This window comes from Pseudoalteromonas luteoviolacea, from assembly GCF_001696455.1.
Taxonomy (GTDB): domain Bacteria; phylum Pseudomonadota; class Gammaproteobacteria; order Enterobacterales; family Alteromonadaceae; genus Pseudoalteromonas; species Pseudoalteromonas luteoviolacea_C.
The window spans coordinates 233,008-274,822 of record NZ_MAUJ01000008.1 but is presented as its reverse complement, the minus strand read 5'-3'; the positions used below and the strand labels follow the sequence as shown (position 1 = coordinate 274,822).

The 41,815-nt window shown below is 44.5% G+C and carries 31 protein-coding genes, 1 rRNA gene and 1 pseudogene (1 of these 33 cut by a window edge); 16 read left to right on the top strand and 17 right to left on the bottom strand.

What is annotated here, in order from left to right; translation table 11 throughout:
- The first annotated feature begins 163 nt into the window (after positions 1-163).
- The 11 genes from rrf to A7985_RS26585 all read left to right on the top strand — a co-directional run bounded on the left by rrf (position 164) and on the right by A7985_RS26585 (position 13,501).
- A 5S ribosomal RNA gene (gene rrf / locus A7985_RS20485) occupies positions 164-278 on the top strand.
- A 466-nt stretch (positions 279-744) separates the two neighbouring features.
- Positions 745-1,434 (top strand): DNA-3-methyladenine glycosylase I, encoded by a 690-nt coding sequence (locus A7985_RS20480; protein WP_065792318.1) that lies wholly within the window; start codon positions 745-747, stop codon positions 1,432-1,434.
- Between the two features lie 3 nt (positions 1,435-1,437).
- A complete protein-coding gene (locus tag A7985_RS20475) occupies positions 1,438-2,868 on the top strand; it encodes a protein adenylyltransferase SelO (protein WP_065792317.1) in 1,431 nt (476 codons plus the stop codon).
- Positions 2,869-2,883: 15 nt separating this feature from the next.
- Positions 2,884-4,662, top strand: a complete 1,779-nt coding sequence (locus A7985_RS20470; protein ID WP_065792316.1) for an ABC transporter ATP-binding protein — start codon at positions 2,884-2,886, stop codon at positions 4,660-4,662.
- Positions 4,663-4,767: 105 nt separating this feature from the next.
- Positions 4,768-5,826, top strand: coding sequence for an OmpA family protein (locus A7985_RS20465; protein ID WP_065792315.1), 1,059 nt, complete (start codon positions 4,768-4,770; stop codon positions 5,824-5,826).
- Positions 5,827-6,079: 253 nt separating this feature from the next.
- Positions 6,080-8,677, top strand: coding sequence for a bifunctional aconitate hydratase 2/2-methylisocitrate dehydratase (gene acnB, locus A7985_RS20460; RefSeq protein ID WP_065792333.1), 2,598 nt, complete (start codon positions 6,080-6,082; stop codon positions 8,675-8,677).
- 330 nt (positions 8,678-9,007) lie between these two features.
- Positions 9,008-9,955 (top strand): autotransporter outer membrane beta-barrel domain-containing protein, encoded by a 948-nt coding sequence (locus A7985_RS20455; protein WP_065792314.1) that lies wholly within the window; start codon positions 9,008-9,010, stop codon positions 9,953-9,955.
- Positions 9,955-10,935 carry a hypothetical protein gene (locus A7985_RS20450; RefSeq protein ID WP_065792313.1) on the top strand — a complete coding sequence of 327 codons (981 nt, stop codon included), beginning with the start codon at positions 9,955-9,957 and terminating at the stop codon, positions 10,933-10,935. The genes A7985_RS20455 and A7985_RS20450 overlap by 1 nt, the downstream gene beginning before the upstream one ends.
- Before the next feature lie 303 nt (positions 10,936-11,238).
- A complete protein-coding gene (locus tag A7985_RS20445; RefSeq protein ID WP_065792312.1) occupies positions 11,239-11,871 on the top strand; it encodes a 2OG-Fe dioxygenase family protein in 633 nt (210 codons plus the stop codon).
- A gap of 10 nt (positions 11,872-11,881) precedes the next feature.
- The gene (locus A7985_RS20440; RefSeq protein ID WP_065792311.1) at positions 11,882-13,117 is read left to right on the top strand and encodes a cysteine desulfurase-like protein; all 1,236 of its coding nucleotides are present in this window, start codon (positions 11,882-11,884) and stop codon (positions 13,115-13,117) included.
- A 213-nt stretch (positions 13,118-13,330) separates the two neighbouring features.
- The gene (locus A7985_RS26585; protein ID WP_176716779.1) at positions 13,331-13,501 is read left to right on the top strand and encodes a hypothetical protein; all 171 of its coding nucleotides are present in this window, start codon (positions 13,331-13,333) and stop codon (positions 13,499-13,501) included.
- A 38-nt stretch (positions 13,502-13,539) separates the two neighbouring features.
- On the opposite strand, the gene A7985_RS20435 is transcribed toward A7985_RS26585, so the two are convergent.
- The 10 genes from A7985_RS20435 to A7985_RS20390 form a co-directional block, all read right to left on the bottom strand.
- Positions 13,540-13,998, bottom strand: a complete 459-nt coding sequence (locus tag A7985_RS20435; RefSeq protein WP_065792310.1) for a cyclic nucleotide-binding domain-containing protein — start codon at positions 13,996-13,998, stop codon at positions 13,540-13,542.
- Between the two features lie 14 nt (positions 13,999-14,012).
- Complete coding sequence (gene ntrC / locus A7985_RS20430) at positions 14,013-15,419, bottom strand: nitrogen regulation protein NR(I) (protein WP_065792309.1); 1,407 nt, start codon at positions 15,417-15,419, stop codon at positions 14,013-14,015.
- Positions 15,419-16,495, bottom strand: coding sequence for a nitrogen regulation protein NR(II) (gene glnL, locus A7985_RS20425; RefSeq protein ID WP_065792308.1), 1,077 nt, complete (start codon positions 16,493-16,495; stop codon positions 15,419-15,421). The genes ntrC and glnL overlap by 1 nt, the downstream gene beginning before the upstream one ends.
- 121 nt (positions 16,496-16,616) lie before the next feature.
- Positions 16,617-17,126 (bottom strand): DUF4124 domain-containing protein, encoded by a 510-nt coding sequence (locus A7985_RS20420; protein ID WP_065792307.1) that lies wholly within the window; start codon positions 17,124-17,126, stop codon positions 16,617-16,619.
- Between the two features lie 248 nt (positions 17,127-17,374).
- Positions 17,375-18,781 carry a glutamate--ammonia ligase gene (gene glnA, locus A7985_RS20415; RefSeq protein WP_063356920.1) on the bottom strand — a complete coding sequence of 469 codons (1,407 nt, stop codon included), beginning with the start codon at positions 18,779-18,781 and terminating at the stop codon, positions 17,375-17,377.
- A gap of 430 nt (positions 18,782-19,211) precedes the next feature.
- Positions 19,212-21,650, bottom strand: a complete 2,439-nt coding sequence (locus A7985_RS20410; RefSeq protein ID WP_081310652.1) for an ABC transporter permease — start codon at positions 21,648-21,650, stop codon at positions 19,212-19,214.
- A gap of 12 nt (positions 21,651-21,662) precedes the next feature.
- The gene (locus A7985_RS20405; protein WP_065792306.1) at positions 21,663-22,394 is read right to left on the bottom strand and encodes an ABC transporter ATP-binding protein; all 732 of its coding nucleotides are present in this window, start codon (positions 22,392-22,394) and stop codon (positions 21,663-21,665) included.
- 35 nt (positions 22,395-22,429) lie between these two features.
- Complete coding sequence (locus A7985_RS20400; RefSeq protein ID WP_065792305.1) at positions 22,430-23,677, bottom strand: HlyD family secretion protein; 1,248 nt, start codon at positions 23,675-23,677, stop codon at positions 22,430-22,432.
- A 153-nt stretch (positions 23,678-23,830) separates the two neighbouring features.
- Entirely contained in the window at positions 23,831-25,129 is a 1,299-nt protein-coding gene (locus A7985_RS20395; RefSeq protein WP_065792304.1) for a sensor histidine kinase, read from the bottom strand.
- On the bottom strand, positions 25,113-26,471 hold the full coding sequence (locus tag A7985_RS20390) for a sigma-54-dependent transcriptional regulator (RefSeq protein ID WP_065792303.1): 1,359 nt from the start codon (positions 26,469-26,471) through the stop codon (positions 25,113-25,115). Before A7985_RS20390 ends, A7985_RS20395 begins: the two co-directional genes overlap by 17 nt.
- A gap of 269 nt (positions 26,472-26,740) precedes the next feature.
- On the opposite strand from A7985_RS20390, the gene typA reads away from it, so the two are divergent.
- Entirely contained in the window at positions 26,741-28,564 is a 1,824-nt protein-coding gene (gene typA, locus A7985_RS20385) for a translational GTPase TypA (RefSeq protein ID WP_063373483.1), read from the top strand.
- A gap of 50 nt (positions 28,565-28,614) precedes the next feature.
- Here the strand turns inward: typA and A7985_RS20380 are convergent, their stop codons facing one another.
- From A7985_RS20380 to A7985_RS20360, 5 genes are all read right to left on the bottom strand, one after another.
- Positions 28,615-29,463: a chemotaxis protein CheW gene (locus A7985_RS20380; protein WP_065792302.1), complete on the bottom strand. Its 849-nt coding sequence runs from the start codon at positions 29,461-29,463 to the stop codon at positions 28,615-28,617.
- A gap of 38 nt (positions 29,464-29,501) precedes the next feature.
- A complete protein-coding gene (locus A7985_RS20375; RefSeq protein ID WP_065792301.1) occupies positions 29,502-30,605 on the bottom strand; it encodes an ABC transporter substrate-binding protein in 1,104 nt (367 codons plus the stop codon).
- Positions 30,571-32,652 carry a GNAT family N-acetyltransferase gene (locus A7985_RS20370; protein ID WP_065792300.1) on the bottom strand — a complete coding sequence of 694 codons (2,082 nt, stop codon included), beginning with the start codon at positions 32,650-32,652 and terminating at the stop codon, positions 30,571-30,573. The genes A7985_RS20375 and A7985_RS20370 overlap by 35 nt, the downstream gene beginning before the upstream one ends.
- Positions 32,630-34,795 (bottom strand): DNA helicase II, encoded by a 2,166-nt coding sequence (gene uvrD, locus A7985_RS20365; protein WP_065792299.1) that lies wholly within the window; start codon positions 34,793-34,795, stop codon positions 32,630-32,632. Before uvrD ends, A7985_RS20370 begins: the two co-directional genes overlap by 23 nt.
- A gap of 139 nt (positions 34,796-34,934) precedes the next feature.
- Positions 34,935-35,888: a chemotaxis protein CheV gene (locus A7985_RS20360; protein ID WP_065792298.1), complete on the bottom strand. Its 954-nt coding sequence runs from the start codon at positions 35,886-35,888 to the stop codon at positions 34,935-34,937.
- A gap of 201 nt (positions 35,889-36,089) precedes the next feature.
- On the opposite strand from A7985_RS20360, the gene A7985_RS20355 reads away from it, so the two are divergent.
- Positions 36,090-37,151, top strand: a complete 1,062-nt coding sequence (locus A7985_RS20355; RefSeq protein WP_065792297.1) for a potassium channel family protein — start codon at positions 36,090-36,092, stop codon at positions 37,149-37,151.
- A complete protein-coding gene (locus A7985_RS20350) occupies positions 37,148-37,357 on the top strand; it encodes a hypothetical protein (RefSeq protein WP_065792296.1) in 210 nt (69 codons plus the stop codon). Before A7985_RS20355 ends, A7985_RS20350 begins: the two co-directional genes overlap by 4 nt.
- On the opposite strand, the gene A7985_RS20345 is transcribed toward A7985_RS20350, so the two are convergent.
- Positions 37,358-37,819: an EVE domain-containing protein gene (locus A7985_RS20345; RefSeq protein ID WP_065792295.1), complete on the bottom strand. Its 462-nt coding sequence runs from the start codon at positions 37,817-37,819 to the stop codon at positions 37,358-37,360.
- A 74-nt stretch (positions 37,820-37,893) separates the two neighbouring features.
- Here A7985_RS20345 and tesB point away from each other — a divergent pair, with 74 nt between their 5' ends.
- Positions 37,894-38,751: an acyl-CoA thioesterase II gene (gene tesB, locus A7985_RS20340; protein WP_065792294.1), complete on the top strand. Its 858-nt coding sequence runs from the start codon at positions 37,894-37,896 to the stop codon at positions 38,749-38,751.
- Between the two features lie 18 nt (positions 38,752-38,769).
- Here tesB and plsB read toward each other — a convergent pair.
- Positions 38,770-41,195: pseudogene (gene plsB, locus A7985_RS20335) on the bottom strand (glycerol-3-phosphate 1-O-acyltransferase PlsB).
- 499 nt (positions 41,196-41,694) lie between these two features.
- Between plsB and rpsJ the strand changes: the two are divergent.
- A protein-coding gene (gene rpsJ, locus A7985_RS20330; protein ID WP_005495349.1) for a 30S ribosomal protein S10 crosses the window boundary here: on the top strand, positions 41,695-41,815 show its start. 191 nt of this gene lie beyond the right edge of the window; only the first 121 of its 312 coding nucleotides appear in the window; its start codon is at positions 41,695-41,697; the stop codon falls past the right edge of the window.

Genomic DNA, 41,815 nt, shown 5'->3' with positions numbered 1-41,815 from the left:
GTGAGGCATTGAGCTAACTCGTACTAATTACCCGTGAGGCTTAACCATACAACGCCAAAGTGGTTTTATTTGTTAGAAGTTAAGAATAAAAGTAGACGATAAGAATTTAATTACGCTTCCAGATTTTAGTAAGATGTTGATAAACATCTTGCATACAGAATTTCCTGGTGAACATAGCATTTTGGAACCACCTGATCCCATGCCGAACTCAGTAGTGAAACGAAATAGCGCCGATGATAGTGTGGGGTTTCCCATGTGAAAGTAGGACATTGCCAGGGCCCAATTAGAGAAACCCGTTGCAGAAATGCGACGGGTTTTTTACGTTTATGGTGCTAAATCGTGCTTTAGCGCGACTTTAGCGCAAGGTGAAGAGAGCAACTTTCAGTGACGTTGAGATGGACTCTCTTGGCATCATTTTAAGTCGTTCATAATGGATGGATCACCAATCCCTCATCAGTTGTTAAAATCGCTTATTTCACCTTGCGCAAAGCAAACGTATTCGCTGCGCTCATTATCGTTAATCCTTTGCACTACACTTGCGCAAAAGAAGCGTGCTCACTGCGTTCCTTATCGCCAATTTTTGCTCCTTAATACATTAGGCTAGCGTAGAGCGACTCTCAAACTTTACTTGAAATTTGAAATCACCTGGAACAATACCCCTACTACCACAGTGTGTTCCGTGGGCAATATATATGAGACTATTATAAGCGAGAGGCGTATTAGGAAATAACCTGAGGGGGGTAAGTGAATCCGTTTAACGACATATACGAAAGAGCATGCGAGCGTAAAGGTGGTGAATCTAATCTACGCAACTTGTTAAATAAACCGCAGAAAGAGGCGGTATTGGCAACTTATAGCGATGACGTTTGGTTAGAAGAGTTTACGCGGAAAATATTTCAGTCCGGCTTCTACTGGTCTGTTGTTAATTCGAAGTGGGATGGATTTAGGGAAGTATTCTGGGATTTTTCAGTAGATAAGTTACTGTATATGTCCCCTGATATGTATGAGCAAAGATCACAAGATGAGCGTATCATTCGCAATTTTAAAAAAGTACAAAGTATCGCGATAAATTGCCATATGATTTATGAAGTTCAGCAAGAACATGGCTCATTCAGTGAATTGGTTGCCCACTGGCCAAGTAGTAATATTATCGATTTATGGCTTATGCTTAAAAAGAAGGGCAATCGATTAGGTGGTAATACTGGGCCTTTTGCTCTTAGAGCTTTAGGTAAGGATACTTTTTTGCTGACTAAAGATGTAGAGACTTATTTACGTGCCAATAAGCTGATCGAGGGTGGATTACAAAGTCTCAAGTCGTTGAAAGCGGCGCAAGCACATTTCAACGAGCTACAAGAGTCAAGCGGTTTGTCCATGACAGCCATTAGTCAGATAATCGCATTTAGTGTTGGCGATAATGCAATTCAGAGTGTCTAAAGTATGTTTTATTCTCGTTATAATAAACTAGGTAATGAGTTTGCTGTGCCGAGCAGCCCTAATGTATTTGAAAAATCAGAAGTGCTGTTAATCAATGAACAGCTGAATGAAGACAGCGGTCTCAAGTGGCAATCAAGCGAGGTTTTAAACTACCTATCTGGCCAAACTGCTTTGCCTGAAAGTGAAAGTGTGAGCTTAGCTTACTCAGGACATCAATTTGGGCATTTTAACCCTCTGCTTGGTGATGGACGTGCGCACTTGATAGGTTCATTTACAGGAAAAGCAGGGGCAGAGTACGATATCCAGTTAAAAGGGTCTGGCGCGACTTCCTTTTCTCGTGGGGGCGATGGTCTCTGTGCATTAGGTCCAGCTGTTCGTGAGTTTATTATGAGCCAAGCGATGCATAGCTTAGGTGTCCCTACGACTCATTGTTTAGCTGTATTATCTACAGGTCAAACAGTATATCGTCAAGGTCATGTTCCTGGCGCAGTTGTGGCTCGAGTTGCGCGTAGTCATGTGCGCGTTGGTTCTTTTCAACTATTGGCGCTTAGACAAGATCCTGAGAGCATGTCAGAGCTTCTTGAACTATGTATCAATGACAGCTTTGAGGATATCACCTCGCAGGGGGAAGAGCGCGTATTTGCTTTCTTTAGTCGTGTTTGCCAAGCGCAGTGTGCGCTCATGTTGAAGTGGTTACAAGTCGGCTTTATACATGGAGTAATGAATACAGATAATACTCTTGTCAACGGAGAGACAATTGATTACGGGCCTTGCGCTATGATGGAAGGCTTTTCATTTTCTCGTGTCTTCAGTTCCATTGACTCGCAAGGGCGGTACGCATTTGGACAACAGCCAAATATGGCCAGTTGGAATTGTGCAAGATTGGCTGAGTCATTGCTGTTACTGTGTGATGATCAAGAAAATGCGATTGAACGATTTTCAAAAAGTTTGGCAGAGTTCTCAGAAACATTTAACCAAGGGTATCGCCGATTATGGCAAGATAAACTTGGTATACTGGACTGGAATGACGAAGATCAAAGTTTAATTAACGAGTTGTTAGAGTTGATGACAACGCACCAACTAGATTATACAAATACGTTTGCCGGGCTTACAGCTCACACTATGAATATGCTACAGGAACAATACCCGTTGTCCGAAGAGCTAGATGCTTGGTTAAGTCAATGGACAGCGCGCACGGAGCAATATTCTGAAGATGCCATGATTGAGAGAATGAACAAGGTGAATCCAGCTTTGATCCCGCGTAATGAATTAGTAGAAGAAATCATCGGTGATTTTTACCGTAACGGCGCTAGCGAGCAGTTAGGTGATTGGCTATTAGCATTAAAATCACCCTATGAATACAGAAGCTACCCAAAGAAGTGGGTCACGCCTCAATCCGGCACAACACAATATCAAACATTCTGCGGTACTTAATTTTTGAGAGAATATATGACGGGACCATTAACTTGGAAGGAAATACAGAGACAGGTGCTAGCACATAGAAAGCCTTTGGTTCTCGCGCACCTTATTGCATTATTGGCCGCATTAGTAAGCGTGCCTATTCCTTTAATGATGCCTTTACTGGTCGATGAAGTATTGCTGGAAAAACCAGGTATTGCTGTAGAGTTCATGGATCAGTTATTACCATCTGATTGGCATGGCCCAACAGGATATATTCTCGCTATCTTGGTCGCTGTGATGCTCATGCGCATTGGTGCGCTGTTGTTGGGGGTTGCTCAATCTCGGCAATTTACGATTATTGGTAAGGATGTATCACTTCAGATCAGAGCTCGCCTTCTGAGTCACCTATCACGTGTGCAATTAAGAGAGTTTGAGACGCAAGGTGGTGCTGCCATTAGCTCAAGATGCGTGACCGACATTGAGACGTTAGATGGCTTTATTAGCCAAACTATGTCGCGATTCTTGATTGGTCTATTGACCATCATTGGTACTGCTATTGTGTTGCTTTGGATAGATTTAACATTAGGTCTGATTATTCTCACGCTTAACCCTGCTGTGATCTATTTTTCACGGCAATTTGGCAAGCAGGTAAAGCATTTAACCAAAAAGAAAAACAGCGCATTTGAGGCATTTCAAACTGCCCTCGTTGAGACATTAGATGCGATTGCACAGTTAAAGGCGATGCGTAGAGAGCATGGCTATTTCGAAAATGTAATGAGCGCAGCCAAAGATCTTCGATATTATTCTGTGCAATCGCAGTGGAAAACAGATGCTGTAAATAGATTGAGCTTTACCGTATTCCTACTAGGGTTTGAAATCTTTCGGGCCATAGCAATGTTAATGGTGGTATTTTCTGGATTGACCGTAGGGCAAATCTTTGCTGTTTTTGGCTACCTCTGGTTTATGATGGGGCCGGTACAGGAAATTTTAAGTATTCAATATTCTTACTATAGTGCATCCGGTGCACTACAACGTCTCAATCAAGTATTAGATTATGAAACTGAGCCACGTAGCCAGCAATCAAAAACTCAAGCCTTTGAAGCTCCCCAAGTTGGTATTGAGTTTGAAAGTGTGAGCTTTGCCTACAACGATGGTCAGCAGATTCTGAGTAATGTCAGCATGTCTATTCCAGCGGGAAAAAAGGTTGCATTAGTCGCTGTATCAGGTGGGGGGAAATCGACATTGGTGCAATTACTATTGGGCTTATATCAAAAGTCGCAGGGCAAAATTATGGTGAATGGTATTTCTGTAGAAGATATCGGCTATGACCATATACGGGAGCACGTAGTTACAGTATTGCAGCAACCTATCCTTTTCAATGCGACGATACGAGAAAACTTAAGCCTTGGTCGAGACTGTACTGATGAGCAGCTATGGCATGCACTAGAAATTGCAGAGTTAGCGAGTAATGTGAAAGACATGGAAGGGCAACTAGAAGCTGTAGTTGGTCGCAATGGTGTTCGATTATCAGGAGGACAAAAGCAGCGCTTAGCAATTGCGAGAATGGTTGCCGCTAACCCCAAAGTCGTTATTTTAGATGAAGCTACCTCAGCATTAGATGTTGAAACTGAAGCGCGTATACATAAGAACCTCAGTCAGTTTCTACAAGGTAGAACTACGTTAATAATTGCGCATCGCCTCAGCGCAATTCGACAGGCAGACATAATCTATGTATTGGATGATGGCAGGGTGACGCAATCGGGAGATCATCGGACTTTAGTAGAGGAAGATGGTTTGTATCAAGTATTATTCGGCCATCAAGGGTAGAAATATAATTAAAAATACTTATGTAGTGTTAAGTAATTATTAAGTCATCGACTACTATTATGTGGGCATCAAATTAAAAAAGTCTGAATTTTAGAGGGAATAAACATGAAACTTAAGATGCTAAGCATAGTTGTGGCGATGGCTACTGTGTCTTCATTACAAGCGAGTGAAATTGAAGAAGGTGTTTACTTAGGTGTATTCGGTGATTATTACGATGCAAGCTGGGAAAATATCAGAGGTGTTGGCAACGGAGGAGTGGGCATTGATAACTCCACAGGCTGGGGTGCTGAGTTAGGTTATCGCTTCAATAAATATTGGAGTGCACGTATTGAGTATGCAGATCTGGACTTTGATCTAGAAGGTGCTGGAAGTGGTTCTGTAGATGGCGATCGCTTAGGTATTGATGGTCTATATCATTTTGACGGTGGACCATTTTATGCGCTAGCTGGTTTGAAATCTATTGATGTGTTTGACAGTAATTTGTTTGCCAATGCGGGTGTTGGTTATCGACATCACTTTACAGATAATTTTGCGGCTAACTTTGAAACAGCGATCTATCAAGGATTAGAGAGAGGCTATACGGATGTGGGTGCCAAGCTTGGTATTAACTACATGTTTGGTGGTACGAAAAGTAGCCCTAAAAAAGTAGAACCAGCACCACAACCTGCACCGCAGCCGACTGTGGTTGCAGCACCTAAAGACAGCGATAAAGATGGTGTGCTAGATAAAAATGATCGCTGTGCAAATACACCGATGAGCGACGCTGTTGACGCAATGGGTTGTAGCTTATATGAAGATAAAGAGGTGACTGTAAGTTTATTAGTGAGGTTCCCGAACAACAATTCACAAGTATCTCAGCAATATCTGAATGATATTAGTGCGGTTGTCGAGTTCTTAAATGCACACCCAGAGACTTCAGTCGTTTTAGAGGGCCATACCTCTAGTTTAGGTAAAGCTGATTACAACTTGTGGCTTTCTAAAAAACGTGCTGATTCGGTAGCGAAGCAATTGATTGAACAGGGTATAAATGCATCTCGTATATCTACTGTCGGGTATGGTGAAGAGCGCTTATTGGATAGCCGTAATAATCAAGAAGCGCATACTGCGAATCGTCGCGTTGAAGCTAAAGTGATTTCGGTAGAGCGTGTTAAAGTGAAGCGTTAATTTTTGATAGTGTGTCGGGCTCGCTTTGCGGGCTCGGCGACAAATGTAAAAACCACAATAATATTCATCGAACTTTAGACCTCGCATAAATTGTATTCACAAAATTTATAATCAGTATTCTTTCCAATCCAACTTGCAAGATTTTCATCTAAATATAAAGTCCTTATAATCAAATTGTCAGATTAAAAGATAAGCAGTTATAAATCTAAATACTAAAATGCTTATTAAAACACGTCACCAAGAGGATTATATTGTGCTTCAAGAGTATCGTAATCATGTAGAAGCGCGTGCAGCGCAAGGGATAGTTCCTAAGCCGCTGGACGCACAACAAACCGCTGAATTAATTGAACTTGTAAAAGTACCACCCGCAGGAGAAGAGGAGTTTATATTAGAGCTGTTGGTTAATAGAGTGCCTCCCGGCGTTGACGATGCTGCCTATGTCAAAGCGAGCTTTCTTGCTGCGGTCGCGAAAGGGGAGGCGACTTCGCCACTTATCTCAAAATCGTATGCTGCTGAGTTACTTGGTACCATGTTGGGCGGTTACAATATCGCGCCAATGGTTGATTTACTGGATGACGAACAGCTGGCCCCCATCGCAGCAAAAAGGTTGTCCCATACGCTGTTAATGTTTGATGCGTTTTATGATGTGGAAGAAAAAGCGCAACAAGGTAATCAATTTGCTAAGCAAATTATCACTTCGTGGGCCAACGCAGAGTGGTTTACCGAAAAGCCTGCAGTACCTGAGAAAATTTCAGTCACCGTATTTAAAGTAACGGGTGAAACGAATACTGACGATCTCTCTCCTGCCCCTGATGCGTGGTCACGCCCTGATATTCCGCTGCATGCTTTGGCGATGTTAAAGAATGAAAGGGAGGGCATTGTTCCTGAAAAGCATGGTGAGATTGGTCCTATATCTCAACTAGAAGCCTTAAAAAAGAAAGGGCTTCCTCTGGCTTATGTGGGAGATGTCGTTGGTACTGGTTCGTCTCGTAAATCAGCGACCAATTCGGTACTTTGGTTTATGGGAGAGGATATTCCTTATGTGCCAAACAAGCGAGTAGGTGGTGTGTGTTTAGGGGGCAAAATTGCACCCATATTCTTTAATACGATGGAAGACTCGGGTGCATTACCCATTGAGTTACCAGTCGAAAATTTGGCGATGGGTGACCAAATCGATATTTACCCCTATGAAGGTGTGGTCAAACGCCATGGTACAGAAGAGGTGCTCTCTACATTTTCCTTTAAGTCGGAAGTGATACTGGATGAGGTGCAAGCCGGAGGGCGTATCCCACTGATCATAGGCCGAGGATTGACTGAGAAAGCACGGACATCTTTAGGTCTTGAGCAAGAAACCATCTTTCGAAAACCTATCCAGGCAAACGAGACGGGGAAAGGCTTTACGCTGGCCCAGAAAATGGTTGGTAAAGCGTGTGGTGTAGACGGTGTGCGCCCAGGTCAATACTGTGAGCCTAAAATGACGACCGTGGGTTCGCAAGATACCACTGGCCCTATGACTAGAGATGAACTTAAAGATCTGGCTTGCTTAGGCTTTTCTGCGGATTTGACTATGCAGTCTTTCTGCCATACATCAGCTTATCCAAAACCAATCGATGTCAACACCCATCACACACTACCGGATTTTATGATGAATCGCGGTGGCGTATCTTTACGCCCGGGGGATGGTGTTATCCACTCTTGGCTAAATCGTATGTTGTTACCTGACACGGTTGGTACAGGGGGAGATTCTCATACGCGTTTCCCCTTGGGTATTTCATTTCCAGCCGGGTCCGGCGCGGTGGCGTTTGCTGCGGCAACGGGGGTGATGCCACTTGATATGCCAGAGTCCATTTTGGTTCGCTTCAAAGGCGATATGCAGTCAGGCATCACATTGCGTGATTTGGTTCATGCAATTCCTTACTATGCTATTAAACAAGGCCTCCTGACGGTAGAAAAGAAAGGTAAAGTGAATGAGTTTTCTGGTCGCATCTTAGAGATCGAGGGTGTAGAGCATTTAACAGTAGAGCAAGCTTTTGAACTCTCAGATGCTTCGGCTGAACGCTCGGCAGCAGGGTGTACAGTTAAGTTGTCTCAGTCTTCAATTGAGGAGTACTTGAATTCAAATATTGTGATGCTCAAGTGGATGATCTCCGAAGGATATGGTGATGTGCGTACTATAGAGCGACGAATTTCCAAAATGGAAGCTTGGCTCGCAAGTCCAGAATTGATGGTGGCGGACAAGGACGCGGAGTATGCACATGTTATTGATATTGACCTGAGTGAGATTAAAGAGCCGATTTTATGTGCGCCAAACGATCCTGATGATGCTCGGCTACTTTCAACGGTACAGGGCGAAGTGATCAATGAGGTGTTTATTGGCTCTTGTATGACCAATATCGGGCATTTTAGAGCCGCGGGCAAGTTGTTAGATGGCTTTAAGGGGCAATTACCCACACGAATGTGGATAGCACCACCAACTAAAATGGACCGAGACCAGTTAACCGATGAAGGGTATTACGGTATTTATGGGCGTGTTGGTGCGCGTATTGAAACACCGGGGTGTTCGCTTTGCATGGGGAACCAAGCCCGTGTTGCGGATCAGGCCACGGTTGTTTCAACTTCGACACGAAACTTCCCTAATCGTTTAGGCACGGGCGCAAACGTGTTTTTAGCATCCGCTGAACTGGCCGCAGTTGCTGCGATTACTGGGCGATTACCGTCGCCTGATGAATACCAAGAATATGCGACCAAGATCAATGCGACAGCAGCTGATACTTATCGCTATCTGAACTTCCATCACATGCCTCAATACACTAAAAAAGCTGAAAGTGTCATTATTCAGCAAGCCGTATAGCGTTTCGTAATGAAAAGCCAGTCTTGTACTGGCTTTTTTAAATTCATCCTATCTCTAAAGACCGTGAGACTATTTTACTCCCCTTGCCCCTATTCTATGTCCTTGACTATAAAGAGGTCTGTACTAGTGTTTATAAAACAACCAAATGAGTTGCGTGGACTGCTTGATAAGGCTTGCATGGCGCTAATTGCTGCTCTTTGAGCATGGGGTTGTGGTATTCACTCCAGAGCGTTTACAAAGGTCTTGTCAAAGTAGCCAAATAGGCTTCTAAGCAAGGGGGAGTGAGTAGTGCCTTGCGATACACAATCACCATGTTATCGGGGAAAGGCAATGAAATACACGCTCGCTTTGTTAGGGATTATGGGTAGTTTTAGTACGTCGGCTGCACCACTACCATCTTTTAGTGAAATACGTCTTGGTTTTGAGACCATAGATTACAATGAAACTTTACAAGATGTTGCAGGCTTCGGCCAATTGTCACAGTCAATATCCGTTACCAACCCTGCAGTAAGGCAGCTTTCTTATACCGGCGTGGATGAGGATTGGGGTTTCTACATCGGCAGTGCCGCCACTATTTCAACAGAAATAGACACAGAGACGTGGTCACTGAGAAACTTTGGTGCCATTCAGCAGAACGACTTTAAGGTTAAAGCCAATGAGTTGGCCTTTACCGCCGCTTACAATTACCAAAGAGCCATACAGTTGACCTTTGGCATGAAGATCTTCACCTCGAGCTTTACGCGCTCTAACTTTCGCTTTGTGAACCCGGGTGCCACGGAATTTGATAATGCGTTAAAAGCATTACCCAGAGATGAAGGGGACCCGATCCCACGCTTTGATTTACCCGGCCAAGCAAAGGATGGTGATGATGTACTGCAAAATAACCCCGCATCTTTGGTGCCAGTGATCTCTGTGACTGAAGACCAAATGGGACTCTTAGCCACAGTGGGGGCGCGCTACGACAGTAAACTGATGCAACCGAATGAAAAAGTAAGTTGGTATGTTGAGGGGGAGCTCAGTACACCTGTGTATAGCCGTATTCAAAACACTCAGTTTGAGACGACAACGTTAACAGAAAACTTCAATGGGTGGGGAGTAATGGCCAGAGCGGGCGTTCGATATCAACTGGTAGAGCATATTGCTTTGATGCTTGGTGTCGATGCATATTACAAAGAACGAGATACGGTAACAGAAGAAGTGAATGGTCGGCGTTTGCGCGTACCTGAAATAGAGTATACTAATGTATCTCTAACCGCAGGATTACAATGGAGCTATTGATGCAGATGAAGTTTGGCATTGTTTTTAGTGCAGTGCTTATTGTGACTACAGGATGTAAAACGCTAGATTCGGTACATAACACGTTGGGCGGCTCGTCGCCCTCAGCTGAGCAAATCCAAGCTGCTTATAACAGAGCAGAAGCAGCTTACTATGAAGCTCAGCAAGCCATACATTTGGCAAATGTGGAATCGCTAGCTGATTACGATCGCAATAGAGTCGACAAGGCTCGACAAGAATGGCAAGAGTTAGAAGAGCAGTTTACGGAACTAAAAGCGAAGCCTCACGAAGCCTTAGACAGTGCGTCATTTTTCTCATCGCAAACCGTCAGTGGTGAAATTATGAGTATGAGCCAAGAAATTTTGGCTTTGGTTGGCGGTGCGCAAGCGGCAAAAAAACTGATTTTATCAGTGTTAGAGCCAGTCCGATCGCACTTTGCTGTGTTAGATAAATTTGATACGCAACAACAGTTTCCAACTCGCTACCGCAAGCTAAATAAGCATCATAACAAACTTAAAGCCATGTTGGTGGACGGTAAGCAACCTGATGTAGAAGCGCAATTGCCTGGGTTTAAAACGCAATTAACACGTTTAGAAAAGGATGCGGTGAGTTTACATTACCTAGGTCAAATCAATATAGAGCTAACGGCGATAAGTACGTCAGCAAAGGCACAAGTACTACCAAGTGTCTATATGGATGCGAGAAATACCGCCGATTATGCACAGCAATTTATAAACTCAAATGTGCGCGATTACTCGAGCATTGAAGACAAAGTCCACTCGGCAAAACTGCAGATATTAAGACTCGAGCATTTGTTTTCGGAACATTTAGCGCGTAAGCAAGCGCTAGATGACAAGCAAGTAGAAGCGCAGCTGCTGACCTTAGAAAATCAACTACTGGAATTGACAGAAAAAGCAGGGCTGGGTGATTTGCGTCATCTCAGTTTTGCCAATCAATTGAAAGCAGTCAAAGACAAATTGTGATAAAGCATTTGGATGAATCTCTATTTTTGAACAGTGCAATAGTAAGATGTTTATCTCAGTAATTGCACTTATGGCGTGCACAGAGTAGCGCTGATATCACCTATGAGCCTTTATGGTGATTGTTTCTGGCGCTATCACGCTAAGTTACCAAAATTAAAACAAAAGGTATTTTTAATCTAACTTATGTTTTTAATGGGTATATTTATTCTGGTTTTTTGCTAAAAACAAGTTATTCAAAATCAAAATTTCCTGCGAAATAGATTAAGATCTCTGCCAATTTCTCATCAAAAGGCGAGAGCAAAAATGACAGCAGTAAACAACCAGAATTTGCTTCAACTTCGTTTTATTCAACAATCTCATATTGATTCGGTAAAGCCATTTTTTTCACGTTTGCCAGACAACCCGTATGCCGATGGTGCTTTTCGTAAGCGTCGTTATTCAGTCTTAAAGTTTCAAGAAAATACAGTGTCTATTCAGCCAACAAAAGCGTTCGTGCAAGATGACTCCATCAACAACTTTCAGGGCAACATAGAGCGTGTGTACGAAAATTTAGAAACTGAGTTGCTGCATAGTGATGGTTTCAAACACTTGCTGTCTGAATTCAAAGCAATGACAGGTATCGCGGACGACAGTGATATTGAAGTGCATCAGTTTCGTATGTTAGCTATTGAGAGTGATACGCCACCAGCGCCTGAAGGTGTGCACCAAGATGGCTTTGATCATGTTTGTGTCTGTGGGGTTTCACATGAGAATATCGCAGGTGGCGAGTTACTTGTGTATGAACATAAAGAAGCTGAGCCTTGCTTCAAAATGGAAATTAAAGACGGCTTATTTGCACTTGTAAATGACCGTGAAGTTTGGCACAACGCAACACCGATGAATAAACTAGACGCTGACAAAGTGGGCTACTTAGACTGCTTCGTATTTACGGCTTAATGAGGTCACTATGAACTTATCTCAAATTCGCCGCCAATTTCCTGCATTGATGCAGGAAATCTCCGGACAGGCACCGATGTTTTTAGATGGTCCTGGCGGTTCACAAGTCCCTCAGTCAGTGTTAAGTGCAATGTCAGCGTACCTAGGTTACTTCAACTCCAACTTGGGTGGCGCATTTTTCTCTAGCGATAAAACAGTAGAGTTGATGGGCCAAGCTAGAGCGTCAGTGGCACAGCTACTCAATGCACCAAGCAGCGATCAAATCGTGTTTGGTGCCAATATGACGAGCTTAACTTTCAGCTTTAGCCGAGCAATCTCTAGAGATTGGCAGTCTACAGATGAAGTGATTGTGACCAATGCCGATCATTTCTCAAACGTTTCATCATGGCGTCAAGCTGCGCAAGACAAAGGCGCGAGCGTGCATGCTGTGCGTATTAATGAAGCTGACTGCACTTTAGACTTAGATCATTATGCTGAGTTACTTAACAGCAATACAAAGTTAGTTGCTGTAACGTACGCATCTAATACCACTGGATCTATCAATAACATAAAGAAAATCGTTGAGATGGCACATCAAGTGGGGGCACTTGTCTATGTAGATGCAGTGCACTTTGCGCCGCATGAATTGATTGATGTACAAGCGCTAGATTGCGACTTTTTAGCTTGCTCAGCCTATAAGTTCTTTGGTCCGCATGTAGGTATTGTTTATGGTAAGCGTGAACACCTTGAAGGCTTTACGCCATACAAAGTAGAGCCCGCGAAAGATGTGATCCCGGGACGTTGGGAGACTGGTACTCAAAGTTTCGAAGGCCTTGCCGGTGTCATCGCTGCGATTGAATATATTGCCTCTTTAAGCGAGCTACCCCAGTCGGAGCCATTGAGAGCGCGTCTTGAACAAGCGTTTGCAAACTCAAAGGCTCATGAAATGGCGCTTAGTGAGCACTTTTTGACTAAGTTGGCTCAGTATCCGCAAATTAAACTGTATGGTATCGCTGATGTCGCAAGAGTCGCTGAGCGCACACCAACGTTTGCGTTGACTTTTGATGGCCTTGAGCCACGTAAAGTGTCTGAGTTTTTAGGCCAGCAACATGTGTGTGTTTGGGATGGCAACTTTTATGCGCAAGGCCTGTGTGAACAGCTGGGCGTTATGGATAAAGGCGGTGTCGTTCGTATTGGCTGTATGCACTATAATACCTTCGAGGAACTGGATAGGTTGTTCGATTTATTTAGCGACTTGCTAAGCTAGCAAAGAGGGTGCGTTCGCACCCTTTTTTAACGCCCCGCCTAGTTTAATTTTTATACAGCAAAACATTTCACTATCTCATAGAACTTTGCGTGTTTGTAATGAAATAATGTACAGACACAAAGCGTTGATTTTCATGCGTATTGATGGTTATTTATTAAACAGGTTGCAATAGCTAACCTGTGTCAATTAGATCAATATAAAAAGGAAATAACGATGAAAGTTGCACTTAAGAAACGCGCTGTAAAGCAATTAACCACGAATAATAAAACGCTAAATCAAGACCAAACACCGCAAGTTGCTGGTGGTATGTATGCAAGCTCGCCGCACGTACCGGGTTGTATTTCTTACCAAGGCATCACATGCATGTCCATGTATAACTGCTAAGTAGTCTAGGCTACAGCGCTCTTTGGCGCTTTGTAGCCTTAAAACTGCTCTTCGATATAGTGGTTGAGCTTGTGAATACGCTCACTCATGCCAGCAATGATTTTATCTTTGATTTTTTCTCTTATAACCGCAGGTAGTTTAGTCAAGGCTTCTGAGGTGATTGCCAATACGATGGTATCTGAAACTGCTTGTGCACTCGTGCTGCGTTCTCGGTGACATATAAATGCGCCTTCACCGACAAATTCACCGGGTCCAACATGGCCGATATCAACATGACTTTTTTCAGAAAAGATACGCAATTCACCACTTAGAATGATATATAGGCGATTATCTTGCTCAAATCTTTTAAAAGCATGCTTACCTTGGCTAATCAAATAAAGGTGACTAAAAGATTCTAATAAAACCTGCCGTTCGGCCAATGAAAACTCTTTAAAAAAATCGAGCCGATTAATGATTTCCAATTGTTTAATGGTGGTTATGTTTTCTAACAGCTTCATGGTCGGCCAAATAGTTAGTCATTTTCTAGCATATTGCGCTCTTTCAGTTTGCGGGTCAATGTATTACGCCCCCAACCTATTTTTAGCGCAGCATCTTGCTTATGTCCATGACAAGCAGCCAGCGCAGATTTTATTAACCGCGTTTCAAGTTGTGCTTGTACTTGCGGCCAAATGTGTTCTTCACCTTGGCGCAGTTGCTGGTCAAGCCACTGTTGAAATGCATCAAGCCAATCGTGGTTAGTTGCTGTATCGCCTATTTCGGATGGCTGAGTAAGCTCTGGTGGCAGATCCTGTGGACCTACCATGTCACCCGGTGCCATGACCGTCAACCAACGACAGGTATTTTCTAGCTGTCTCACATTGCCTGGCCAGCCAAAAGCACACAGTTGCGTGAGTGCGGCTTCGGTGAGCACTTTACTCGGTACTTTTAGCTCTTTAGCGCTTTTAGCTAAAAAATATTGTGCGAGTTTGGCAATATCTACACTGCGCTCTCTGAGTGGAGGTATACGTAATCGGACAACATTAAGGCGATGGAACAAGTCTTCACGAAACTTTCCTTCGCTGACCAATTGCTCTAAATCTTGGTGGGTGGCGGCTAAGATCCGCACATCTACTTTGATACTCTGATGGCCACCGACACGATAAAACTCGCCATCCGCCAATACTCGTAACAAACGCGTTTGCACATCAAGGGGCATATCTCCAATTTCATCGAGGAACAATGTACCACCATTGGCCTGTTCAAAGCGGCCACGTCTAACACTATCAGCGCCAGTAAATGCCCCTTTCTCGTGGCCAAACAATTCAGATTCAACCAAATCTTTAGGGATAGCAGCCATATTTAAGGCGATAAAAGTATTGTCTTTACGAGGGCTGTGATTATGTAAGGCGCCGGCAACCAGTTCTTTACCAGTGCCTGACTCACCGTTGATTAATACACTCATACTTGAAGCTGACAGCTTACCAATGGCTCTAAACACTTCTTGCATTGCTGGCGCTTCGCCAATGATATCAGGACTGTTAGAGACAGCATCGACCTGCTTAGTTTTGACATTTTGCTGTGCGGCACGATAGGCTCTGTCGGCAAGCGAAGTGGCTTCATCCAAGTCAAAAGGTTTGGCAAGGTACTCAAATGCCCCTTTTTGAAAAGCATTAACGGCAGAGTCTAAATCAGAATGCGCCGTCATGATAATCACAGGCAGAGCGGGGTAGAGTTCATTCACTTCTTCTAACAGCGCCATCCCATCAATGCCAGGCATACGCACATCAGACATTAATACAGAGGGTTGGTCGTATTGGAGTGCCGTCAATACATCTTGGCCATTTGCAAAGCTTTCCGTTGCAAACCCAGCTCTGGATAAGGCTTTTTCTAATACAAAGCGAATTGACGCATCATCATCAACTAACCAAACACTCTTCATTATTTGCTCCCTAGCTCGTCTTCAAAGGGTAAATAAATACAAAATTCTGTATGTCCAGGCCAACTGTCACATTCAATAAAGCCGCGATGTTGCTCTACCAAAGTTTGCGCGATAGATAGTCCAAGGCCTGAACCTCCCTCTTTATTTGTGACCATCGGATAAAAAAGAGTCGCTTTGAGTGACTCGTCTATCCCTGGTCCGTTGTCTGCAATTTTTATGAGTAAGGCCTTTCTCAACATCAGTTTGCCACGTCTGACACGATGACATATTCGCGTTGTTACTCGGATTTCACCTTGTCCATTTAGCGCTTGCTGCGCGTTGCGCACTATATTGAGTACGACTTGTTGTATCTTTGCTTCATCGAGGCAAATATCAGGGATGCTCGGATCATAGTCCTTTCTCAGCGACACGGATTGTTCAGACTCCAAGGCGCTGAGCTTTAAGATCGACTCCAGTACTTTGTGAATATTACAGAATGTTTTTTTAGGTAATTCATTGGGACCTAAAAGCCTATCCACAAGCTCCCTAAGGCGATCGGCTTGGGCAATAATGAGCTGTGCACACTCATCGCGCTCTTGCTGATCAACCTCATACTGCAATAATTGCGCCGCTCCTCTGATCCCGCCCAAAGGGTTTTTAATTTCATGGGCTAATCCACGAATAAGGTTCCGAGCAGCTTGGTATTGGTGGGCTTGGTTGAAGGCTTTATCAAAGCGCAGTTCTTCATCAATGCGCCGACATTCAAGCTGAATATAATTTTGATTGTCAAAGCAGAGCTTACGCGCAAATAAGCTAATTGTGCTGGCCCTATTATCAATAAAAACCACGTCTACCTTGTGCTGCTGGCAGTCAATGCCATCGTCTAACACATATTGCTTAAGGCGTTTAAGGTCAATTAAATGATGGTGAAAAATACTTTCAAATGGCTGAGCGATCAATCGTTTCTGGCCAAGGCCCAGCAGTTCACTGGCGCTATTATTGGCATAGTGGATCCTTAAATCTTCATCTAGCAAAATGACGGAGGTTGATAAATTTTGCCAAAGTTCTTGCAGTATAGAGGGAGATGCTTGTTCCATAGTGGGTCGCCTTGCACCAAGTTGGTGCATGTTAATGTAACACAATCCTGTGTCGAATGGTTATTTTGTTTATAAAGTCGTTCTTTTGTGTGTATTGCTGACAATAAACCGTTTGGCTGGACTAATTATTGACAGAAGCTTTATGCAAGTAAAAAATAGTTTCATCACTTTTTGTGACGACTTCATTCTTGCCATTGAACACCATTAGTTGCAGTGAATGCTCACCGCGTGGCACATTTCGTAATGCGAAGGTGACAGTATGCTGTTTGGGTCCCGTTGGTTTACCATCCAAATACAGCTGTACGGTAAAGTCTTTGGCAAATCTTGGTGTAATTTGACCACTGACGTATACGCTGCCGGTATTATCCCGCAAAGTTTGCTTATGATTAGGGGCAATAATTGCAGCTTTATAAGCTTGTCCAGATGCAGATTGTGAGGTGGTTAAAACCGATGTGTCAGTTGCTGGCATAGTTAAAAAGTTGGTGTTAATTTTGACTTCTTTGGCCCCTTTTCTTGGTGTGTCAGAATAAACCCAGTTACCGTTTTGATCTTTCCAACGATAAACCTTTTTATCTGCATACGCATCTGAGCAGATCAAACACAAAGCTATCAATAACCAAAGGCGAGCCACGGCAACCTCACTGAGTAAATTTTAAAAGTGTCAAACACGGACCATCATTGTGTAATTTTTACAATAGTGCAACTACTAACGTCCACTCACTAACTGTAGTGTGTTTAACACTGTTTTGCCATAAAAAAGCCCGCATTAAGCGGGCTTGAGAACACATATGATTTAAGAGCGCAGAATATACTTAAATAGCAGTAAACACTGCGCTTGGTAGCTGCCTACCACTGCTTACTGCTGGTATGTTTAAGCGATTAAACGCTGTAGTACATTTCGAACTCAACTGGGTGAGTTGTCATGTTTAATTTCTCAACTTCTTGAGACTTAAGTGCAATGTATGCATCGATTAAGTCGTCAGTAAATACACCGCCCTGCGTTAAGAATTCACGGTCCGCATCAAGTGATGCCAATGCTTCTTCTAGTGATGCTGCAACAGTTGGGATTTCAGCTGCTTCTTCAGCAGGTAGATCGTAAAGATCTTTATCCATTGCGTCGCCAGGGTGGATTTTGTTTTTGATACCGTCAAGGCCAGCCATTAGCATTGCAGAGAAAGCAAGGTAAGGGTTCGCTGTTGGGTCAGGGAAACGTACTTCGATACGACGTGCTTTCTCTGAAGGAACAACCGGAATACGGATTGAAGCTGAACGGTTACGTGCAGAGTAAGCAAGCATAACAGGTGCTTCGAAGCCAGGTACTAGGCGCTTGTACGAGTTAGTAGACGCGTTTGCAAATGCATTGATTGCTTTAGCGTGCTTGATGATACCGCCGATGTAGTAAAGGGCATCTTCTGATAGACCGCCATACTTGTCGCCTGCAAAGATGTTTTGACCATCTTTACCTAGTGACTGGTGACAGTGCATACCAGAGCCGTTATCACCTACAACAGGCTTAGGCATGAATGTTGCCGTTTTACCGTAGTGGTGCGCCATATTGTGGATAACGTATTTCATCTCTTGGATTTCGTCCGCTTTAATAACCATTGTATTGAAGCGAGTCGCGATCTCATTTTGACCTGCTGTTGCAACTTCATGGTGATGCGCTTCAACAACTTGACCAAACTCTTCAAGTACTAGACACGTTGCACTTCTCCAATCTTGTGAAGAATCAACAGGTGCTACTGGGAAGTAACCACCTTTTACGCCTGGACGGTGGCCTGTGTTGCCTTCGTCGTAGCTCTTGTCAGAGTTCCAAGACGCTTCTTCTGCATCGATTGAGTACATAGAGCCTGACATATCAGTCTTGTACTTAACATCGTCAAAAAGGAAGAACTCTGGCTCTGGGCCGAATAGTACTGTGTCTGCGATACCAGTAGAGCGCATGTAATCTTCTGCGCGCTTTGCGACAGAACGCGGGTCACGCTCGTAACCTTGCATTGTAGAAGGTTCAAGAACATCACAACGTACAATCATCGTTGTTTCTTCTGCAAACGGGTCAAGCTTTACAGTGCTCGCATCAGGCATTAATACCATGTCAGATTCGTTAATGCCTTTCCAACCAGCGATTGATGAGCCATCGAACATTTTACCATCTTCAAAGAAGTCTTCATCGGCTTGATGATGTGGGATTGAAACGTGTTGCTCTTTACCTTTTGTGTCCGTGAAGCGTAAATCTACAAACTTTACTTCATTCTCTTTAATAAAATCTAAAACCGATTGTGACATGTGTCCTCCGACTCGATGGGTTATTTTTTGCTGCAATAATTTGCTTAACTGCGCTCTTTTAAGCGTGATCTGTGCCAATAATGTAACTCATTGTATAATTTGGATTATTTAGTTTTAAATGGCCCTGAAAGACATGATTGACCTAAATGGGTGCACCACATCAGTACATGTTGCACTATTATGGTGCAATCCATAAAAGGACCTATTGAATGGTTTATTAACCACTCGAGCACATTACACGAGTATAAAAATACAGGATTTGCATCGCTAGACGCGGATAGCAATACGAGCTCACAAGTTAAACATAGTCCATTTATACGACCCAGAGGTAAGATAAATAAATCAGCCGCCATAACAAACTAGAAACAACATCTCAGAAAGAAAATTATCATGATATTGCATGCTGATTGACGGCTGGTTTGAGAGATGGTTAAGCGCCTTTTAATGCGTACTGTGCTGGTTGGCGAATAATACTCCAAGCCGATAGCAGGGTGATACCGATGACCAGACTTGCTATCAAGACGACAGGGATTAACCAGCTCCATACGTTCATCATTTGCATGATGGGTGTTGACGCTGCACTAAAGTAACCGATTAGTAATGCACTGGTGGCCGCAGCGGCTGCGATTAGAAAGGGTTGCATGTTTTCTGTCAGTACCAGTTGAAAAATTGCCGCGGGCGTTGCACCAATTGACATTCTAATGCCTAGCTCATAGCGTCTTAAGGCTATGGCATAGCTAAATACGCCGTAAATACCAATACCTGCTAATATCACTGCGACCACTGAAAGCGCGATAGTAAAAATACTCGCAACGCGTTGTGATTTAAGGTGTGAGGATAAAATCTGCTCTGTGGTTTGTAAGTCATAAACGCGTATTTGAGAATGTACTTGTGCCAGTATGTCATTAATACCTTGCCTAGATAGCTGCGCGTTGGGTTTGGTTTCGACGACAACAATTGGGTATCCGGTAATCACGCGAGGGCGATAGGTTCGTGAAATTGGCGGTTGGTTTGGTAAATTCAAATTACCGACGATGCCCACTACCGTGATGGGATCACTGGCGTTGCGTCCATAGAGCTTTGCACCAATCGGGTCTTGTCCAGACGCTTTTATCATGTCAGCCATAAATTGATTGATGATCACCACGGGGGCTCTATCTCTGGCCTCCGCATCGGTAAAGTGTCGCCCTTGCGTTAAGCTCAAGCCGAATGTTTCAAAATAAGCGCGTGTTCCCCAGACTCGTTTGTGTGTTACGACGGGCTTATTCATGCCGGGCTGTAACTGCGAGTGATATGTAGAGAACTGCTCTAACCAATAGGAGATAGGCGGATAACTACCAACACCGGCACGCACAATGTCACTGTGTTGGTTAAGTCGTTCAGTTGCTTCAAGCACCAGTGTGGTACGTTGTTCTGGAGACACCTCAGTGAGTAAAGTGCCAACGTTCAAAGCAATCTGTGAGGTATTTTCGGTCTTGATATGGGTTGGTGCAGTGAGCTGAGCCCAGCTTTGTTTGAAAATGCTCACACATAACACGAGCAGAGAGATGCAAAAAAAGACCTGCATTGATACCAGTACTTGGCGCGTACGCTTAGATACTTGCACGCCAGAACCCTTACCACTGCTTTGCAGTGCGCCAATAATGGCATTGTAATTAAGTTGCTTACTGACTACCCAAGCGAGTGCAAAATTAAGCATGGATGTTAAGGCAATCGCAAATAGCACAGTGTTCAGGTTCAAGCTTAGTTCATCTAAACGTGCAAGTGGGCCTGCATATCCAGCTTTTAATAAACCCAAAATAAGGCTCACAATACCGGTGGCAACAACGAGTGCGGCCGCGAATAGCAAAGCTAATTCGACCAGTACTTGTTTGAACAAATGCTGAGGCTGCGCACCTAATGCGGCTTGAATGGCAAAGGCACGTTGTTGCTCTACAGCGCGAGATAATACGAGGTTACCGATGTTACTGAGGGCAATCAGCAGCAGGACCACACTGCCTGCGAGCATCATGACACTGGTATTACCTGCTTCGCCAATAATACGCGCTTTGTAAGTGGTAAAACGCCATTTTACCTCAGTATTTGCGACAGTGGGATCATCTGCAACTGCTGCCGGGTATCGTGCCATCACCCAGTTATTGAGTGCTAGCTGAGTACGGTTGATTTCCGCATCTTTGGCTAATTTACCGACCAAGTGAACCTGATTTGAGGAAAATGTCCAAAGCGGATCTGGGGTGTCGCGATAGTCGTAAGGGAGCCACACATCGGTGCGCCAAGAGGGGGTTGCTAATACAGGCTCAGCGAAGTATTCGGCAGTTACGCCAACGATGATAAAGCTAATACCTTTGAAAGTCACAGAACGGTTAAGTACTTCACTGCTACCACCGAAGTGTGTCTGCCAGACATCGTGGGAGATAATGGCAACAGGTTGATTGCTGTTGAGCCCTTCCTCTTTGGTAAAGTGACGTCCCAATGCCAGTGGCGCATCAATGATCTGCATATATTCAGGTGTGATGGCGCCTGTATTGAAGGTTGGGCTGTTTGGTAGGCTTTGCTCAACATCAATACTGATATTATGTAGCGCAAAAGCCTCGATACCTGGGTGCGTATCTTTATAAGTTTCAATCGCGCCTAAAAAGGGTAGGTAGTTTTCACGCTTTACTTCACCGTCAGCCAGCAGTTGGCCTTGGACTAAGAAGAGCCTATCTTGATCAGGGTAAGGAAGTGGGGCCGCGATGATTTGGTAGTTCAGATTGTACATCGCCACCATCACACCTAACGTGACACCCAAGGTCATGATGATGGTCAGTGCATAGCTTTTAACTCTTGTTAGGCTCTTGATCGCGATTAATAGATTGTGTTTCAACATAATGGCACCTACTTACTGTGCAAGTGGAATTTCAAACGCATGCTTGGAGTCGCTATGCTCTTCGCTGTCGATGATTTTGCCATCGAGCAAATGGAGTTGCCGAGTTGCCATATCGGCATAGCGCGGATCGTGCGTCACCATACACAAGGTGGTGCCTTCGGCATTGAGCTGTTGCAGCATGGCCATCACTGCATCGCCGTTGATTGAATCTAGGTTACCTGTCGGTTCATCGACTAGCAGCATGCTCGGCTGTCCAACCAGTGCTCTGGCAATAGCAATACGTTGTTGTTGACCACCGGAAAGTTGGTTGGGCTTGTGGCTCGCACGATGGCTCATATCTACTTTAGCAAGGCAAGCTTCCACGGCTTGTTTGATCTGCTCTTCTGGCATGGGCTCTTTACGATACCTAAGCGGTAGTGCGACATTGTCATAGACCGTCAGTTCATCAATCAGGTTGAACGACTGGAATATGAAACCGACTTTTTCATTGCGAATATATGCCGACTGCGCCAACGTCAATTGGCTCACTTCTTCTCCTTCAATTTGGTACTGACCAGAACTGGGCATATCTAACAGCCCTAAGATAGAGAGTAGCGTGGATTTACCGCAGCCTGATGGGCCACAGATGGAGACAAAGTCTCCGCGATAAATGGTGAGATCTATGCCTCTTAATGCATGGGTTTCCATTTCTTCGGTGCTGAATACTTTGGTCACACCTGACATGGTTAATACGCTTTCTTTCATGTTTAAATCCTTTCTTTTAATTCTTGTTATTGGGTTCAAAGTAACGTGATGGCCTTATGTTCACTGTGCTTGGTCATATCAGAGAGAATGACACGCTGGTTTTCTTGCGCACCTTGTAGAATTTGCAAGTGTCGACCTGCGTCTTCGCCGAATCGCACTGTGGTTGCAACAGCTTGATCCCCGTCGATGATGTAAAGCTCGGTTGCGCTATGGGCTTGTTTATTTGCTGGTCGCTCGACATATAAAGTGTTGCTTAATTGATTTGTGAGGATCTCAGCTTCTACGCTTAATTCTGGTCTAGCCGACTCAGGTACTCCCTCGGTAAAAGACAGTTCCACTTCGATAGTGCCATCTTGCACTTGTGGCGTGATCCGAGTAACGGCCGCAGGAACGCGTTCACGTCGGGTATCGATAGTTGCGGATTGTCCGACTTTTATTTGCTCCGCTTTTGACTGCGGTACGCGGATCAGCGCTTGTAAGTCTGAGTTGCTCCCCACTTGTGCTAATTCTTGTCCTGCCGACACGCTTTGACCAAGCTCAACCGCGAGGCGTTGGATAGTGCCGCTGATCCCGGCAGTGACTTCGAGTTGCTGAGCGCGTTGCTCTAGTCTTGCCAAATTTGAGCGCGCTTGGTTTACCTGCTGTTGAGATATTTCGATGTCTTCTTGGTGTAATTGTGCCAGTTGCGAAATGCGTTGGCGCTGCAATTCGGTACGTGCACCGAGTTGCTGTTCTTCGAGCTCGGCAGTTTTTACATCAATGGCAGGGATAACGCCTTGTTCCCGAAGCACTTGCTGTGCTTGGCGACGTAGCACCAGCGATTGATACTCGCTTTCTAATTGCGCTTGCGTGGCTTTTTCAGACAAACGCTCTCGCTGGTTGGCAAGCTTTTGACGACGCAAATTAGCCTCTTGCTCTTCAAGTGCCATGCGTGCTGTTTCAATCGACTGTTTCAGGTCGGGATCTTGCATTCTTAAAATCACAGAGTCGGGTGCAACAACCGCACCTGGACGCAGCAGGATTTCACTGACCGTGGCACTACTTTGTGCACTTAACAGCTTTTGTTGATTGGAGCGTAGGACGCCATATCCATCTACCTGAATAGCTAAATCCCCCCGCTGAACTGCTGCAACAATCAAACTGTTTTGTTGCAAGCTGGTGGCACTTGTTGATGAAGTAAAGTGAAACACACCGCCTAGCCCAGAGGCAAAGACGACCATAGCCATGATTTTTCTCTTGAGAGCGTGTTTTGGCATGACAGCTTTTGATTTTACGACGTCCATATTTATCTTTATTCTTTATTGATGATATACAAGGTTGAGCAAGCCATATGCCAAATTTTAAGTTATTGTTTTTAATTGGCTTTATTGTTTTTGTGGCGCATACTTAACAAAGCAAGGTCCGAATTCGGACTTTGCTTTATTGAATTCGGACGTTCAGTGAGTGGGTTGCACTAATGTGATAACGGCACTGGCACCCCGTTGACCATCCGCGCGATTAACTAATTGCAATTGGCCATTCATTTGCTCTGTCAGGTGTTGGCACAACATCAAGCCGATCCCTTCACCGCGCTCTTTGGTTGAATAAAAAGGCACGAAGAGGTTGTCGGGGTTAATGAGACCATGACCGTTGTCTGTCAGGCAAATCGTCGCAGTGTGATTTTTCAATTTCAGTGATAATGTGAGTTGTGGTGTGCCCGAGCAGGCTTCCAATGCATTTTTAGTTAAGTTGATAAGCACTTGTTTGAGTAACGTCACATCGCAATTGAGTGTAAGGTGTTGACCTTCTAGTTGCCAATTTGCCTGTGGGAATAAAGCACGCAGTTCCATACATAGCTGAGAAAAAGGCTGTTGAGTGGCTTTAACCGTGACGCTTTGTTGTAACTGTGCATAGCGTTTAACGAATTCAGCTAGGTGCTCACAGCGTTCCACAATGACATCAAAAGCAGCGCTATCTCGTTCATTATTTGCTCTGTGCTTGAGTCTCTCTAACATGGTACTGACAGGGGTGAGAGAGTTGCGGATCTCATGGCTAATCACCCGTATCAAACGCTGCCATGCTTTGAGCTCTTGCTCTCTCAGCGCTATTTGGATATCCGTCATGACCAGCAAATGATAGGTATGGCCGTTGTGGTTAAAGTTACTGTGGCGCACTTGCCAGCGTTGTTGGCGCTTTTCATCTTTGAAATGCCACTCAGGCTGGTTGCCTAAGCCGAGTCGTACAGCGCTGGTAAAGCGCAAGGTTTGCCAAGGTTGATTGAATAACGTCGTGCATGCTTGATTACCAAAGCTCAGTTGTAAGCGTTCATCAAACACCAATATCGGTGTGTTCAATTGCTTAACAAGCCGAAGAAGTAAAATTGACTCTTTGTCTTCATTGCTTTTGGTAGTAAGTAAGTCATTACTTAATAGGTTTAGTTGGTGATGAAAATCACCAATGACCCCTGTGGTAAAACGGGCTTTTGCTTGTTGGCTAAAGTCTTGTTGTCGACAGCACTCAAGCTGAGTTGTACTGCGTAAATACGATGATTTAACCTGCGTGGTTACACGGTGGAATATCCACACAGTTGCGCCTAGCAAAGTGATTAAACAACTGATTGTCACTGTATTGAAAATGGGGTGAGGCTGAGAAAAACCATACTGCCAGCAAAGTGTGAGCAGGCTTATTTGCACTAGAATGAGCAGCAGGCACTGCCTTTTCCAAAAGCCCTCTAAGCTATTATTCTGCCAATGCATATTTTTCTAACCGTCGATACAGTGCCTGCTTAGTTATTCCTAGCTGTTGTGCAGCTTTGTTTTTATTGCCATCAAATTTACTCAGCGCTTGCTCTATTAAATGTCTTTCGACTTGCTCTAATGTCATGTCTGGGAGCGAGTCGATGGCATTGCTGGTTTGTGTATTTGGCAAATGCAGGTCGGTGGCGAGAATGACACCAGTTTGGCAAAGTAACACCGCTCTTTCCATTAAATGGCTTAGCTCGCGTGTATTACCGGGCCAGCTATATTGCATTAATGCTTGCTGTGCGCAAGGACCTATAGTGACACCTTGCTTGTTATACTTACTGTCATGCTTTGCTAAAAAGTGCTCGGCGAGTGGCACAATATCATCAATACGTTCTCGCAATGGTGGAATGGTAAACGTGAATGTATTGAGGCGATAATATAAGTCCTGTCGGAATTTCCCTTTGGTAATGAGTTGCTCAAATTCGGCATTGGTTGCGCTGATAAGTCGCACATCACTGGTTTGGGTTTTGCTGGAGCCCACCATTTCAAATTCGCCCGTTTCAAGCACGCGTAGCAGCTTGGCTTGCTGAGCAAGTGGCAGCGTTCCTATCTCATCTAAAAATAAGGTGCCTTTGTCGGCTAATGCAAAGCGACCTACGCGTTCAGTTTTGGCATCCGTAAATGCGCCTTTGACATGACCGAACAGTTCGCTTTCGAATAACTGTTCAGGAATTGCGGCCATATTGAGTGAAATAAACGGCTGTGCGTTTCGTAAAGACTGGTTATGAACCCAAGTGGCAATGTGGCTTTTTCCGACGCCATTTTCTCCGGTTATAAGGATATTAGCATCCGTTTGAGCTACGGCGCTGAGCTGGGTCATGAGTTGCTGCATTGCAGCGCTTTGCCAAATGGGGTCATCCCCGTTTGGCGTGAGCGCTTGGCTGAGGGCAGAGTTATTTTTTTGCAGTCCTGATATTTTCAGTTGCTGCTGAATCACTTGCTCGAGCCGCTGGTTCTGCCAAGGTTTTTCAATAAAGTCGACAGCGCCCAGCTGCATTGCCTGCACCACTAAGTCAGTGTTCGACCACGCAGTCATGGCGATCACCGGAATGTCGATGGCGTCTCGTTTGAGCCCACGCAGAAAGCGCAGTCCTTCTTCCCCTGAGGTTGAGTCGAGATCAAAGTTCATGTCGAGCATGATCAAAGCTGGGTGCGTATGAGAGAGAAACTCGTGTGCTTGAACGGGATTTTCGACTTCTTCGACTTGATAGCCGAAATCTTCCAGTACAAATCGTGCCGCGAGTCTTACCTCACGGTTATCTTCCACAATCAAAATCAGAGACTGTGACTTCATATATCGTTCCTTTGTTTTTCTTTTTGCCCATTTTGCTAAGGGCTTGTGACGCAGTTTAGTACTTTGTACAGGAACAAACAACAGACAAAAAACCAGCGAATTTAAGCAATCAATTGCAGTAAAGAGGAAAAAATCCTCTGGATAAACTTTCATCTGTCACATTATTAGGGGATAATACGCGACCTTTAATAGTGGAACGGTATCTTAGGCGCGCAAAATTGCGTGGATCGACTAGGATCACTGAAGGCCAACTTCTCTGAGTAACAGTAATGAGCATTGAAAAGTTAAGAAATATTGCGATTATCGCACACGTTGACCATGGTAAAACTACCCTAGTCGATAAGTTGCTAGAACAATCTGGCACATTAGAGACACGCGGTGGCAACGAAGAGCGTGTAATGGATTCAAATGATATTGAAAAAGAGCGTGGTATCACAATCTTGGCGAAAAACACCGCCATTGAGTGGAACGACTACCACATCAATATCGTAGACACCCCGGGACACGCCGACTTTGGTGGTGAAGTAGAACGTGTACTATCAATGGTTGATTCTGTACTTCTACTAGTAGATGCACAAGAAGGCCCAATGCCTCAAACGCGTTTCGTAACGCAAAAAGCATTTGCGCTTGGCCTTAAGCCTATCGTTGTTATTAACAAGATCGATAAGCCAGGCGCACGCCCTGATTGGGTAATGGACCAAGTATTCGACCTATTCGACAACTTAGGTGCAACAGACGAACAGCTTGATTTCCAAGTTATCTACGCGTCAGCAATCAACGGTTGGGCAACGCTAGACTTAGACGAGCCGTCAGACAACATGCAGCCGATGTTTGAAGCGATTGTTGAGCAAGTAGAACAGCCAGACGCTGATCCAGCTGGCGACTTCCAAATGCAGATCTCTCAGCTAGATTACAACTCTTACATCGGTGTAATCGGTGTTGGTCGTATCAAGCGCGGTACTGTTAAAGTAAACCAGCAGGTAACAATTGTTGGCGCTGACGGCAGCACGCGTAACGGTAAAGTTGGTCAAGTATTGACTTACTTAGGCCTTGATCGTCACGAAGCGCAAGAAGCGCAAGCGGGTGACATCATTGCAATCACAGGTCTAGGTGAACTTAAGATCTCTGACACAGTATGTGATGTAAACGCAGTTGAAGCACTACCTGCTCTGTCTGTTGATGAGCCTACAGTAACAATGACGTTCTCTGTAAACACATCACCGTTCTCAGGCCAAGAAGGTAAGTTCGTGACATCACGTAACATCCTTGAGCGTCTTCAAGCTGAGCTTGTACACAACGTAGCACTGCGTGTTGAAGAAACGGATAACCCAGATAGCTTCCGTGTATCAGGTCGTGGTGAACTTCACCTAGGTATCCTTATCGAAAACATGCGTCGTGAAGGTTACGAGCTAGCAGTATCACGTCCAGAAGTAATTCTTCGTGAAGTAGACGGCCAGTTAGAAGAACCGTACGAGACAGTAACGGTTGACGTTGAAGAAGAGCACCAAGGTTCTATCATGGAACAACTTGGCCTTCGTAAAGCAGAAATGACTGACATGGCACCAGATGGTAAAGGCCGTATCCGTATGGACTTCATGATGCCTTCTCGTGGTCTTATCGGTTTCCAAACTGACTTTATGACGCTGACGTCTGGTTCTGGTCTGATGTACCACACGTTTGATCACTACGGTCCACACAAAGGCGGTAACATTGGTCAACGTAAGAACGGTGTACTAATCGCAAACGCGGCAGGTAAAGCACTGACTAACGCACTATTCAACCTACAAGACCGTGGTAAGCTATTCATCGGTCACGGTGTTGAAGTATACGAAGGTATGATCATCGGTATTCACGCACGTGATAACGACCTAACAGTTAACGCGCTTAAAGGTAAGCAGTTAACGAACGTTCGTGCATCTGGTACAGATGAAGCGCAAAACCTTGTGCCACCAATCGTCATGACACTTGAGCAAGCACTTGAGTTCATCGATGATGATGAGCTAGTAGAAGTCACGCCTGAGAGCATCCGTATTCGTAAGAAGCTATTGACTGAGAGTGAGCGTAAGCGCGCAAGTCGTCAAGCTAAAGGCTAATTACCAATATCATTTAAAAGCGCCGCGTTTATCGCGGCGTTTTTGTTTGTCTAGAATAATCCATATTCTTCAGTTTCAACAGGTTCATAGCCCTTTAAATGTTCGGGTCTAAATATGGCGCTAGGATCTAGCACAAGGCTGTGATTATCTCCTTGTTTAATCAGCCCTTTCATCATTTTTTTAGTCTGTGGATCTATATCAAAACCAACATTGGTCATCTCGTGGAGGGGTTTAATATCTGATTCATCACAGTGAATATTATCTTCTACCCTATCTACCAGTAGTCCAATATGTGGTTGTTGCCCATCTTCTGTGGTAAACACAATGATGGGTTTATGGTCTAAAATGATTTGGTCGCGGGCAGATTCGAACAGTCGAATAAGCTTTGCAAACGTGGTGAGCTTTTCTTTTTCTAGCGTTTCCAATGCCTGATCTTTTTTACCTTTACTGCAGAGGTTGAGTACTTCATCGGCGATGGCATGTAATCTATCGTGAGGCCCCTCAAAGCGACTCAAAATGGCTTTAAGGTCTTCATTATCGGTTTTAAAGTTGTAAAACCACTTGCCAAAATCTGTCTGCTTGGGATCTCTCGATTTAGTAAAAGGTACATCGTTGTGTACGCTCAACTCAAGTTCTGCAAGCCACGCTTTATGATCTTGTTCTCTGAGCTGTAACAGTTCAACGAGAGATTGATTGGTTTCATACGAAGACTGGTTGTTTAAAATCAGTCCTAAATCAAAAATAGGGGTCGGCGTACCCATGTAATCTTTGACGCCAAGAAAGCTCGGGTTTTCGTTGGGTAATGAGGTTAGATTTCCTTCATACCGCTCCGTGAGCAAAATATCTAAAATCTTGAGTGATATTGTTTTTTTTCCTACTCTAAAGTTGATCAGATCCATGCTAGCCTCAAACATTATTTGCTTGTACTAAGCATAGATCAATATTTCAAATAAGATCTATAGACGGGGTGTTCGGTACGATTTTTTTGTGGTTTAAATAGTGTTTTAATTGCAGGATTGGTGCTGCGCTCTTGTTCTATTGCCGGCACAATACATGTTGAGAATGTACCAGTTTCACAGTGCTTTAGTGCTTCAACAAGCAGGTAAGCGTTTACAAATCCTTCAAAAGACTGGTGGCTCACCGTCTTTTTTTTGTCTTTAGAGAGCTTTCGATACAGCGTACAGATGTGGCCTTTACAAGAGGTTGGGTCTGGCAGCACTTCAGTGACCATGACTTGAGCTGGTGCAATGATATTTTCAAATAAGGCGGCAGATGAGACAAATGATACGCTTGTATACGTGCCTCTGAATCCAGCGCGATATGCTTGATTGATAAATGCAGCTAAAGGTTCATATGTGCCTATCATGGCAATGGCAGTCGTATCAGTTAATAAAATTTGGGTTAAGGCACGGGCTACGTCGTTGGTGTTGCGGCGAAATCGCGCAATCACAACGGGCTCAATATTTTTATCTCGTAATGCCTGCCTGTGGCTTTGCTCTAAAGTCAGTCCGAATTCGTCGGCTTGAATAAACAGCGCTATTTTTTTATGCCCCAATTCATCGACAAGGTATTTGATTTGCTCCTCAGCTTCTTCTAAGTAGCTTGGGCGCAGCGTGAAAGTTGGAAATTGTGGGTTACTATATAAAAAGTTAGCACCGGTATAAGGCATCAGAAAAGGAAGCTGGTGGCGCTTTAAAATGTCTTTAATGGCATGGGCCGTAGGTGTGCCCATGTTGCCAATGAGGGCGTGAATTTTGTGGTGCTGTATTAAGTAGTGGGTATTGTCGACGGTACGGTTGGGCTCATAGCCATCATCGAGTACCAAAAGATCCAACTTGGTCTTTTCATTAAGTACATGGTCATTTGCGTACTCTAAGTAGAGTTGATGGCCTCCCTTAAGCTGCATACCTATGTGGCTGGCAGGTCCACTTAATGCGACACTCATCCCGAGCTTTATGCGTTCAGGTGCTTGCGCATAAGTTGCTGAGCTTAATAAAAATAATCCGTTAATTAGGACGCTTTGTAATAGTGATTTCAGCATAAACTTCCGATAACAACTGTTGAAAAACAAGCTGTAATTGTTTTTTTGACTCTATTTTTAGTTCTGAAACTAATTCTTTTGGCTGATGGCGCTGTAATAATAGTAGAATCAAACGCATTTTGGAAATGTTTATAAGTGCTGACAGTATGCTTGGTTGTGTCATGATTACATCGTAAAGCAGTGGCGCAATTTGCTGCTGTGTGGCGGTTTTTTTCGCTACGTACGCTAATTGCCTCAGCGTACTTTGTTTAAATTCACACGGTGGTAATGTACGACATAGCGTGTAAACGAGTTGCCAAGGCAGATCTTGGTATAGATCGGGTAGGTCGAAAAATAATTGGCTTTTAAATTGTGCCCGTATCGCAGATATATTGAGTGGGGTGTCTCGATGTATTACCAGAACAGCAAACTCACCACTAGATTTATCCTTTTTGTAACCTAACTTTACTGGCTCAAAGCCCAGTTTTTGCCAAAAGCGCAGTAGTTTTTCTTGGGCACCAAAGCTACTGCCAAAGTAACTGACCTGATCGCGCAGTTGCTGCATGGCAAACCCAATCAGTGCCCGTCCTATACCTTGGTGTTGCGCTGTAGGGGCAATAGCAATACGCACAATACGCGCACCTGCATGGGTGACAAAATCAGTATCGCCTTGCAACTGACATAGCTGTTGCGCCATCATGTGGCCTGCCGGGCGGCGTGCCCCTGAGGCGATTTGTACAGCCAGTGCTTCGTTCAAATCGCCTTCGATACTCATCAGACATACGCCAACTAGATGCTGTGCGTGCTTGGCAATAAAAAGGCGATTACTTGGACTATCTAACAATTGCCTCAGGTCATTCACAGAGGTTTGATAATGGGCTAACACTAGCAGCGCGAAAACTTGTCTTAACAGGGTTTCATCGTTGAGTAAATCGACGCGCGTTATCGGTTGATATTGAACCGCAGTGGGTAATATTTGGGATGGCGCATCGTGCTCACTATCAAGGGCAAACAATAGGCGCATGTGATTTTCGAGCGGGTCATCACTTGCATAGCGGATGGGCGCCTCTAAGTGACGCGATATATAGTTAGGGTAATGTGTTTGTAAGTGGTTTTGAAAGCGTAATGTATAGCCGCGACCATTGCCTTCGTAACCAACTAAAGTGCTGGCAAAGATCACCTTGGGGCAGCAGGTCAATAGCTGTTTTAATATTGGCACAGGAATGACTGCAGCTTCATCTATCATCAGCATGTCGATATTTGGTCGAGCGGCCAGCACAGCATCTGGTGGCATATAGGTGAGATTGTGCAGGTTATTTTGCTGCACACTGGGTTCACAAAGCCCAAGTTCCAATGCCAAGTGTTTGAAGCTATTTTGTACGGCGCGTCGCTGCTGTGCGCAAATCACAATTTTCTTCGTCTTTTCATGGGCTGCAATAAGTCCGAGCGCAGCTGATTTTCCTCTGCCGCGGTCGGCGCTGAGCAACACGGGTGCTGCGACTTTGTGCGAGAAGTGCTCGACAATATTCGACACTAAGCTGGCTTGCGGTGCCAAATCAAGTGATTGGGTTGATGCGATATAGTGCTCAGGCAAATAGCTGTCAGCCTGTTCGCTGATAAGCCAAACAGGGGATTGTGTGATGAGTTTCGTCAAGCGCATCAAGAAAGGGCTAGAAGATGGCGTTTCCCCTTCCGAGAGCCACTTATCGAGCGCAGGGTCACACCACTGCGACAGAGAGTTAAGCTCTGGAAGAATCAAAACGAGCAATCCGCCTGCTTGAACTGTGCCCGCTGCGGCAGCGAGCTTATTGGGAATGACACCACTGTAACCGTCATAGCAGACAAATTGGAATTCTTGACCGAGTATTTGGTGCAGATGCTGAGGCCAAATTGCCTCTTCAAACTGAGCGTGACTACTCAAAGCGAGCGCAGTGTTATCGCCTATGATAGCTTTATACTGTGCGATACCCCATTGTTGGCTACCGCACAGAACCAATATCTGACGATGTCTCGCTTGTTTTAATTCGCCAAGCAGCGCAGGTAAATTAGATTGCTTGGAGTCTTGCATAAGCCGTGACCAGCCATTTGGTACCGAAGTCTTCAAAATTTACTTGAACACGAGATTGAGCACCATTGCCTTCATAGTTCAGCACAGTACCTGCGCCAAATTTAGGGTGCAAAACGCGTTGGCCTAAGCTAAAGCCACTGTCTTCAAAAGCAGCATGGCTCACCGATGCACTGAATCGATTGGTACTTGCGGGTCGAGACACTTGCGTTTTGATGCGGATCTCTTCGGTGCACTCTTCAGGGAGCTCTCGTAAAAAGCGTGAAGGACTGTGGTACTTTTCTTGGCCATACAAGCGGCGGCTCTCGGCATGACTGATGTATAATTTTTGCATCGCACGAGTCATGCCAACATAGCAAAGACGACGCTCTTCTTCCAATCGGCCGGACTCTTCGTGGCTCTGCTGAGAGGGGAACATACCTTCCTCTACACCGACCATGAAGACTAATGGGAATTCCAAGCCTTTTGCCGAGTGCAATGTCATCATTTGTACTGCATCTTCGTGTTCATCAGCTTGTCCTTCACCGGCTTCTAAAGAGGTATAGGCTAAGAAACCTTGCAGCGGCGAAGTAAACTCTTCTTCCACTGGTAGCTCGAATTGGCCACAGGCGTTGATCAATTCCTCTAAGTTTTCTACGCGAGCGCGGCCTTTCTCACCTTTTTCAGCTTGATACATGGCCAACAACCCAGAGTGCTCAATGGTTGTTTTTGCTTGTTCTGCCAGCTCTAGCTCTACGAGCTTTTCATCCAGTTGTTCGATTAGTTCGATAAAACGAGTCACCGCAGTGGCTGCACGTCCAGCTAGGTGCTGCTGCTCGATGACTGCTTTTGCAGCATACCACAGTGGTAAAGACTCATTACGGGCACAATCGCGGATATGGCTGAGTGTTTTGTCACCAATGCCACGCGCCGGAGTATTGATCACCCGTTCAAATGCGGCGTCGTCATTACGATTACTGATAATACGCAGGTAAGAAAGGGCGTCTTTGATTTCTTGGCGCTCGAAGAATCGCATGCCGCCATAGATGCGGTATTTGAGCCCTTCTTGCAGTAAGGCTTCTTCCAGTACGCGAGATTGCGCATTGTTTCTGTATAAAATGGCACAATCGATGAGCGCGTTGCCATCTTGCAGCCAAGATTTGATCTTACCGACCGTAAAACGTGCTTCATCCAACTCATTAAATGCGGCATAAATGGAAATGGGTTCGCCTTGGTTGCCTTCGGTCCAAAGGCTCTTACCCATGCGCTCAGAGTTGTTTTGAATTAAGGCGTTAGATGCTTTCAAAATGGTCGCGGTGGAACGGTAGTTTTGTTCTAGGCGAATGGTATCGGCATCAAAGTCTTGCAAGAATCGTTTAATGTTTTCAATTTTTGCGCCACGCCAGCCGTAAATACTTTGGTCATCATCGCCGACAATCATGATGTTGTTTTCGCCGCCAGCGAGCAGTTTCAGCCACTGATATTGGATGCTGTTGGTATCTTGAAACTCGTCTACTAACATGTGCCTAAAGCGCTGCTGATAATGACGCAGTAACGTAGGCTGTTGCTGCAAGAGTTCGTAGCAACGAAGTAATATTTCAGCGAAGTCGACAAGGCCGGCTCTGTCGCAGGCTTCTTGATAGGCAGTGTAGACGTTGAGCATGAGTTGTTCAGTGGCATCAAAGGCTTGGATATCCTTAGGGCGTAACCCTTCATCTTTACGTGCGCTGATGTACCAGCTGAGTTGCTTCGCTGGCCACTTTTTTTCATCAATATTCATCGACTTGAGAAGGCGTCTGATCATGCGCTGTTGGTCGTCAGAATCGAGTATCTGAAATGACTCTGGTAATTTTGCTTCTCGGTGATGGGCGCGTAAAATACGGTGTGATAGTCCATGGAAGGTGCCTATCCACATGCCACCAACGGGGCTCTGCAAGGTTTCTTCGACACGTGTTCGCATCTCTTTGGCGGCTTTATTGGTAAAGGTCACAGCAAAGATACTATAAGGTGAAGCGTGCTCAACTTGCATCAACCAAGCGATACGGTGAACTAACACCCGAGTTTTGCCAGAGCCTGCGCCTGCGAGAATGAGCATGTTGCTGAGCGGTGCTGCAACCGCTTCTCTTTGCTTGTCATTCAAGCCGTCAAGTAATTCAGATACGTCCATCTTTGCGCCTATTTCGAAAAGTGAGGGCAAAGTATACCTAGCGTGGCATTTAAAGCCCAGTTTTTGGGGAGAGTTTCAACATGCAAAAAAGATACTTCATTGAAAAATAAGTGTATTTATTTTCTTTGTTACTGTCTTTTTATACAGTTTTTTGGTCTAAAATTTGTTTGAGTCGCTTTTGCATTTCTTGGACTAACAGATCTGGCTGAAACTTAGATAAAAAGGCATTACAGCCGACCTTTTCAACCATGGCTTGGTTAAAGCTGCCACTTAAAGACGTATTAAGTATGACGTAAAGGTCTTTTAGTCGTTCATCATTGCGAATTTCATATGTGAGTCTGTAGCCATCCATCACCGGCATTTCGGCGTCCGTGATCACGGCCATCAACTCATTGTTTACGTCGATGCCTTCATCAGCCCAATGCTTAAGTAAATTGAGCGCTTCTTGACCATCCGTTGCAGGAATGATCTCAATGCCAATTTGAGCAAGCGTATCTGACACTTGGCGACGGGCTGTAGCAGAGTCATCCGCGTGGAGAATTTTGCGACCTTGGAACTGGTTTAGGATACTTTCATCCAGCACCCCTTCTGGGATTTCTACATCGTAATCGATAATCTCAGCCAATACCTTTTCAACATCTATGATCTCGACAATATGTTCAGTGCCGTCACGTTGGATTTTAGTGAGCGCCGTTAAGTAATGATTGCGTCCCACAGTCTTTGGCGTGGGCATAATATCAGACCATGTCGTATTGACGATGTGATCAACTTTACCCACTAAAAATGCCTGCACAGTTCGGTTGTACTCAGTGATAACTAAGTTACTGTCACTATCGTACTCAGTGTCAGGCATGCAAATCGCTTGTCTGAGATCGATAACAGGGATAGATTCACCGCGAATATTGGTCACCCCTGCAATTTTGGGGTGAGCATTCGGCATCTTATTGAGGTGTGGTAGCTTAACGACTTCTTTCACTTTGAATACATTGAGTGCAAACAAGTGTCGACTGTGTAAATGAAATAGCAACAATTCTAATCGATTTTCACCCACCAACTGTGTGCGTTGGTCGACTGAAGCTAATACGCCCGCCATATTTTCACCTCATACTCTTGCTGCTTTCCAAAGTATACACATATAAATACAAAAATTACGAGTTCTTTACTTCATTAGAGTAAAAGTTAGGTCCGTAGAAATATGCTGAAAAAAGCAACTTTTTAACGTTAAAGCATTGACTTGCTCTGCCACTATAAGATGATGTCAATCAAGGAGCAATACACAAAACTAGGGTAATTAATGCCAATTGTATTTAAGCGCATACTGGTACAAATACAGACGCATATAAATAGAGCAAGTTGGGAAATTTTGCTGTTGGCCACTGTTAGTCATATGTGGCTGACTTGGGTTTTGTTGTGGACGGCACAAGAGCAAGCATTATTACCGCTCGACACATACGTTTATTACTATGTCGTTACAACATCAACCGTTGGATATGGCGACTTTAGTGCCGCTACGGAGTTAGGGCGATGGGTTGTTGCCTTGTTTCAAATACCATTTGGCTTAGCACTCTTTGGCGTGTTGTTAGGCAAAGTTGGGCAAGAGATTACATTATGGGTAAAAAGAGCTATGAAAGGCGATAAGAATTTCTCACACCTCAAAGATCATATCATTATATTTGGCTGGCATCCGACTCGAACAGAGAAAATGATAGAGTTCATCCTAGCTGATAACAAACGCGTGGATAGGCGCATTGTATTGGCCGTGCATGAAGATATGGAGCACCCATTACTGCGTTTTGCACAGGTTGATTTTGTACGATTAGTGAGTTTTACCGATGATGAGCAACTGAAGCGTGCGGCGGTAGAGTATGCAGATAAAGTCATTGTAGATGGCAAAGATGATGACCATACGTTTACCACAGCATTAAAGCTTAGCCCTATGATTAAGTCGGGTGCACATATTAGTGCGCATTTTACAGATGAGACGAAAGCACGGCTCTTGCGTTTACATTGCTCAAATGTAGAGTGCTCATCAGCGATGTCTGCTGAAATTTTGGTGCGTTCTATGCAGGATCCCGGCTCTAGTAGAGTACAGGAGGAATTGCTCTCTACATTACATGGTGATACCCAGTTTAGTTTACAGTTGCCTTCATCTGTGAAAGCTTGTCAGTTTGGGCAACTGTTTATGTTTTTTAAAGAACGACATAATGCTACTTTGCTTGGGGTAGCGCATGACCGAAGTGGTCAAGATATGGACTTAAATCCCCCATTAGATTACGACATCAAGGCGGGAGACATTGTTCACTATATAGCACCACAAAGGGTATTAGTTAACGAGGTGGCTTGGGAGCAGATATGAATGAGCTGATGTTGCTGGTTTTTGCAGTATGCTTATACATTGCACCAATTGGTCTAATCGCAGGCAGTAAACGTTCAAAAGGTCATGAGAAAAATGGCTGGCTGATAGGCACACTGTTTTTTTCATGGATAGCGTTGCTACTGTACATCACGATTATTCCAAAAGAAGGGCGAGTAAAAACTCGCCGGAGCAAAAAGCACAGCTGATTATGGTTGTGACATAGTAATGATGTGGTGCCATTCGACTTCTGTGACGGGCATAATCGATAAACGACCTGCTTTTTTCAGTGCCAAATCGACAATGTTGTCATCGGCTTTGATTGCTTTTAGCGTCACAGGCTTTGACAATTGTTCAACATACTGCACCGTGACGCCAATCCAACGTGGATTGTCGGGGCTGGATTTGGGATCGTAGTAGTCACTCGATGTATCGAATTGATACGGGTCTACCTCCGCTGCTTTTGTGACTTTAGCTATGCCCACCACGCTGGGTATCTTGCAGCTAGAGTGGTAAATGAATACGAGATCGCCTTCTTGCATACTGTCGCGCATAAAGTTACGAGCTTGATAGTTTCTTATGCCTTCCCAAAAGGTGCTTTGTTGTGGTGCATTTTTTAAGTCGTCGAGAGAATATGCATCCGGTTCTGTTTTGAATAACCAATAAGCCATTATAAATACTCATTTAAAAGTAGATTAGTGTATTATTATCAGTAATTGCAGTAACTACAATGATGAGGTGGGCAATGAGCCAAGTGTTACAGGACTTGCTTGATTTATTAAGTTTGGAAGAAATAGAGCAAGGTATTTATCGTGGCCAGAGCCAAGATCTTGGCTTTCCTCAAGTATTTGGTGGTCAAGTGATGGGACAAGCGCTGTCAGCGGCGAAATATACGCTGCCGGAAGGGCGCTACGTTAATTCATTACACTCTTACTTTTTGCGTCCCGGTGACGCGAGCAAACCCATTGTTTATGATGTTGAGAATATTCGAGATGGGCGCAGCTTTAGCACGCGTCGGGTGAGCGCAATTCAGTATGGTAAGCCTATTTTTTATATGACAGCGTCTTTTCAAGGTGATGAGTCTGGTATGTCTCACCAAAGTGAGATGCCCGCCGTCCCTGAGCCAGAAACTCTCAAGTCTGCATTGCAGTTCTATCAAGATAATGCTGAGCTGATCCCTGAATCTCTCAGACCTAAGTTTACGCAAGAAATGCCGTTAGACATGCGACCGGTGAATTTCCAAAATCCATTTCAGCCTCAAAAGGCACCGGCTAAGCGTCATGTATGGTTCAAAGCCAATGGGCAAATGCCTGATGAGCGGCGCATTCATAATTACCTTTTAGCCTATGCCTCTGACTTTGAATTTTTGCCAACGGCGCTGCAACCGCATGGGCTTTCATTTATGCAACCGAACATGCAGGTGGCAACCATAGATCATGCAATGTGGTTCCATCGCCCATTTAGGTTGGATGATTGGATGCTCTACAGTGTAGATAGTCCAAGTGCCAGTAATGGTAGAGGGTTAGTTCGTGGGCAGTTTTTCAATCGTCAGGGTGAATTGGTCGCGTCAACCATCCAAGAGGGTGTAATGCGTCAGCGTTAGGCACTGACGCATGAATTTCTATAGTGTATCGTGAATAGATTGCCAGATCCGTGCTGGCAATAAGTCGTTCAAGTGTTGCTGTAACTGGGTTAATGGCGCTGTTGCACTGATAGTCTGTTGCTCAGAGATAGCAATAAACTCTTGTTCTTTCATGGTATTAATAAAGTTACTTAATACCTTTTTATCGAAGAACTCGGGGCTTTTAATACCATGAAGAGTGCCCAAACGATTGGCTAATATTTCGCTTTCACTCTCTAACTCCGCGCGTTTAATGTCTTGGTGTTTTAAAATCAAACTACTGGTGATGGCGTAGCGTTCTAGCGTCAGGTGGCAGACCTTGCCCAACATTTCTAATTTGGTGAGTGCACTGTTGTCTTTGTTGGTGACGGCTTGCGACCCATCAAAAGTAATTAGGTTATGCTCGGCAAAACTGGTGAGTATGTCCTGAATGTAGCCTTCGCGCATAGGCATTAGGAACCACTCTTTGGCAAACAAAGGGTAGAGTGTAGCCAGCTTTTCTTCACACTCTTGTCGGGTCACTTCGTAGCGGTTAAACAGCATTTGTGCAATGACGCTCGGGACAGCGAACAAGTGTAAGATGTTGTTACGATAGTAATTGAATAACGTCCTTTCCTGCTCTTTTATCGTGATAATGTCACCTAAACCATCTTGTAGCACTTCGAGTTTTTCAAGCTTAAGGGCATGTTCAAGCAAGGCATCTGCATCTTCATTTGGTTGCGTAACGTACTCACTGTACTTAGCTCGCTTTTGCAAAGCCATATAAAAGCGCAGCTGCTCTATGAGCTTCTGCCTACTAAGGGCAAATTGTTCATTACTGAGCAATATCGTTGCGACTAAATTAATCACATTCAAAGCCGCACTGGCGTTGATATTTGTCATGATCTGGTCTGCGACATTGGCCACCTGACCATTAAGCCATTGTGGTTTGGGGGCGTCGTCAGCTGAAATTGATTGACGCCAGTCCGGTTGATGTTCATTTAAGTACTGATTGAGGTGAATCGGTTGACCGAAGTTTAAGTAGCCACGCCCATAGTTTCTCAAGTTTTTGATTGCCTTAAATACACCAAGTACAGATTCGTTTTTCTTGTTACTGCCCGCAAGTTCTTTGAGATACGTATTTATCTCCATGACATGTTCGTAGCCAATATAGACTGGCACAATTGAGATAGGTCTATCGATCCCGCGCAGCATAGACTGCATTGTCATGGCCAGCATACCTGTTTTTGGCGGTAATAGTCTTCCTGTGCGGCTGCGGCCACCCTCTGTATAAAACTTGACTGAGTAGCCCTTAATAAAGAGCTGGCTGAGGTACTCTTTAAATACCGCGGAATACAGCTTATTACCTGCAAATGACCTACGTATAAAGAAAGCCCCAGAGCGTCTAAAAATACCCCCGCGGGGAAGAAATTAAGATTTACTCCTGCAGCAATATGAGGTGGTACCAACCCTTGATGATAGATTACATAGGTCAAAAGTAAATAATCCATATGACTGCGATGACAGGGCACATAGATTATTTCATGGCCTTTATCAGCTAAAGCGCGTACTTCATCAGCATTCTTTACTTCAATACCATTGTAGAGTTTATTCCATAGCCAAGTTAAAACGCGGTCGGCGACCCTGACCATTGCATCTGAGTAATTAGCGGCAATTTCATCGAGTAACTCTTGGGCATTAAGCCGCGCTTCGTGATGACTGAGGCCTTTTGCTTTGGCTTCTTCTGCGATGGCTTTTTTAATGTTGGGTGCCGCGAGTATCGAATTAAACAAGGCTTCACGGGAAGGCAACTTAGGGCCTGTAGCCGCAAGTTGTTGGCGACGAAAGTGCACACGGGCAACACGAAGTAGTTTTTGTGGCAACTCTTCGACGTCGGCTTTATCATTCATTAATTGCTCGACTGCAATCGGTGCCGAGAAGCGCACTAAGTTGTCGCGTCCAGAAAATAACAACACAAAACTCTTTCTTAGCCAACTCGGGGTGAGCGAGTGACCGAGCAAAGTTGCGAGACCGGGTTTTTCTTTACCAGGATCTCTGCCCCAAAAAACAGACACTGGGAGAATTTGTGCTTTGGCCGTTGGGTTTGCCTTTAAGGCATGAAAAATATCTTTGCTCAATTGCAAAGCATTGCTGGGTTTCGCTGTTTTAGAAAACAACGGCGTTGGGTTTTGCATTGCAATAAATCGGGGGATGTCTGTACTACCGATAGTTTGCATTTGCATTGGGCTTGGCAAGCCAAGCTGTTTACACATACGGTCCAACGCTGCGAGATCTGCATGAGAATTTAGTCGAGTCACATAAAAAGTGGGTAGGCTAGGATCAAGATTAAACTGAGAAACGGGGTCTTCCGGCAACAGTTTACTTTTAACTAAGAGCCAATTTGTCCACCGAGCGAGCACATTGAGACTTTGTGATAATAAGCGCATACGCAGTACCAAGTATAAATTTTTGCAATAGAATATCAGGGATTAACTGGACTGACCATTGTCCAGTGGGTTCTTGCAGCACCTAGATAACACACTTCGGCTCTGCGTTTATGTTATATGTGTTGGTGTTTTACCTTACTCGTTGTCGATAAGTATAGTACGAGGATAAACACGCTGATCATTATGACGCCAAAATGTGCGGTTAATTTATTTTGTTTGCGGTGCCTTTTCACCTCGTTGGGTAAACAAACGCAATGCGACAAAATTATTGCATTTAGTTGTTGCATTTATCACCAGTATCCTTATAATGTGCGAACTTTCTCGGCTTCTGGCCGCTGAAAGTTAAATGAAAAGTCTGGATTTCAGGCTATTAAACAGGAACTCCGATTTGGAGTTCGATGGTAGAAATAAAAGAACAACCGACTTCTTAGGTATTTTAAGATAGTTTCGGCGGTTTTTTTATGCTCTTTTTAAATGCTCTTTTAATTGAGGTTTAAGAATGTCAAATCAACGCATTCGTATTCGCCTAAAAGCTTTTGACCACCGTTTGATTGACCAATCAACGGCGGAAATCGTGGAAACTGCGAAGCGCACTGGTGCTCAGGTACGTGGTCCAATCC

Excerpts from the sequence above, each read along its gene's own strand:
- A7985_RS20380 (WP_065792302.1), bottom strand. The coding sequence starts at position 29,463 with ATGGATCTGATCAACTTTAGAGTAGGAAAAAAAACAATATCACTCAAG.
- A7985_RS20360 (WP_065792298.1), bottom strand. The coding sequence starts at position 35,888 with ATGGCGGGCGTATTAGCTTCAGTCGACCAACGCACACAGTTGGTGGGT.
- A7985_RS26585 (WP_176716779.1), top strand. The coding sequence starts at position 13,331 with ATGAAAGTTGCACTTAAGAAACGCGCTGTAAAGCAATTAACCACGAAT.
- typA (WP_063373483.1), top strand. The coding sequence starts at position 26,741 with ATGAGCATTGAAAAGTTAAGAAATATTGCGATTATCGCACACGTTGAC.
- A7985_RS20445 (WP_065792312.1), top strand. The coding sequence starts at position 11,239 with ATGACAGCAGTAAACAACCAGAATTTGCTTCAACTTCGTTTTATTCAA.
- A7985_RS20440 (WP_065792311.1), top strand. The coding sequence starts at position 11,882 with ATGAACTTATCTCAAATTCGCCGCCAATTTCCTGCATTGATGCAGGAA.
- uvrD (WP_065792299.1), bottom strand. The coding sequence starts at position 34,795 with ATGGACGTATCTGAATTACTTGACGGCTTGAATGACAAGCAAAGAGAA.
- tesB (WP_065792294.1), top strand. The coding sequence starts at position 37,894 with ATGAGCCAAGTGTTACAGGACTTGCTTGATTTATTAAGTTTGGAAGAA.
- A7985_RS20450 (WP_065792313.1), top strand. The coding sequence starts at position 9,955 with ATGCAGATGAAGTTTGGCATTGTTTTTAGTGCAGTGCTTATTGTGACT.
- A7985_RS20475 (WP_065792317.1), top strand. The coding sequence starts at position 1,438 with ATGTTTTATTCTCGTTATAATAAACTAGGTAATGAGTTTGCTGTGCCG.
- A7985_RS20470 (WP_065792316.1), top strand. The coding sequence starts at position 2,884 with ATGACGGGACCATTAACTTGGAAGGAAATACAGAGACAGGTGCTAGCA.
- A7985_RS20400 (WP_065792305.1), bottom strand. The coding sequence starts at position 23,677 with ATGGACGTCGTAAAATCAAAAGCTGTCATGCCAAAACACGCTCTCAAG.
- A7985_RS20390 (WP_065792303.1), bottom strand. The coding sequence starts at position 26,471 with ATGAAGTCACAGTCTCTGATTTTGATTGTGGAAGATAACCGTGAGGTA.
- A7985_RS20435 (WP_065792310.1), bottom strand. The coding sequence starts at position 13,998 with ATGAAGCTGTTAGAAAACATAACCACCATTAAACAATTGGAAATCATT.
- ntrC (WP_065792309.1), bottom strand. The coding sequence starts at position 15,419 with ATGAAGAGTGTTTGGTTAGTTGATGATGATGCGTCAATTCGCTTTGTA.
- A7985_RS20410 (WP_081310652.1), bottom strand. The coding sequence starts at position 21,650 with ATGTTGAAACACAATCTATTAATCGCGATCAAGAGCCTAACAAGAGTT.
- A7985_RS20375 (WP_065792301.1), bottom strand. The coding sequence starts at position 30,605 with ATGCTGAAATCACTATTACAAAGCGTCCTAATTAACGGATTATTTTTA.
- A7985_RS20350 (WP_065792296.1), top strand. The coding sequence starts at position 37,148 with ATGAATGAGCTGATGTTGCTGGTTTTTGCAGTATGCTTATACATTGCA.
- A7985_RS20345 (WP_065792295.1), bottom strand. The coding sequence starts at position 37,819 with ATGGCTTATTGGTTATTCAAAACAGAACCGGATGCATATTCTCTCGAC.
- A7985_RS20455 (WP_065792314.1), top strand. The coding sequence starts at position 9,008 with ATGAAATACACGCTCGCTTTGTTAGGGATTATGGGTAGTTTTAGTACG.
- glnA (WP_063356920.1), bottom strand. The coding sequence starts at position 18,781 with ATGTCACAATCGGTTTTAGATTTTATTAAAGAGAATGAAGTAAAGTTT.
- A7985_RS20355 (WP_065792297.1), top strand. The coding sequence starts at position 36,090 with ATGCCAATTGTATTTAAGCGCATACTGGTACAAATACAGACGCATATA.
- glnL (WP_065792308.1), bottom strand. The coding sequence starts at position 16,495 with ATGGAACAAGCATCTCCCTCTATACTGCAAGAACTTTGGCAAAATTTA.
- A7985_RS20395 (WP_065792304.1), bottom strand. The coding sequence starts at position 25,129 with ATGCATTGGCAGAATAATAGCTTAGAGGGCTTTTGGAAAAGGCAGTGC.
- A7985_RS20405 (WP_065792306.1), bottom strand. The coding sequence starts at position 22,394 with ATGAAAGAAAGCGTATTAACCATGTCAGGTGTGACCAAAGTATTCAGC.
- A7985_RS20465 (WP_065792315.1), top strand. The coding sequence starts at position 4,768 with ATGAAACTTAAGATGCTAAGCATAGTTGTGGCGATGGCTACTGTGTCT.
- A7985_RS20370 (WP_065792300.1), bottom strand. The coding sequence starts at position 32,652 with ATGCAAGACTCCAAGCAATCTAATTTACCTGCGCTGCTTGGCGAATTA.